Source organism: Magnetospirillum sp. WYHS-4, assembly GCA_039908345.1.
In the GTDB taxonomy this organism is placed as follows: Bacteria; Pseudomonadota; Alphaproteobacteria; order Rhodospirillales; family GLO-3; genus JAMOBD01.
Genome location: JAMOBD010000016.1, coordinates 1 through 47,600, shown reverse-complemented (window position 1 = coordinate 47,600; position 47,600 = coordinate 1). Strand labels below are relative to the sequence as shown.

Sequence of the window (47,600 nt, the reverse complement as noted above, 5' to 3'; positions counted from 1 at the left end):
CCCGGCGCCGCCGCCGCCGCCACCAGGGCCGGGCTCAGCAGCCCGCGATGGCTGCCCCGGAACACCAGGTCGCCCAAACGCAGGCGCCGGGCCCGGCGCTTGGCATGGGCATCGTGCAAGGCGTCCTGTCCCGTCCGGGGTTCCTCGCGGATCTCGTGGGAGGGCGTGACCACCACCGGGCAGAGCGCGGAAACTTCCTCGTCGTCCAGTCCCCGCCAGTTGATGGGCACGCCGAAGAAGCCGGCGGCGCCCAGGGTTTCCACGTCCGGATTACGTTCCTCCAGGTGGCGGCGGATGCCCTCCTCCCGGTCGTCCATGCAGAAGACCGCTTGGGCGGCCGGCCGCTCGTCGCGCCGCGCCCAGCGACCCCGGCCGCGGTTGGCGGCCAGGGCGCCCAGCACATGGTCGCGGTAGTGACGCTCGTAGGCCAGAAGCCACAGGTGCCCGGCCCGTTCCGGCGTCAGGCGGTCCAGGCAGGCCAGCAATTCCTCCGCCAGGTCCCGGCCGCCGGCCGCCACGTCGGCGGCGGACAAGCCCAGGTGCTGGGTCAGGCGGAACAGCCGCCAGCCGCTGCCAGATACGCCGTGGCCGACGGATTTCTCGGCTGCCGGCGACAGCCGCCAGGTCCAGATGCGATGGGCCAGGCCCTGCCAGTCCTCGTCGTCGGCCGGGTCCTCGCGCGAACGGCGAAGCAGGCCTTGGGCCTGACTGGCCAGATATTCGGGCAGGCGGCCGTTGAACAGGCTCCAGCGGACCAGCAGTTCCGGCCGCCGCCGCCGGAAATGCCAGCGGAACATGTCGAGCCGCGGCTCGACCCGGAATTCGGCGCGGCAGAGGCGCTGGGCGAAGAAGCGTTCCAGGACCAGGCGCACCGCCAGGTAGTCCATCATCTCCACCCGCTCGGGCGCCAGCTTGCGATAGCCGGGCCGAAGGCTCCGCCACATCATCATGCCCGACCATCCCGGCAGTTCCAGGGCCAGGCGCTCCAGGTAGGCGTCCCAACGGTCCTCGGGCAGGCCCAGGAGGGTGAGTTCCTCCAAGATGGCGGCGAGCGGCTCGTCGGGCAGGTCGTCGACCGCTTCCTTCCAGTCGGGGAAGTCTTCCAGGCGCGGGCCGGCATCGGTGCGGGCGTTGTGCCGCCAGGCGGCGTAGAAGCCCCGGTCGCGGCCGGGCAGGTTCCAGGCCGCCAGCCCCTCGTCGAGGAACGAGGCCAGATGGCGCAGCAGGTAGGGGCGCATCTCGTCCAGGATGTCGCGGCCGGTGAGCCGGAACAGCAGGCCGCGCAAGGTGATCTCGCGTCCCACCTTGCCTTCCAGGGCGGCGAGCAGGCGGTCGGCCTCGTGGCGGATCAGGTGGTGGGTGCGCAACTGCTCCGCCTCGACCTCGATCGAGGACAGCCCGGCCAGCAGCCGTTCCGCCCGTTCGGGCGCCAAGTCGACCAGGTCCTCGGCATGGGAAGGTTCGTGCTCCAGCCCCAGCGCCGCCAGGCAGGCCTCCCAAAGGGCGGCGACGGCTTTTGGGCCGCCGCGGCGCAAGTCCTCGGGCAGATCGGGCTGCCAGGTCTCCAGCGCTCCCATCTCGTCCATCTGCCAGGCCAACTGGCAGGCGGTCAGGGGCTTGAAGTCGTGCAGCAGGGCCGTCCGATAGACGTCGAGGCGGCGGAGCGGCCCGACAGGCCGGCCGGCTTCCAGGTCCGCGTCCTCGGACAGGACCTCCTCCAGCCCGCCGCGGGTGATGCGGCCCTGGCGGAAGAAGGCCCGGTATTCCGCCTGCGGCAGGAAGCCGAAGATGCCGTTGACCCGGTGGGCCTCGGCCAGGGCTTCCGAAAAGGGCAGGTGCTGGAAGCCGTGCAGGGTGTTGTGATGGACGAAGTCGCGGATCGAGGCCTGGCCGGGCAGCACGTGCTCCAGGTGGTGGATGGCGTGGCGCAGGCGGTCGTGCAGGGAAGAACGATCCATCGGCCCCCCCTAGATCCGGCCCGCGAAGGCGGCGCTGAACTTGCCCACCGTCGCCGCCATCAGGTCCAGGGCCGGGGCCGGAGCGATGCCCAGCCCCACCACGGCCACCGCCAGCAGGCTCGCCGCCGCCAGTTCCAGGCGTTGCAGGTCGGGAACGTCGCGCATGGTCTCGCGCACCGGGCCGGTGAACAGGCGTCCGACGGTACGCACCGAATAGGCTGCGCTGATCAGCATGCCGGCGCTGAGCAGCGCCGCCAGCCAGCCCCAGCGCTGGAAACTGCCGATGATCGCATGCAGCTCGGCGATGAAACCTGCCGTGCCCGGCATGCCGACGGCGGCCACGAAGGCCAGCGAGGTGAAGAACGCGAAGCGCGGCGTCACCCGCACCAGGGAACTGTAGTCGGCAATCTCGCGGGTATGGGTGCGCTGGTACAAAAGCCCGATCAGAAGGAACAGCGAGCCGGCCACCAGGCCGTGGGCCACCATCTGCATCACGGCGCCGGTCATGCCGGCCTCGTTGAGAGTGGCGATGCCCAACAGCACCACCCCCATGTGGCTGATGGAGGAATAGGCGATCATCGCCTTCAAGTCGCTCTGGCGCCAGGCCAGCACGGCGCCGTAGAGCAGGCTGGCGAAAGCCAGGGTCATCAGGGTTCCCTGCAAGGCGATCAGGGCTTCGGGCAGCATGGCTCCGGCCCGGATCAAGCCGTAGGAGCCCATCTTGAGCAGCACTCCGGACAGCAGGATGCTGACCGGGCTGGGGGCTTCCACATGGGCGAGGGGCAGCCAGCCGTGCAGCGGAAAGATGGGCATCTTGACGCCGAAGCCGATCAGGAACCCGAGGAAGATCAGCACCTGGGTCTCGCGCGGCAGGGCCTTCAGGCCGGTCGTCATCTCGGCCATGGCGAAGCTATGGGCGGCAGCCTCGTCGAAGGCCAGCAGCAGGGCGATCAGCATGAAGACCGATCCGCCCATGGTATAGAGCACGAAGTTGAGCGCCGCGTGGTTGCGCCGTTCGCCGCCCCAGCGGTTGATGAGGAAGAACAGCGGCAGCAGAGTCAGTTCCCAGAACACGTAGAACAGCGACCAATCCTGAGCCATGAAGACGCCCAGCATGGCGGCTTCCAGCAGCAGCATGGACAGGTAGTAGCCCTTGAGCTTCTCGCGGATGCCCGTGGACGCCAGCAGCGCGACGAAGCAGAGCAGAGTGGCCAGCAGCACCATGGGAAACGAAAAACCGTCCACCCCCAGGGCATAGTAGCTGCCCAGCCGGGGATGCCAGGGGATCTTCTCGAAGAACTGCAGGCCGGCCGCCTTCCGATCAAAGGCAAGCAGCAATTCCCAGGCAGACGCCAGGGCGGCGCCCGAGGCCGCCAGGGCGATACCGCGGATCGGCCGAACCGCTCGGCGGGGCAGGACGGCGATGATCGCCGCTCCCAGAACCGGCATCAGAAGGAGCAATGTCAGCGGCTGCATGAGTCCTGCAATATCCCGAGGGGACGCGTCCCCGCAAGCCAAACCCTCAGGAAGCCGCCGCCAAAGCGGGATCGGCCGGCCGCTTGGGCATCAGGGGACGGAAGGTCGCCTCGCCGCCCAGGCGGTCGTAGATCGCGGCCAAGGCCATGTCCTCGGTGGGGAAGATGTTCCCCTGGGCCAGCAGGTCGAACAGGCCGGTATGGTGCATCACCTCGATCACCTGCCGCTTTAGGCCGGAAAAGACCAGGGCGATGCCGTTGCCCTCAAGGCGTTCGGCCAAGTGATGGATCACCTCCTCGCCGGAGGCGTCCAACTGGTTGATGCCGTCGCCCACCACCAGGAGGAACTTGGCGTCGGGCTGGGCGGCGACCGCCGCCAGCACCATGTCCTCGAAGTAGGAGACGTTGGCGAAATAGAGCTGGCCGTCGAAGCGGATGACGATGATGCGCGGGTCGGTGGGCAGGTTGGGATAGACCGCCAGGTCGCGCAGCGTTCCGTCCTCGAAGCGGCCCAGTTGCGCCACGCGCGGGCGCATGGTCCGGTAGAGGTAAAGCACGATGGCCAGCCCGGCGCCGACCATGATGCCCTTGTCCAGGTGTGGCGCGAAGGCCAGGGTGGCGAGGAAGGTCACCGCGGAGGCCGCACCGTCGTGCCGGTTGGCATGCCAAGCGTGGCGAATGGCCTTGAAATTGACCAGGCCGATCACCGCCATCATGATCACCGCCGCCAGCACCGCCTGCGGGAGATTGTAGAGCAAGGGCGTCAGGAACAGCAGCGTCACCAGCACCATGGCCGCCGTGAAGACCGACGACATGCCGGTCTTGGCGCCGGCGTTCAGGTTGACCGCCGACCGGGAGAAGGAGCCGGAGGCCGGATAGGCCTGGGTCAGGCTGCCGACCAAGTTCGCGAGGCCCTGGCCGATCAGTTCCTGGTTGGGGTCGATGCGGTCCCGGGTCTTGGCCGCCATGGCCTTGGCGATGGAGATCGCTTCCATGAAGCCGACCAGCGAGATGATGATCGCGCTGGGCAGAAGCTGGGCCATCATGTCCAAGTCGAGACGGGGCAGGGCGACGCTGGGCAGGCCTTGGGGGATTTCGCCGACCACGGCGCCGCCCAAGCCCTTGAAGTCGATCAGCCAACTGGTGACGGTGGTCAGCGCCACGGCGATCAGGACGTTGGGCAGGCGAGGCAGGTATTTCTTCAGGCTCCACATGATGGCGAAGGCGACGATGCCGAAGGCGAAGGTCGGCCAATGGGTGGCGCCCACCTGCTGCAGCACGCCCCAGATGTCCTGGGCGAAATTTTCGCTGCGGCCCATCGGGACGCCGAAGATCTTGGACAGTTGCGACAGGCCGATGATGATGGCGGCGGCATTGGTGAAGCCGACGATCACCGGGTGGGACAGGAAGTTGACCACCACGCCCAGGCGCAAGAGGCCCAGGGTCAACTGCACGGCGCCCACCAGCAACGACATCAAGATGGCGTAGCCGATGAATTCGGCGGTGCCCGGCTGGGCATGGGGCATCAGGGCGGAAGCGGTGAGCAGCGAGACCACGGCAACCGGGCCCGTCGCCAGTTGCTTGGATGAGCCGAACAACGCGGCCATGGCCACCGGCAGAAAGGCGGCGTAGAGCCCGTAATAGGCGGGCAGGCCGGCCAACTGGGCATAGGCCATGGACTGGGGGATGAGGACAAGGGCCACGGTGACGCCGGCCAGCAGGTCGGCGCGCAAGACCGCGCCGCCCATCGGAAACCAGCCGAGGAAGGGAACGAACTTCTTGATGTTGTTCATGGTCGCCAATCTGGGATCTGAGGGAAGAGGAAAGGTCAGCGGGCAGGCCGGGACAGCGGCGGCGGAGCGGACCGCTTGTTCTCGGGTTCCTTCAGAAATTCCAGGGCCGTCCCCGGCTCGCCGGCCTCCGCGAAGGTCACGGCCATCATCAGGGCGTCGAAGCGGGTCGGCAGGCGGGGCATTTCATTTTCCTCTTATGCTCACGTGAAACCGACTTCTGTAGTGCATGGCCCATGCCAGAACGGCGTGGCACGGGAACAACCTGTTGAATCTACGTATTATTTTGTTCGACTGTCGTTCGGCAATTCGATAGAGCGGAGCTAAAAGATGTTGCATAAGGCAACCAGCTCGGCACGGACCGCAGGGAGCCTCCGGCGTGATATGGCGCGGAATGACAATGGGATCGGCGGAAATTTCCGCCTTGCAACGGTGTCCCTCTAGTCAATTGCACTGTGCAACGGCTGCCTGCTAGGATGTCGCGGCCGACCTTGTCGTTTCACACCGTCGTTTCCGCCTTCGGGAGGCTGTGGTGCTCCTTGGCTCCCTGCGCCAGAAGATCGTGTTCGCGTTCTATGCCATCGGCAGCCTGATCGTCGGGCTGGCGGCGGTGGCGTCCGCCGATTCGGTGCTGATCGAACGGAAGATCCAGCAGGGACAAAAGGTTTCCGAACTGTTCGACGCCGTATTGCAGATCCGCCGCTTCGAGAAGAATTACCTGCTCTACCACGAGCGTGCCGACCACCTGGAAACCCTGGAGAACGTTTCGGCCGCCCAGCATCTGCTTGCCAACCATCCCGAGGCCTTCGAGCCGCTGGCCGGCCACGCTGGCCTCGGGCGGCTGCAAGAAGGGCTGGCGGTCTATGCCGACCTGTTCGAGGGCTACGCCCGTCTCTATGGCGCCGGCGATTTCGTGCGGGCGGCGGCCCAGCAGGCGCCCCTGCGCCAAGCGGGCAAGGAAGTGGCCTCGATCGCCGAGGGACTGGCGGCGGCGGAACGCCGCCTGCTGGGCGCTTCGGTGGAGCGCCAGCGCGAGGTGCTGATCGTCGCCATCGTCGTCATCACTCTGCTGGCCGTGCTGGTCGGCCGTCTGGTCGCCGGCCGTGTCGCTCGCGCCCTGGGCCAAGTGGAGGAAAGCACCACCGCGGTGGCGCGGGGCCAGTTGGCCCGCATCGATCTGCCAGGTCAGGATCGCGAGATCGTCTCGCTGACCCGCGCCTTCAACCGCATGCTGGAAGAGATGGAACGCCGCCAGCGCCATCTGGCCCATACGGAAAAGCTGGCGGCGCTGGGCACCCTGCTTTCGGGCGTGGCCCACGAACTGAACAACCCTTTGTCAAACATCTCCTCATCCTGCCAGATTCTGCTGGAGGAAGGGGAAGCGGCAGATCCTCGGACCCTCCAGGCCCTGCTGGCCCAGATCGACGACCAGACCTTGAGGGCCCGCGGCATCGTCCGTTCGCTACTCGATTTCGCCCGCAAGCGCGAGACGTCGAAGGAGACCCAGGCGCTGGCCCCATTGGCGGAAGAAGCGGTGCGCTTCCTCAAGGGCGAACTCCCGGCGCGGATCGCCGTCGAGTTCGACATTCCTTCCGACCTCGAGGTGACGGCCGACCGCCAGCAACTCCAGCACCTGTTGCTGAACCTGGTGAAGAACGCCATCCAGGCCCTGGGCGAGAGCGGTCGCATCGTCGTGAGCGCCCGCCGCCATGCCGCGCCGCAGGTCGCCTGCGCGGCCGGACGGGCCATGGTGGAAATCGCCGTGGCCGACGACGGTCCCGGCATCCCGTCCGAGGTCTTGGCGCGCATCTTCGATCCCTTCTTCACCACCAAGCCGGTGGGCAAGGGCTCGGGGCTCGGGCTCTACATCGCCCACGAGATCGTGGAAGAGCACGAAGGCTGCATCGCCGTCGACAGCCCGCCCGGAGGCGGCGCGGCCTTCCATGTCTGGCTGCCGGTTCCCGGGGAGGCCGCGCCATGACGGCCCAGGGACGCCTGCTGATCGTCGACGACGAGGCCATCGCGCTGAAGAACCTGGAACACATCATGCGCAAGGAAGGCTACGATGTCGCCGCCTGCCAGAGCGGCGCCGAGGCCCTGACCCTGCTGGGCGAGCGGGAATTCGACGTGGTGCTGACCGATCTGCGCATGGAACAGGTGGACGGCACCCAGGTGCTCAAGGCCAGCCGCGAGCGCCATCCCGAGGCCGAGGTCATCATGATCACCGGCTACGCCACCATCGAATCCGCCGTCGACGCCATGAAGGGCGGCGCCTTCCATTACATCGCCAAGCCCTACCGGCTGGACGAGGTGCGCACCGTGGTGGCGGCGGCGCTCGACAAGGTGCGGCTCAGGCAGGAGAATCGCCGCCTGCGCGAACAGATCGAAAGCCTATCCAACCGCGCCCGCTTGGTCACCCGCGATCCCCAGATGCTGAAGCTCCTGTCGCTGGCCGAACGCATCGCCCCCACCGACTGCAACGTGCTGATCACCGGCGAGAGCGGCACCGGCAAGGAATTGGTGGCGCGCTTCCTGCACGAACACAGCCATCGGCGCGACGGCCCCTTTCTCGGCATCAACTGCGGCGCCTTCAACGAGGAACTTCTCGCCAACGAACTGTTCGGCCACCTCAAGGGCGCCTTCACCGGCGCCGCCACCGACAAGAAGGGCCTGATCCGTGCCGCCACCGGCGGCACCCTGCTGCTCGACGAGGTGACCGAAATGTCGCCGGCCATGCAGGTCAAGCTGCTGCGGGTCATCCAGGAAGGCGAGGTTCTACCCTTGGGCGCCACCAAGCCGGTGCCCGTGGACGTGCGCTACGTCGCCGCCACCAACCGCGACATCCAGCAAGAGATGAAGGGCGGCACTTTCCGCCAGGACCTCTATTTCCGCCTCAACGTGGTGATGCTGCACGTGCCGCCGTTGTCCGAGCGGCAGGGCGACATCCCGCTGCTCGCCCACCATTTCCTCAACCGCTATGCCATCCTGATGCGCAAGGATATCAAGGATATCTCACCCGCCGTCCTGCAGCGCCTGATGGCCCATTCCTATCCCGGCAACGTGCGCGAACTGGAGAATATCGTCGAAAGGGCGGTGGCGCTCTGCACCGGCCAAGTGATCGACGTCGCCCATCTGCCCGACGAATTCCGCGAATTCTCCCTTCCCGAAGCCGCCCCCGGCGAAAACCGCATTCCCACCTTGGCCGAGCACGAGATGGAATACATCAAGTGGGTGTTGGGCCGCACCGGCGGCAACCAGACCCAGGCCGCCCACCTGCTGGGCATCGACCGGGTATCGCTCTGGCGCAAGTTCAAGCGTCGGCAGGCCTAGGCTGAAAAGCCGTTTCCTGCTAAGACGGGGCCATGGCCGAAGTCCTATCCGTCCGCGCCCTGATGGAATTCTACCTGGCCGCAGGGGTCGACGAGACCATCGGCGAGACGGCGGTCGACCGTTATGCGGCGGCGATCATGCCCGTCGTCGCCTCCTCTCCGCCACCGTTGCCGGCCCCGCCGCTCGTCGCCTTGGCGACTCCCGCCCTGCCGCCCACCGGTGACGCGGCCGTCAAAGGCGCCGTGGCCGCCGCCGCCAACGCCCGCTCGCTGCCCGAACTCCGCCAGGCGCTGGAGACCTTCGACGGCTGCCCCTTGCGCAAGACCGCCACCAAGCTGGTCTTCACCGACGGCAATCCCCAGGCCCGCGTCCTGCTGATCGGCGAAGCGCCGGGGGCCGAGGAAGACCGCCAGGGACTGCCCTTCGTCGGCGCCTCGGGCAAGCTGCTCGACCGCATGCTGGCCTCCATCGGCCTTGATCGGGATGGGGTGCTGATCTCCAATACCGTTTTCTGGCGCCCGCCCGGGAACCGCACGCCCACCACATCGGAAACCGCGGTCTGCATGCCCTTCGTCGAACGGCTGGTCGAACTGGTCGATCCATTGGTGTTGGTCGCCTTGGGTGGCCCGGCGGCCAAGGCCCTGTTGGCGCAAGGCGCGGGCATCAGCCAGTTGCGCGGCCGCTGGTTCGGCTATTCGACCGCCCGGTTGTCCCACCCGATCCAGGCCACGGCCTTGTTCCATCCCGCCTATCTTTTGCGGTCGCCGGCCCAGAAGCGGCTGGCCTGGCGGGACCTCCTGGACATCCGTCGAAAGTTGGATGAGCTTCATATCCACTAGGCGTGGGGTATTGCAGGGGGCACTCCCACTAAAGCTGCGAATGCTTACAAATTATGACGGTTGTCATCGCGCTTTCGATGGGTTATAGGGTTAATAGAGGGTTAACGGATTTCCGGGGATTTCCTGGGGGAGACAGCCGCGTGCCATTCGACCACGGCCAAGCGCAAGTGCGCCGTTACCGATTCATTCCCGCTCTTCTGCTGTCCGCCGCTCTGGTCGGGGCGGGCGCTTCGGCGTATGCCGAGGACGAGGATACCGTCACCGCTCCCGTTGCCACCGCCTCCCTTCCTTCTGCCGCCGCGCCGGCCGTCGAGGAATCGGTCCGTCTGCAGATCCTGTCCGAGGCCGATGCCGAAATCTATCAACAGATCTTCGCCGCCCAGGAGAACGGGGACTGGCGGATCGCGGACACCCTGATCCGCAAGGTCGACGACAAGCTGCTGCTGGGTGCCTTACAGGCCCAGCGCTATCTTCATCCCCGCTACAAGCCGACGGCCGAGGAGTTGAAGTCCTGGATGGACTCGTTCCACGACCAGGGCGACGCACGGGCCATCCACAAGGCCGCCCACCCGGCCAAGGGCAAGGCTCCCAAGGGGTTGCGCGCGCCTTCGGGCGGCTACCTGGTGGGGGGCGGCCATTCGGGCGAACGTATCTATGGCGCTCCCAAGGCTCCGGCCAAGAGGCTCTCGGCCGCCGAAAAGGCGGAAGCCGAGAAGCTGATGGGCAAGGTGGCCGCGCTTTCCCGCAAGGGCGCGACCAAGAACGTCCGCGGCGTCCTGGAAGAGGACCGGGCCAAGAGCCTGCTCAGCACCGTCGACTACGACCGCTACCGGCTCAAGCTGGGAACCGGCTACTTCGTCGACGGCCTGGACGACAAGGCACTGGAATGGGTGCTGCCGGTCGCCCAGCGGTCCGGCGCCTACATCCCCGACGCCCATTGGATCGCCGGGCTCAGCTATTGGCGCATGGGCCGCCTCGACGAGGCGGGTCGTCAGTTCGAGCGGGCGGCGGAAGTCGCCGGCCAGTCGCAGTGGGCCATCTCGGCGGCGGCCTTCTGGGCGGCGCGCACCTATATGATTAGCGGCCGGCCGGAAAAGGTGAACCGCTGGCTGTCCAAGGCCGCGTCCTACCCACGCACCTTCTACGGCATTCTGGCGGCGCGGGTGCAGGGGCATCCGCTGCCCTTCAATTGGGAAGTGCCGGCCCTGACTGCGGAATTGGCGGCCGGCTTGGCCGCCACGCCCCAGGGCAAGCGCGCCCTGGCCCTGCTGCAGGTCGGGCGGACCGAAACCGCCGATCAGGAACTGCGTATCCTGGCCGCATCGGCCGGGGACGAGACCCGGCGCGACATCCTCGTCGTCGCCATGCACTACAACTTGGCCGGCTTGGCCATGCGGCTGGACAACATCCTGCATCGGGACAATGGCGGCTTCGACGCCGCCGCCTTTCCGCTGATGAATTGGAACGCTCCCGGCGGCTCCAAGGCGGACCGCGCCCTGGTCTTCGCCATCGTCCGCCAGGAATCGGGATTCAACCCCCGCGCCCAGAGCCCGGCCGGCGCCCAGGGCCTGATGCAGATCATGCCCGGCACCGCCAGCTTCGTCGCCAACGACCGCCGCTACCGCGGCAAGAATCGCAGCGACCTGCTGGATGCGGACCTGAACCTCTACCTGGGCCAGAAACTGATCGGGCGGCTGCTCGACGATCCGGCCGTGCAGGGCGACATGTTCCAACTCGCCGCCGCGTGGAACGGCGGGTCCGGCAACCTGGACCGTTGGGTGCGGCGCGGCAACCATCAGGACGATCCGCTGCTGTTCATCGAATCGATCCCGGTGCGCGAGACCCGCGAGTTCATCGAGAAGATTCTCACCAACCTCTGGGTCTACCGCCACCGTCTGGGTCAGGCGATACCGGAACTCGACGCCATTGCGTCGGGCGAACGTCCGATCTATACCCGCCTCGACGAATCCATGGTCGTGGTGGCGGAAAATGGCGAAGATTGAAGGGCACCGGGATTTCCTTCCGGTCCATATCGCGGTCCTGACGGTATCCGACAGCCGTACGTTGGATAACGACAAGTCCGGCCAGACCCTTGCCGATCGCATCGGGGCGGCCGGTCACGTCGTCGCCGACCGCGACATCGTCACCGACGACGTCGACCGCATCGTCGCTCGGGTCAAGGCCTGGATCGACGATCCGGCCATCGACGTGGTGATCGCCACCGGCGGTACCGGCGTCACCGGGCGCGACGTGACGCCCGAGGCCTTTCGGCAGGTCTTCGAAAAGGAAATTCCCGGTTTCGGCGAGTTGTTCCGTATGCTGTCCTTCCAGAAGATCGGCACCGCGGCCATCCAGTCCCGCGCCCTGGCCGGCTTGGCCAACGGGACCTACCTGTTCGCCCTCCCTGGCTCCACCGGGGCTTGCCGCGACGCCTGGGACGATATCCTGGTGAACCAGCTCGATTCCCGCTGCCCCCCCTGCAATTTCGTCGAACTGATGCCGCGCCTGAAGGAGCACCTGACGGCGGACGGAGGCCATCGCCACGATCATTCCCACGACGCGCCGAAGCGCAAGTAGCCGGTTGACGGCTACGCCTCCATCGCCCCCAGCGCCTCTTGCCACGACCGCAACGGCGGGCGCTTTCGCGACACCAGCGGAGTGACCGTGTTCTTCTTCCCCAGCGAAGGAAAGTCGTGGCAGGAAGCGGGCTCGACGCGGGTGGCGAGGCCGGCCTGGCGGACGGCTTCCGACACCAACTCGTAAAGCGAGGCCTGGCCGGCGTTGGCCAAGTGGTAGAGCCCGTGGTCCCAGCCGTCGTCCAGGGCCCGGCGCACCGCGTGGGCCACATCCAGGCTGAGCGTCGGGCTGGTGACGATGTCGGCGGCCAGGCGCAATATCGGCTCGCCGGCCCGCGCCTTGTCCAGCATGCGCTCCAGCAACTGGTTGCGCTTGGCCGAGGGCCCGAAAAGCACCGGCAGGCGGAACAGGTAGTGGCGGGGCGTGGCATCCCGGACCAGCAGGTCGCCCATGTACTTGGAATGGCCGTAGACGTTGACCGGGTCGGGCTCGTCGTCCTCGGTCAAGGGCCGGCCGAGGGCGCCGGAAAATACCGTCTCGGTGGAAAAATGCACCATCGTCCCGCCGCTGTCCGCCATCAGGCGGGCCAGCAGGCGCGGCAGATAGGCGTTCAGTCGGCAGGCGGCGTTGGGGTCCTTTTCGCAGGCGTCGATGCCCAGCATGGCCACCGCGTTGATCGCGATGTCGGGCTTATCCCTTTCCACCCGTGCCCGCACCGCGGCGAAATCGCGGGCGTCCAGGTCGGCCGAGGATAGCCCGGTCACCCGGTAGCTGCCGGCCAGCGCCCGCGACAGTGCCGTGCCCATCTTGCCGCTGGCCCCGAAAAGCAGGACCGTTTTCATGCCAGGGCCTCCCGTACCGATTTCGCGATGCCTGCGGAATCGAGCCCGAAGCGGGCCAGCAGACCGTCCTGGGAGCCGTAGTTGTGCACGAAGGCATCCGGCAAAGCGAGGCGCAAGAGGCGCGGTACCGGCATCGCCTCACGGTCGGCGAAGGCTTCCAGCACCGCGCTGCCCAGGCCGCCGGTGCGGATGTGTTCCTCCACCGTCGCCACCAGCCGCCTTCCTTCCGCCAGCCGGAAGAGGGCGGCGGTGTCCAAGGGCTTGACGGTCGGCAGATGCAGCACCGCCGCATCCAGAACATCCGCCGCCTGCAAGGCCTTGGCCGTCATCACGCCGGTGGAAACGATCAGCACGTCGCCGCCATCCCGCATGGGAATCCCCCGGCCGAGGGTGAAGCCGCCTTCTTCCTTCGAGACCACCGGGTCGCCCCCCTTCCCCAGGCGGATGTAGATCGGTCCCCGCCAATCCAGGGTGCAGGCCATCATGCGCCGCATCTCGTCGGCATCCGCCACGGCCACCACCGCCATGCCGGGCAGGGCCCGCATGATCGCCATGTCCTCGATGGCCGTATGGGTCGGCCCGAGGGGGGCGTAGACCAGGCCGCCGCCGTTGCCGATCAGGCGCACCGGCAGGCCGTGCAGGCAAACGTCCACCGCCACCTGCTCGAAACAGCGGCGGGTCAGGAAGGTGGCGATGGTATTGACGTAGGGGATGTAGCCTTCCATCGCCAAGCCCGCCGCCATGCCGACAACGTTGGCTTCGGCGATGCCTTCGATGAAGAAGCGATCGGGGAATTCCGCCTTCATGGCGTCCAGGGTGCCCGCGCCGGGGTCGGAACCGATATAGACCACCCGTTCGTCCCGCCGGGCCAACTGGTGCACCATGTCGAGGGCAGCCTTGCGCATGGCTCAGTCCTCCACGTCCGGGGCGCCCAATGCGGCGCGGATGGACTCCATCTCGACGTCCTTCAGCTTGTTCTTGTGGTGCCAGTCGGGATTGTTCTCGGCCATCGGCACCCCCTTGCCCTTCACCGTATGGCAGATGACCGCCGACGGCCTGCCCGGGTCCAGCGGCAGGCGGGAGAACGCGGCGCGCAGCGATTCCAGATCGTGGCCGTTGGCCTCGGCGACCGCGAAACCGAAGCTCCGCCACTTGTCGGCCAGGGGTTCCAGGTCCATCACCAGGGTGGTCGGGCCGTAGGACTGCAGCTTGTTGTAGTCGATGACCGCCGTCAGGTTGGCGAGGCGGTGCTTGCCGGCCGCCATGGCGGCCTCCCAGACCGAGCCCTCGTTCAGTTCGCCGTCGCCCATGACCACGAAGACGCGCGCGTCGCGACCCTTCATGCGCTGCGCCAGGGCCATGCCGACGCCGATGGACAGGCCGTGGCCGAGGGCCCCGGTCGACGCCTCGACGCCGGGAACCAGGCCACGTTCCGGATGGCCGCCCAGAATGCTGTCGGCACCGCAGAATCCAGCCAGTTCGGCCACCGGGAAGAAGCCCTTGTCGGCCAGCATGGCATAAAGCGCCAGGCAGCCGTGACCCTTGCTGAGAATGCAGCGGTCGCGATCCGGCCAGTCGGGCTCGCCGGGCCGCAGGCGCAGCACCTCGTCGTAGAGCACCCGCAGGATCTCGATCAGCGACAGAGCCGGGCCCAGATGGCCCCGTCCGGCTGCGACCATGGCGTCCACCACCATCCAGCGCAACGCCCGCGAGCGCTCGTCGAGCGGCGTGTTCAATGGGTCTTCCAAAGGGTCTCCAGTCGTGCCTTGGCACGAGCCAGTTGGCGGGCGCGCGCCGCCTCCGCGTCGGGCACCCGGCCACCCAGGTTGCGGCGCTGCCACCGGTCGGCGCGGAATTCGTTGAGCAGGATCAGGCACCAGATCAGGCCGTACAAGGGATAAAGCACGTCCAGGCGATGGGCAAAGTCCGGGTCGCGGACCGCGAAGGCGGGGGCCACCCGGTCGCGGAAGCGTTCACCCAGGGACGGCGAAAGATCCATGCCGCCGTGCAGCATGACGTCGGCAATCGCCTTGGCCGGATCATCCCAGCCGAAGTATTCGAAGTCGAGAAAGGCCAGACGCCCGTCGGGGCGCCGAAGCGCGTTGTGGAAACCGAAATCCGACGGGCTCAAGGCCAACCGGTCCTCGGGCAGGCGGCTGGCGGCTCCGGGAAAGGCCTGAAAGACTCGGGTCACGATGCCATCCATGGCCGGCACCACCCGCTGTTGCAGGAACCCTTCCAGTTCCGGGACGTCATCGCAGACCTCGGTCAGGCGGCCCAGGCGCTCGGCGGCCTGCACCACCGCGTCCGCCGGGGCCAGGCATGCCGCCGAGGCTGGCCCGATCCCCGTGGCGCCTTCCCGCAGGCCTTGGAGGACGAGCAAAAAATCGGCCAACCGGTCAATGTCGTCCGGCGAGGGATCGCCGATGGCGGTTCCCTCGATCCATTCGTGGAGGGCGGCGTGGCCTTCGCGGGCCACGGGCCTGGGCACCGAGTCGATGCCGCTTTCGGCCAGAAAGGTCAGGGCCCGCCACTCGACGCCCAGACGATCGCGGGGATCTTCCTCCTGGGGCGGATAGACCTTGAGGGCGAACGTGGCGCCATCGCAGTCCAGACGCCAGATACGGTTGTTGCCGCCGATCCGCACCGGCCGGACGCCCACCACCGGCCGTCCGGCCAGCCGGGTGCCAAGCGCCAGGACTTCATCCTCGGAAGGTTCAGGCAGCATCGGCGAAGACCTCCCGTTCGATGGCCGGCCAGTCGCCGGTGAACCAGTGGCGCCGGGGTCCCGGCGGAAACCCGGGATCGTCCAGCACCTCCTTGAGGTCGTCGACGAAATGATCGAGACGAAGCGCCGCGATGCGGGCGATCTTGGCCTCGCGGGTCTCCTCGAAGAACACGTCGTCGCGATCGACATCGAGAACGGAGAAGAAGCCCTTGGCTTCCATCCAGGCGCGGGCGGCCGCGCGCAGATCGACGCGGGCCGGATCGAAATGGCCGAAGCGGGTCTTGTGGCTGACCACGAAGACCCGGGCGCCCTTCCGCCGACAGCGGATGAGGAAATGGTCCGCCCCGGCGATCAGGTCGGCCCGGGGCATCAGACGGCCGTAGGCTTGGCCTTGCAGGCGCTGCCAGTCGGAATCGGAGAGCGCAGCCTTGACCTCGGTCTTGCCGCCCGCGAAACCTGGGGGCAACAGGCCCAGCGCGACGGCTTCGTCGCGGAAGACGGCGTCGTAGCCGGCCAGGGTATTGTCGAAATCGATACCGACCCGCACTCCCGTCCTCACTTCAACAAGGTGGTCATGAACTTCACCAGCGGGATACGTTCCACCGACCGGCGATGGCCGACGATGCCGACCTTGATCGCCCCCACCGCGTTGCCGACGAAGGTCATCTGTTCCATGGAGGCGCCCGCCGCCGCCAAGGGTGCGGTCAGCACGAAGAAGGCGTCGCCGGCCCCCACCGTGTCGACCACGGTCTTGGTGAAGGCCGGCGCCTTGGACAAGGTCTTCTCGCCCTTCGTATAGCCCAGGCAGCCCTCGCGCCCGGTGGTCACCACGATGCGCGGGCAATCGATGCGCGACGGCAGGATGCGGCCCACCACCTCGGCGATGTCGGACAGGCGGTCGGATACCGCCAGGCGGGCTTCCGGGGCGTCGATACAGACGTAGTCGGCGCGCGGATACCTGGTAATCAGGTTGTAGCCCATGTTGGCGCTGTTGGACTGGGTATTGACCGCAAGAAAGCGGGCCGAACGCTCCAGCGCCGCGATGGTCGACGGCGTAATCAGGCCGTGGCCGAAATCGGTGACGATCACCAGATCGAATTCGGGACCCCGGTTCTCGATCAGGCTGACGATTTCGCGTTCGAAGTCGGGTGCCGTCGGCGTGTCGTCCATGTGGTAGACCTCGAACATCTTGCGCAGATAGCTGCGGTCGACGTAGCGGGTCTTGCGGGTGGTGGGGGCGGTCTCGCGGCGGAACATGTGCAGCTTGACGTTCCAGCGCATGGAATCGCGGATCACCTTTTCGTATTCCCAGTGCCGCCCGATGGTGGTCACCACCTCCACCTCGCGGCAGAAGTCGGCCACGTGGTTGGCGGCGGCGAAGACGCCGCCCGCGAAGACCTCGCGGCTGGAAAACTGGGTGGCGATGATGTGTTCCTTCGGCGACTTGCCGATGGCGGAAACGTACTTGTAATCATCGATGATGGCATCGCCGATCATCAGGACCCGGTAGTCCTTGATGCGGTCCAGCAGTTCCGTGTACTCGGCCAGGCGGTGGCGGGCGCGCTGCCCCTGCAGGTATTCGTCCAGATTGGGATCGAAGACCGACAGATAGCGGTTGATGAGCGACGACGACGAGAAGGTGGCGTCGTCGGTGAAGACCAGACGGCCGCCGTGGGCTTCCACGGCGCGGCGCTCGTCGACGATGCCGCCGGTCACGTCCTCCTCGGATTTCTCGTACTCCTTGCCCTTGGCGTAGACGGCGGGGCGGATGGCCTCGATGGCCTCCACCGCCAGCGGGAACTGGCAGATGCCGACGTAGTCGACGCATTCCAGGGCGGCCAGCATCTCGGCCCGCATCGGTTCGGCGAAGGCGGGCCGGCCCGGCCCCTTGTTGACGTGGGCGTCGCCGGTCAGGGTGACGATCAGCAGGTCGCCTTCGGCGCGGGCCGAGCGCAGGTGCCTGAGGTGCCCCACGTGCAGCAGGTCGAAAGTGCCATGGCATTGCACCACGGTGCGGCCGGCGTCGCGAGCCTGGCGGCTGAGGGCGGACAGTTCGTCCAGGGTCTTGAGCTTGCCGCGCAGGCCGTTGTCCTCGCTCATTTCCCGTCCCCCTCCTTGCCCAGGTAGCGGAACCAGTCGGCGGTGGCGCCCTTGATGGATTCGGGTTCCCAGACTACCGCCTGGCGCCAGTAGTCGATGTTTCCCAGCATGATTTCCACCCCTTCCTCGAAGGAAACCTTGGGCTTCCAGCCCAGCAGTGCCTTGATGCGCCGGGTGTCGGCGAAGGTGCAGTCGGGCTCGCCGGGGCGCTTGGGGATGTAGGTTACCGGCCCGCCCAGCAGTTCCACCAGCCGATTGACGCTGTAGGTGTTGTCGGAACCCACGTTCATCACCGCCCCCGACAGATCGGATTCGGCAGCCATCACGAAGGCTGCCACCACGTCGGTAACGAAGGTGAAGTCGCGGGTCTGGGTGCCGTCGCCAACCACGGTGAAGGGCTTGCCGGCCAGCTTCTGGGCCAGGAACACGCCAAAAACCGCGCCGTAGGTACCGGCGGTCCGGGCGCGCGGCCCGTAGACGTTGAACATGCGCAAGGAAACCGTCGGCAGGCCATAGGTCTTGTTCCAATGGCGGACGTATTCCTCGCCGACGTACTTGGTCAGCGCGTAGGGGTACATGGGCCGCATCTCGGCGCCTTCCGGCGTGGGATGGACGTCCGGGATGCCGTAGCAGGAGGACGACGCGGCGTAGACCAGGCGCTTGACGCCGGCGGCGCGGGCGCTTTCCAGGACGGCGAAGGTGCCGTCCACGTTGGAGCGGTGATAGACGGTCGGATCGACGATGGAGGGCACGATGTCGGCCATGGCCGCCAAGTGGAAGACCCAGTCCACCCCTTCGAACAGGGGCGCGATGGCCCCGCGGTCGGCGATATCGGCCCGATGCAAGGTCAGGCGCGAATCGCCCGCCAGATGGGCCAGGTTCTCTTCGGACCCGCCGGCGAAGTTGTCGATCGCCACTACCCGGTGGCCGTCGGCCAGCAGACGCTCGACGAGATGGCTGCCGATGAAGCCGGCACCGCCGGTTACCAGGGTCTTGCGAGGGGTTCTAGTCACGATCGAGGTCCATGGCTGGTGCGGTTCTGCACGGCGTCACGACGAAGGGGCGGGCGGCGCCGGACCCGCGTTCTTCGGTCTTCCGGTGCCGGGTCGGCATGATAGCACGGTTCGCCACGGCGGATAAGTCTCCTGCGGGGCGGAAAATCCGGGCTGGCGGGGATGGCGCCGCCGGGCCTATATAGTCGCCCATGAGCAAACCGCCATCCCGCGTCGGCATCGTGAGCCTCGGTTGCCCCAAGGCCCTGGTGGATTCCGAACGCATCCTGACCCGCCTGAAGGCCGAAGGCTACGATATCTCGCCGACCTACGAAGGGGCCGACGTCGTGCTGGTCAATACCTGCGGCTTCCTTGACAGCGCCAAGAAGGAATCCCTGGACGCCATCGGCGAGGCTATGGCGGAAAACGGCCGGGTAATCGTCACCGGCTGCATGGGCAACGAGGAAGACGCCATCCGCCGCCTGTTCCCCGAGGTCCTGTCGGTAAGCGGCCCACAGCAGTATGACGCGGTCGTCGAGGCCGTCCACGAGGCGGTGCCGCCCGCCCACAAGCCCTTCCTGAACCTGGTTCCGCCCCAGGGCCTGCGGCTCACCCCCAGGCACTACGCTTATCTCAAGATTTCCGAAGGCTGCGACCACGGCTGCACCTTCTGCATCATTCCCGCCCTGCGCGGTCGCTTGGTCAGCCGGACGGCTGCCGACGTGCTGGCCGAGGCGGAAGCTCTGGTCCAGGCCGGGGTGAAGGAGATTCTGGTCATTTCCCAGGACACCGGCGCCTACGGGTTCGACCTGCGCCACGCGGAAAGCGCTTGGCGCGGGCGGCCGGTCAAGGCACGGCTGACCGAACTGGCCGAAGCCCTGTCCGACCTGGGGGTCTGGGTCCGTCTGCACTACGTCTACCCCTATCCTCAGGTGGACGAGGTTATTCCCTTGATGGCGGCAGGCCAGATCCTCCCCTACCTGGACATCCCCTTCCAGCACGCCAGCCCGGCGGTGCTGAAGGCCATGCGCCGTCCCGGCCACCAGGAAAAGACCTTGGAACGCATCCGCGCCTGGCGCCGGGAATGCCCGGATCTCGCTATCCGGTCCGCCTTCATCGTCGGCTTTCCCGGCGAGACCGACGCCGATTTCGAGAATCTGCTGGCTTGGTTGGAGGAGGCGGAACTGGACCGGGTCGGCTGCTTCCGCTACGAGGCCGTCCAGGGAGCCGCGGCCAACGCCCTGCCGGACCCGGTGCCGGAGGAGGTCAAGGACGAACGGTGGAAGCGCCTGATGGAAGGCCAGGGGCGCGTTGCCGCCCGCCGTATGGAACGGCTGATCGGACGGACGCTGGACGTGCTGATCGACGAAGTGGACGAGGAAGGCGCCTTTGGCCGGAGCTTCGCCGATTCCCCTGAAATCGACGGCAACGTCTTCCTGAATGGAGAAATTCACTTGAAGCCGGGCGATAAAGTCCATGCGACCATCGAGCATGCCGACGCGGTCGACCTTTGGGGCTCGCTCGCCACCAAGCAGGCCGCCAAGTCCAGCTTCCCCGGCAAGCCGAAAAGACGGCAGGCGAAGACGAGGTAGGGCTAGGGTCCGGACCTATTATACCGCCCGGCCAATGAATCGATGGAGCAATCAGCCCTCCAGGCCGCCATCGACGAATGGCATTCGATCCGCCCAAGGGCCAAGCGCCGACATTGATGATGCGGCGGGAATGGACTATGAATCGGAGGGAAGTTCCGATGCCCGCCGTTCGCGGCAGGCCGGCAGGGAAAGTGGCATGGCGCGAGGGGTCGATATGACGGACGGGCTGGGCCTCGGGATGCGGATACTGGAATCCGTGCCCGATGCGGTCTTGGCCGTAGCCGCCGACCAGGAAGCGAAGGCCCCGGGGCCTCTCCGCGTGGTCTTCGCCAACATGGCCGCCGGTCGGCTGTTGGGGGTGGCTGCGGCCGATCTGATGGCCGCAACCCCGGCCGGTACGGCCGCCCTCCAACGAATTCCTGGCCTTCTGCCCCGCCTGGCCGCCGTTCTTGCCGACGGCAAGCCCGTCGAATGCGTCGAATGCATCGTCGACAGCCACCGGACCCTGTGGCTTCGACTGTCCATCCAGCCTTACGACGGGGGCGCGGTGGCGACGCTTTGCGATGTCAGCCGCCTGAAGGAGGATGGCGAGGTCCTGTCCGCCGCCGCCTGCCTGGGCGAGGCTATCGACACCCTCGACGACGGGTTCGGCCTGTTCGATCCCGGCGGGCGCCTGGTGATCTGCAACCGGCGCTTCCGCGACATCCTGGGGAACGGCAAGGAGCCGCTCCAGCCGGGATCGACCATCGCCGGCATCCTCCGGTCCGCCGCGGAACAGGACATGTTTCCCGCCGCTCGCGGGCGTATCGACCAGTGGCTGTCGGAGAAGATCGATCAGTTCAACGACGATGCCGTCCCTTGCGAGATCGAATACAAAGACAACCGCTGGCTCCGCGCCACCGCCCGCAAGACCCGCGAAGGCGGCACCGTCTGCCTATGGAGCGACGTCACCGGGGTCAAAGTGGCGGAAAACCGTATTCGCGACGCCTTGCACAGCACATCGGGAGGGTTCGCGCTCTGGGACCCGGCGGATCGCCTCGTGCTGTGCAACGACGAATATCGGCGCGTGGTGCCCAAGGTGGCCGACCGGCTGGTGGCCGGCGTTTCCTTTCGCCAGTTCCTGCAGGCGGCCCTTGAACAAGGCCAGATCCGCCTGGAGGAGGAAAATCCCGAGGCTTGGCTTGCCCGCCGCATGGCCAGCCACGTGGCCGAATCGGGCGAAGGCTATTTCGAGATGCAGATGGGCGACGGACGCTGGATACAGGCAAGCGAACGCCGTACCCGGGACGGCGGCGTCGTCTCCTTCCAAAGCGACATCACGGAGCTGAAAAAGGAAGAAATCCGCGCCCGCATGGAAGGCGAATACTACCGCCGCTACATGGACGAGATCTTCATCACCCGTTCGCGCCTGGAAAAGCAGGGGGCCGCCCTGGTCCGCCTTGCCGAGGACCTGTTCCAGGAAAAGGAGAAGGCGGAGCAGGCCAGCCTGCGCAAGACCCAATTCCTGGCCAACCTGAGCCACGAATTGCGCACCCCGATGAACGCCATCCTGGGCTTCGCCGAGATGCTGAAGCTGGAATTGTTCGGACCGCTGGGATCGGACCGCTACCTGCAATACGCCAAGGACATCTACGACAGCGGCCAGCACCTTCTGCAGTTGATCAACGACGTGCTCGACATGTCGCGCATCGAGGCGGGCCGCAAGGAACTGGTCCGCGAGACCATCGACCCGCGCGCGATCGCCGACGAATGCCTGCGCCTGGTCTACGAGCAGGCGGAGAAGCAGGGTGTCGTCCTGGTCAACACGGTACCCGTGGGTTCGGAGCCCCTCTCGGCGGATCGGCGCGCGGTCAAGCAATGCCTCGTCAACCTGCTGTCCAACGGCATCAAGTTCACCCCGTCCGGCGGGTCGGTGACCCTGTCCGCCGACCGTTTGGACATGTGGCAGGCCATCCGGGTGCGCGATACCGGCATCGGCATCCCGGCCGAGGACCTGCCGAAGCTTGCCAACCCTTTCGTCCGTTCGCTGTCGACCGCGAACGCCACCGACGACAGCACCGGTCTCGGGCTGGCAATTACCCGGGCCCTGGTGGAGATGCACGGCGGGAGCCTCGCCATCGACAGCGCACCGGGTAGCGGGACCACCGTCTCGCTACTCTTTCCCCGCATGTAGGCGGTCAGGCGATGGCAACCGAAATCTACATCTGCAGGCCGGGCCAGAGCCTCAAGGAAGGCAAGCTGGAATACAGCGATTCGATCGCCGACAAGGATGCGGCGGAAGCCGATGCCAAGGCCCGCTGCCGCCGCGACAAGACGATCCAGAAGGTGGCCTATTATGCCCTGGGCGACAGCGGCACCTTCCGCTGTTTCTATACGTTCGCCAATCCGGAATGCGGCGCGGGACCGGCCAAAAAGGCAGCGCCGGCCGCCAAGCCCAAGGCCAAGGCGCCGAAAAAGCCAACGCTGATCGAACGGATGCTTGCGCCCTTCAGGAAGTAGGCCGTCAGCCCTTGGGCCCTTGGGCCATCAGTTTCTCGTTGTAGGCGCGAACCATTTCCTCAAGGGGGTCGATCTCGACCGCGGCCTTGATCTCGTAGAGGCGCGCCTGGAGTTCCAGCCCCGAAACCCCCTTGACGGCGGCATCCTGGGTTTCCTTGACCTGGGTCTGGATGCGGGTGAGCTTGCCGCTCATCGTGGCCAGCGCCGCCAGCACCTTCTCGCGGTCGGCACTGGCGTTGGCCAAGGCCTCCTGCGCCGCCCAAAGCTGCTCGCTCACCTCGGCCAGTTGCAGGGCCTCCAGGTGTTGGGCCTGCAAGACCTGATCGAAGGCCTGGGCCAACTGCCGGTTTTCCTCGGCCAGTTTCGCGGCCTTGGACTCGGCCTGGGCCAGCAGGTGAATCAAATCGAGTTTCGAGTGCACCATCGCCCTGCATCCTACGCCCCACGCCCGACACTCCAGGCATATCCCCTCCCCGGTCGCCTGGCAATGGACTCTGGAGCCAATCGAATTGCCCTGGGCTGGCATTCGGCTCGGGACTCCCCATATGGAAGAGCAACCGGACCCAGGAGGTTCCCCATGACCTACAATGTCACCATCCGCCATACGGAGCACGTCGCCCAAGGCGACGGCAATATCCACAGCCTGCTTTGCGAGAAGCGGGATGGCGCCGACGAGGCCGACGTTCTCGACCATGTCCGCTTCGAGGGCATCTGGGACGGCGTGGCCGCCATCGAAACGGCCGGCGCCACCGGCAAGACCCTCTATTCGGTGGACACCGGCCACCAGGAATTCCCGAGCGACGCCCATATGCCGAAAATGGGCCATGACTTGAAATCCGAATGCGATTTCGAAGGTCGCCTGGGATAAGACGATCCCGACAAGCCTTGTCGCGAAGCCGACAACGTCGACAAAGCATAATTCGTGCTTTACCAATGAGTTAGACTTGGCCCGCAGCTTGCGTATCCTCCTTGGGACGCCACAAGAGGCGCCCGAGGAGGATGACATGCTGGCGATGACTCCCAATGCCGTCCTGGCCGCTCGATCCGCCATGGCGGACGGCGAGGGCACGGAAGCCGGGCTGCGTGTGGCCGTCCAGTCGGGCGGCTGCGCCGGCCTGCGCTATGCCATGGGCTTCGAACCCGCCCCCCAAGACGATGACACCGTCGTCGACTGCCAAGGCCTGAAGGTCTTCGTCGACCCGGCGAGCGCCCTCTTGCTGGACGGCGTCACCATCGATTTCGTGACTCGCCTGGAAGGGGCGGGCTTCACTTTCGACAACCCCAAGGCCCAGGGCAAGTGCGGCTGCGGCAAGTCCTTCGCCTGCTGAGGAAGGAGCGGCCATGGTCGTCATGAACGACACGACGCTGCGCGACGGGGAACAGACGGCCGGTGTTGCCTTCACTCGCCCGGAGAAGCTGGCGATCGCCCGCGCCTTGGATGCCGCCGGCGTCCCCGAGATGGAAGTGGGCATCCCGGCCATGGGGCCGGAGGAACAGGATGACATCCGGGCCATCGTCGGCCTCGGGCTCGCGGCGCGACCCATCGCCTGGTGCCGGATGCGCGAGGACGACCTGGCCGCCGCCCTGGCCACCGGCGTCACCATGGTCAACCTGTCGATCCCGGTTTCCGACACCCAGTTGGCCGGCAAGTTGGGCCGTGATCGGTCTTGGTGCCTGCGGCGCATCCGCGAGATCGTGCCGCTCGCCCTGTTCCGCGGCCTCGATGTTTCCGTCGGTGGGGAAGACTCCTCCCGCGCCGATCCGGCCTTCCTTGCCGATGTGGTGCGCACCGTGGCGGCAGTCGGCGCCCGGCGCTTCCGGTTCGCCGATACGCTGGGCATCCTCGACCCCTTCCGGACCCGGGAATTGTTCGCCGCCCTGCGGCGAACCACCGATATCGAATTGGAAATCCACGCCCATGACGATCTGGGCCTGGCGACCGCCAATTCCTTAGGGGCGGTTCTGGGCGGCGCGACTCACGTCAGCACAACCGTAAACGGCTTGGGCGAGCGGGCCGGAAACGCGCCCCTGGAAGAAGTCGCCGTCGCCCTGGAACAAATCCACGGCTTGGCCTCCGGCATCGACGCCCGGTCCCTGGGCGATGTCTCGCGGCTCGTCGCCGAGGCGTCCGGGCACCCGGTCCCGGCCAACAAGAGCATCGTCGGCGAGGCCGTCTTCACTCATGAATCCGGCCTGCACGTGCATGGCCTGCTGCGCGATCCACGCACCTACCAGGCCCTCGATCCCGCCAAGTTCGGGCGCCGCCACCGCTTCGTGCTGGGCAAGCATTCCGGCGTCAGCGCGGTGGTCAACGCCTATCGTGACCTGGGGCTCGCCGTCGCTCCGGCCCAGGCGCGGGCCATCCTGGCGCGCATCCGGACCCACGCCCAGGATACCAAGCATGCGCCTTCTACCGAGGACCTGCACCGCTTTCTCATCGAAACCGCCGGCATTCCCGGCCTCGCCGGCGGCTTGGCGTCCCTGGCCGGCCCGGCCCTGCTGAACTGAGCAAGAGGAGAAGAGCCATGTGCGATGCCCGCCTGTGCGATGTCCGGAAAGGCCTGAAGGACCTGTCGGCGGCCGAGGATTTCTTCCGCTTCTTCGAGGTTCCCTTCGAGCAGCACCGCCTCGACGTCGCGCGCCTGCACATCCTGAAGCGCATGGCCGATTACCTGCACCTCGACAACACCGACAGCATGGACGACGCGACTCTCTGGCGCACCTGCAAGGAGACCCTGGAGCGGGCCTACCGGGACTTCGAGGTAGCCGGTCCTCTCGAAAGCCGGGGCTTCAAGGTCCTGCGCCAAGCCACCGGCTTCGTGCCGCTATCCAGCCTCCACTCCCAGACCAAGAGCTGATTGAAAGGACCATCCCATGCAGCAATTCATCGTCTGCTTCGACCTTGCCGGAAAGAAGCCCTCCGTGTCCGAGGTCGAGCACCGCATCGACGCCCTCAAGGCGGCCGGTACGGCCAAGCTGCTCGACCGGGTCTGGCTGATCAAAAGCCGCATGTCGGGCGAACAGATCTACGAACACCTCAATTCGGTCATGGGGACCGCCGACCGGCTCCTGGTGGCCGAATCCCCCAGCGGCACCTACCGCGATCTGCTCACCGCCACCCCCCAGGTTCGCAAGCTTTGGATTTAGGGGATTCGGGCTCCCATCATCCCCGCCACCCAGTCGTAGCCGGCCTGGATTTCCGGGGTGACCTCCGCCACCGGGTATTCGAAGATCACCTTGGGCGGCCGGGGATTGGCGACAAGGACGATTTCCATCACGGCCGCCAAGTCGATCCAGCCATCCCTGGGATGCTGGGAAGGATGGAGGGGTGTGTGGTGGTGGAGCCGGGTATGTTCCGGCCCCGTGCTGTTCCAGAGATGCAGGGACCGGGCATGGGGCGCCAGGACCCGGATGTCGCCCAGGAAGTCCCGTTCCCGCTTCAGCGCCCCCAGGAAGGTATGGCCCACGTCGATGCAAAGCCCCAGTTCCGGATGCGCCGTGACGGCCGCGGCGAAGGTGGCGGGGTCGTTGTAGGAATCGGTATAGGCGGCGAATTCCACGTCGATGGGCAGGCCGCGTTCGCGGCTCAGGCGGGCGAAGCGGGCGCAAGCCTCCACGGCCAGGTCGCGGGCCCGGACCGGATCATGGGTATCGGTGGGGCCGAAGGTCAGGTGGGTGACCAAGTACTCCGCGCCGAAGCGCTCCGCCAGGTCCAGGGTGTGTTCGACCAACCGGAAGGACCGTTCCCGCTTCGCCGCGTCCTCGGAGAGGAAATAGCAGGTTACACCCACCTGGGGGAACCAGTCCGGACGATGAACGGGAACATGGAAGCTGACCGCCCGCCGTCCTTCCCCGGCCAAGTCCGAAAGAATGCCGTCCAGGCCGGCGATTTCCGCATCCGTGAGGTCGAAGAATTCCACCCGCCCCAGGCCGCGATGGATCAGGCTGGCTTCGGGAACCCGTTCGGCCGTGGTCATTGCAGCAGGAATTCCTTGAACAGCACGGCGCGCAACTTCACCGGCTTGCCGCCCGAAACGACGATCATGTTGGCGATGTCAAAGCGCAGCTTCTCCGACCCCGCCGCGCCGCGGAGATCGTTGGCCGTCAGGTCGCGCAGGTGGACCTTCAGCTTGTCGATCAGAAAGGGTTCGATTTCCTTCAGGATGGTCACGTCCTTCTCGTCGGTCACCGCCAAGCGGACCTTGAGCTTGAGGAAGGGCGTCCGGCACTGGTCGGTCTTCAGGTCGACCACGATATCGGCCATTTCGTGCATGAGCGGCGGCTTGAGGGCGGCGTTGGGGTCGATCTTCTCCTCTCCGGCCTGTTCGCCGGGAGCCTTTTTCCCGCCCAAGAAAAAGAACGCCGCGCCGCCACCGGCCAAAAGAACCACCAGGGCCGCCGCCACGATGACGATCAGCTTTTTCTTGCCGCCCTTTCCCTTTGCGGGACCGGCGTCTTCTCCGTCGTCTTCTTCCAGGTCCTTGACCATGCCCTGTGTCCCTTGCCCGACCCCGGCCCCCATTCAACCAGAGCCGTCCCCCGGTTACAACTCCCGCGCCGCCTTCAACACCTCGTCGGCATGGCCCTCCACCTTCACCTTGCGCCATTCGCGGCGGATGACGCCCTGGCGGTCGATGAGGAAGGTGGACCGCTCGATGCCCATGAAGCTGCGTCCGTACTGCTTCTTTTCCTTCCACACCTCGTAGGCTTGGCAGAGCGACGCTTCCTCGTCGGCGAGCAGGACGAAGTTCAGTTCCTGCTTCTTCTTGAAGCCCTTGTGGCTCTTGATGGAGTCGCGGGACACCCCGACCACCACCGCGCCGACGGCGTCGAAGGCGGCCTTGCGGTCGCGGAAGTCGATGGCCTCGCGGGTGCAGCCCGGCGTGTTGTCCTTGGGATAGAAATAGAGCACCACGACCCGGCCCTTCAGATCGGACAGAGCCAAGTTGCCGCCGCCGTCGACCGGCAAAGGGCAGGATGGAGCGGGATCGCCGGGTCCAACGGTCATGGGGAATGGTCCTCCTTGGGGGGTGGCAGGCTGGCGGCCGGATTTTCGATCATTTCCTTGAAGATGTCGTGAACCTTCGCCGAGGTTTGCCGTATGCGGTTCTCCAGCGCCCCGAAATCGGGACAATCGCCGAGGCGCGCCAGCATACCACGCAGGGCCTCCGGAACATCCTTTTCCCTGCCCTGGACGAAATAGCCGGGAATGGTTAGGCGCAGCAGGCCCTGCAAAGCCTGCCAGAGATCCAGGGCTTCCAACAGCGTTCCGGCCAGGGCCGGTGCCAGACAGCCGGCGTCCCGCAGACGCTCCAGCGCCAGGTGGGTGTTCTGGGACAGGGCCTCTGGCTGGACTTGGCCGTGGCGAAGCTGCAGGTATTGGGTGAGGAACTCGATATCCACCAAGCCGCCGCGCAGGTGTTTGACCTCCCAGATGAAATCCGTGTGGTGCTCCGCATCCATGCGCCGCCGCATGTCGGCAACGTCCCGCAGCAACCGGTCGGCTTCGCGCGGCCGGGTCAGGACCTCGCGGATGATGGCCTTGACCGCGTCGCCCAGTTCGGGTGGGGCGGAAATCGCCCGGGCCCGCGTGAGCGCCATGTGCTCCCAGGTCCAGGCCTCCTCGCGCTGGTACTTGGCGAAGGCTTCCAGGCTGACCGCGATGGGCCCGGCCTTGCCCGATGGCCGGAGGCGCATGTCCACCTCGTAGAGCGCCCCTTCCGCCGTCTGGGCGGTGATGGCGTTGATGAAGCGTTGGCTCAGGCGGGCGAAGTACTGGCTGGGAGCGATCGGCCGGAGGCCGTCCGAAGCCTCGGCCCCGCCGGTATCATAGACGAAGATCAGGTCCAGGTCGGAGGCCGGCGTCATTTCGCGCCCACCCAACTTGCCCATGGCCAGTATCGCCATGCCCCGGCCGGGAAAGCGGCCGTGGATCTTGGCGAAGTCGCCCTCGACATGCGGATACAAGCGGGCCAGCGCAGCTTCCGCGACGGTACTGAGGGCCAGGGCGGCGGCGCGCGGGGCAATCAGACCTTTGAGGCTCTGCACCCCGATCTGGAACTTGCGGTCGGCGACCCAGCGCCGTGCCAGATCGAGCAGGTCCTCGAAACTAATGGCCTGGCTGAGCACCCGGTCCATCTCCTCCAGCAGTGTTTCCACCGGCGGCGGCGGTTCGAAGAAGCCGGGGGCCAGGACGCTTTCGAGTACCTGCGGCCGGTGGGCCAGATGCTCGGCCAGCTTGGGAGCCGCTCCCATGATCTCGGCGAGCAGGTCGAGCAGATGGGGATTGACCCTAATCATCGAAAAGAGCTGCACCCCGGCCGGCAGGCGCGACAGGAATTCGTCGAACTTCAGGAAGGCGGCGTCGGCATCCGGGGTCGCCGCCAGGGCCTTGAGCAGGCGGGGCATGAATTCGGTAAGGATCTCGCAGGCCTTGCGGGTGCTGGTCGCCCGGTAGCGGGCATGGTGCCAACCCCGCACCGTGGCGTCGACGACCGCCGGATGGCGGTAGCCCATGGTTTCCAGGGTGCGGTAGGTGTCGGGATCGGGGTCGCTGCCGGTGAAGACCAGGTTGCCGGGGATATCGTCCATGCCCGAGAGCGCCGGCGAGTCCTCGAACAGTTCGGCGTAGCGCTGTTCGACCTTGCGCAGGTGGCCGACCAGGTCCTGGGCCAGGGCCCGCCGGTCGTCGTAACCCATGAAGGCGGCCAGACGGTCCAGTCCTTCGTCCGTCTCCGGCAGGGTCTGAGTTTGTTCGTCGTTGATCATTTGCAGGCGGTGTTCGAGGCGCCGCAGGTAGTGGTAGGCGGAAATCATCTCTCCCGCCGCCTCGTGGGACGTCCGGCCTTCGGCCGCCAGGGCCATCAGGGCCTTCTCGGTGCCGGTCTGGCGGAGCCGGGGCTCGCGGCCGCCGAAAATCAACTGCTGGGTCTGGGCGAAAAACTCGATCTCGCGGATACCGCCCCGGCCCAGCTTGATGTTGTGACCGGCCACGGCGATGCTGGCGCCGCCCTTGTGGGCGTTGATCTGGCGCTTGACGGCGTGCACGTCCTGGATGGTGGCGAAATCCAGGCTACGCCGCCAGACGAAAGGCTTCAGGCCGGCCACGAAGGCTTGGCCGGCTTCCAGGTCGCCGGCCACCGGGCGGGCCTTTATCATGGCCAGGCGTTCCCAGTTCTGGCCGACGCTTTCGTAATAGAGTTCGGCGGCCAGCACCGAAATGGCAATGGGCGTCGAGCCGGGGTCGGGTCTCAAGCGCAGGTCGGTGCGGAAGACGTAGCCTTCCTCCGTGCGGTCGTCGAGCAACCGCACCAGGGTCTTGGTGACGCGTACGAAGTGGCCTTGCAGGGCGTCCGGATCGTCGGTGGCGACCTTTTCCGGATCGAACAGCACGATCAGGTCGATATCGCTGGAATAGTTGAGTTCCCGCGCCCCCAATTTGCCCATGCCGATCAGGATGTAGCCCGAATCCCGTTCCGGATCGTCCGGATGCCGGAGCGTGAAGGCGCCGCGCGCCGCCTGGACCCGCAAGGCATGGGCGGCGGCACAGGAGGCGGCCTGGGCCGCGAAATCGGACAGGGCCTCGGTGACCCGCTTCAAGCCCCACAAGCCGGCGATGTCGGCGAAGGCCACCGCCAGGGCGATTCGCCGCTTGGCACGCCTGAGGGCGGCGGAAAGTTCGGCCTCCTCGATGGCACGGCGGCGCAGGCCATCCAGTTCGCCGCTCACCTCGCCGACCACCTTGTCCGGCCCCTCTCCCAGTACCCGTAAGAGACTTCCGGGGTCCCGCTCGGCGCAAAATGTCAGATAGGGACTGTTGCCGAACACCCCTTCCAAAAGCTTGCGGAGCCGGGGGTTTGCGATGGTCGCCGCCGCTCTGTCGGCAAGCCCGGCATCCCCGTCTTCGCGGGCGGCTTCCAGCCAGCGCTCGATCCCGATGCGGGCCGCCTCCCTTTCGGCTGGGCGGGGAAGTCCGGCAAGGTCGACGGGATGGCCGAAAAGGTCCATTTGAATTAACTCCGTTTTCACGCACACTGCGCAACGTTAAGGGGGTGGTCAAGGGCGACGGGGCGGAAAAGGATCGTCGGTGATCAAAAGGACTTTCCGGGGACTGATCCAGATCCTGGGCGGACTCGGCGCGGGCCTGGCGATCGTCACGGCCCTGGCCGCGTGGCGCTTGTCGTCGGGACCGATCTCATTGACCTTCCTGACGCCACACCTGGAACGCATCCTGAGCGAGGCGCATCCAGATATCCGGGTGCGGCTGGACGATACCATCCTGACCTGGGGTGGCTGGCAGCGGGCCCTCGACATCCGGGTGGTCAACGCCCGCGCCATCGACCCGCTGGAGACCGTGCTGGCCCGGGTGCCCGAGTTGTCCTTGTCGCTGAGCGTCGCCGCCTTGGCGCGCGGCGTCGCCGCCCCCCGGCGACTCGAACTCATTCATCCGTCCCTGACCCTGGTCCGGATGAAGGACGGCCGCCTGCAGGTCTCGCTCGGCGGGGACGCCGCCGTCGGCGAGGGCGAAGAGGCCCCCGAGCAGGGCACGGCGCTCACCCGCATGCTGGAGCAGTTGACCGAGCCCCCCCGGCCGGAACTGCCGCTCAGCTACTTGGCGCGCATCGACGTGATCGAGGCGGACCTGACGCTGATCGACCACATGCTGGGGGTATCATGGCGGGCCCCGGCGGCACGCCTGCACCTCAGACGGGACGACGCGGGCCTGAGGGGCGAACTGTCCTTCGACCTCGCCGTCGAGGGACACAAGGCGCACCTGGCCCTGCTGGGCGATTACCGCACCCAGGACCGACGCCTGGATTTGGGCCTTGAGTTCGACGGCCTGCGCCCCGCCCTCTTCTCCCGTCTTGCTCCGGCCCTGGCACCGGTGGCGGCGCTTGAGTTGCCGGTCCACGGCACGGCCAGCCTGAGCCTCGACAAGACCGGCCAGATCGAGGCGGTCGGCTTCGATATCAAGGGCAGCGACGGGCACTTGGCCTTGCCCGATCCCTTCGCCCAGCGGATCGCCGTGAAGGCCGTCACGCTGAAGGGACGGGCCGGAGGACCCGACGAGAACCTGATCGTCGAGCACCTGGGCATCGACTTCGTCGATGGAGCCCGCCTGCTGCTGCCGGCCCCCACCAACCACGAGATGCCCATCCGCACCCTGCGGGCGGCGGGCGTTTATTCGGGGCAGGCCAGAACGGCCGACATCTCGCTCCTGGAAATCGACCTCTCCGGTCCCCGCCTGAGCGTTGCAGGACGGGCGGAAGGCATCGCGAGCGCTCCCGGCACCACGGTAACCGCCCATGCCCTTCTGGCCGGCACCCGAACCGATGACCTCAAGCGCTATTGGCCGAAAGCCTGGGGCAGCGATGCCCATGCCTGGGTAACCACCCACATGTCCGAGGGCGGGGTCCCCCGCGCCGAGGCCGACATCGCCCTGCGTTTCCTGCCCGATGGAAAGGTCGCCCTGGAATCGCTGACCGGCGACATGGACATCGAGAACGTCACCGTCGACTACCTGCCGCCCATGCCCAAGGCGCGCAAGGCCTATGGCCGGGCCACCTTCAATCCCCAGCGCTTCGACATCGTTCTGTCACGCGGAGAAGTCCGCGACTTGGCGGTGCGCAAGGGCACGGTCTTCCTGACCGGCCTCGACCAACGCGATCAATTCGCCGACATCGAACTCTTCATCGACGGGCCGGTGCGCGGCGCCCTGGAACTGGTGGACCATAAGCCTTTGGGATTCGCCAGCGCGCTGGGCGTCCTGCCGGCGGGGGCGCGGGGCACCGCCCATACTCGCCTGAAGCTCGACTTCATCCTCGAAAAGACCGTGACCATGGATCAGGTGGACGTGGCGGCGGAAGCGGCCCTGAAGGGCCTGCGCCTGGCCAATGCGGTCCTGGGACGCGAAGTCGGCGATGGCGAGTTGGACCTGAAGGTCGACAAGCAGGGCATGGACGTCCGGGGCAACATCCGCTTGGCCGGCGTTCCGGCAACCCTGCTCTGGCGACGCAATTTCGGCGACAAGGCCGCCGTGGTCAGCCATTACGACCTGCGGGGTCGTATTCCCGACGTCCGCAACACCGAGGATCTGGGCTTGGGCCTTGGCCCCTTCGCCGGAAACTATGTGCGCGGGGCGGCCGACATCGCCCTGCAGTTCACCCAGTTCAAGGGCGGCCGCAACCGGCTCAAAGCCAGCGCGGACCTGAAGGACCTTTCGGTCGATATCCCGGCCATCAACTGGTACAAATCGATGGGCGTGGAGGGCAAGGCCGACCTTGGCTTGGTCCTTCAGGGCGAGACGGTGACCGACATCGAGGAGTTCTCGATCGTCGCCTCCAACCTGGTGGTGACCGGCGACGCCGTCTATTCCAAGGCCGGCACCGGTCTGGATCGGCTGCGCTTCACCCGCTTGGCCTACGGCAACGGCCGTACCGACATGAAGGGAACCTTGACGCCTCAGCCCGACGGCGGCTGGAAAGTGGCGTTGTCCGGCGCCGCCTTCGATCTCGCCCCGGCCCTGGAGGACAAGCCCCACGGCGCGACGGCCAAGCCCGACCAGCAACCCTGGGACAGCCTGGCCCTCACCGTCGACGTCGATCTCGACACCATCTGGGTGTCGAAGGACCACAAGCTCCGGCGCATCAAGGGAAGCCTGAACCGGGCCCGCGAACTTTGGCGGTCGGTCGGCCTGGAAGGACGCGACGAGGGCGGCCAGGCCTTTCGCATCCGCGTGGTGCCCGAGACGGCTGGCAAGCGGGCCCTGACCGTCCATGCCGACGACGCCGGCTCCTTCCTGAAGACGCTGGGTTTCTACGAGAACATGATCGGTGGAACCCTGGACATCCAAGGGCGGTACGACGACACCGATGCCGCTTCGCCCCTGGCGGGAACCCTGGAAATCAAGGACTACCGGGTCCGCAATGCCCATCTGCTCGCTCATCTCGTCAGCCTGGCGGCGATCACGGGCATCCTCGACGGCCTGCAGGGGGAAGGCATCGGCTTCCTCAAGCTGGAAGCCCCCTTCGTCTACCGCGACGGCATCGCCGAGGTGAACGAGGCGAAAAGCTCCGGGGTATCGCTGGGCTTCACCGCCTCGGGACGCATCGATACCGTCCACGATACCTTGGACATGCAAGGGACCATCGTCCCCGCCTATGCCCTCAACACCTTCCTTGGCAACGTGCCGATCCTGGGCGAGATCCTGACGGGAGGAGAAAAGGGCGGCGGCGTCTTCGCGGCCCGCTACCGGATCAGCGGGCCTTCGGACAAGCCCGAGGCGACGGTCAACCCGCTTTCCGCCCTGACGCCCGGCTTCCTGCGCAACTTGTTCGACATCTTCGACGACCCCAAGGCCAAGACTCCCGAAAAGAAGGCCCCCCAGGGCAAGGAAGCTCCCTCGGGCGGCCTTTGATCAGGCCAGGGCGTTGAAATCTTCCAGCAGCATGGTGATGCGGCCGGAATCCACCTGGTCCATAATCAGGGTGGCGCGGCGGATGGCCGCTTCGACGTCAAGGGTGTGCAGGCGTTGCTTGACCCGCGGGATGGAACTGGCGGTCATGCTGAGTTCACGCAAGCCAAGACCCAGCAGCAGCGCCGTGTAGCGGGGATCGCCCGCGATCTCGCCGCAAATCCCGATCGGTATGCCGGCCCGGTGGGCGGCGGTGGCGGCGAACTGAATCAGGCGCAGCACCGCCGGATTCAGGGGATCGTAAAGGTGCGCCACGTGTTCGTCGGTGCGGTCGATGGCCAACGTATACATGGTCAGGTCGTTGGACCCGATGGAAAAGAAGTCGCAGGCCCGAGCGAGGCTGTCGGCGGAAAGCGCCGCGCCCGGCACCTCGATCATCACCCCCAGCGGCGGCAGGGGATTGGCGAAACTGGCCTTGCGCCGCTTCAGGCGCTTGACGGCGCGGGCCAGCACGTCGCGCGCCCGCCGCACCTCGGATACCGTGGTCACCATGGGCAGCAGGATGCGTACCGGCCCGTGGGCACCCGCCCTGAGGACGGCGCGGAACTGGGTCTCCAGCACTTCTTCCAACACCAGGGACAAGCGGATGCCGCGCAGGCCCAGGGCCGACGAAGCGGTGTCGGCGTAATCTCCCATAAGGGCCGCCGACGTCTTCTCCCCGCCCACGTCCAGGGTGCGCACGGTCACCGGCTTGCCGTCCATCCGCTCGACCACGCCGCGCAGCAATTCGTACTGCTCGTCCTCGGTCGGGATGGTCTCGCGGTTCATGAACAGGAACTCGCTACGCAACAGCCCGATACCGGCGGCCCCCACCTGGACGACGCCACCCATCTGTATGGGCAATTCCACATTGGCCATCAGGGTGACCGGTATCCCGTCCCGGGTCACCGAGGGCTGGCGGCGCAGGCGGGCCAGAGTCCGTTCCTCGCGCAGGCCCTCCGACTTGCGGCGACGGTAGGCTTCCAAGGTGTCGGCCGAGGGATTGAGGATCACCCGTCCCTGGGCGCCGTCGACGATCAGGAGGGTGCCGGCCCGCACCCCGCGCATCAGGCCCGCCACGCCCAGCACCGCCGGAATTCCCAGGGCCCGCGCCATGATCGCCGTATGGCCTTCGGCACCGCCCAGCAGGGTGGCGAAGCCCACGACGTTGGCGGGGTCGAGCTGCGCCGTGTCGGCCGGCGACAGGTCCTCGGCCACCACGATGCTGTTCTTCGGCAGGTTGGCGAAGGGATTGCGCGGCGCCTCGTGCAGGTTGTGCTGTAGACGCTGGGCGACGGCGCGGATGTCTTCCACCCGGGCCTTGATGTAAGGGTCGTCCATGGCCGAGAACTGCTCGGCGATGTCGGCCAGTTCCGCCTGCACCGCCGATTCGGCGTTCACCCGGTCGCGTTCGATGCGTACCAGCACGCCGCGCACCAGCCGCGAATCCTTGAGCATTTGGATATAGGCGTCCAGCAGGTCCTGCAGGTCCTCTTGCGATCCCTTGGCGGCGCGGGCCTTGGAGCGCAGTTGACCGATCTGGCGCCGAGCGCGGGCCTGGGCCGCGCGGAAGCGGTCCAGTTCCTTGGGCACCCGGGCCGCCGCGATACGGTACTCGGGAGCCGACATCATGCCGGCCTCGCGCACGAAAGCCACGCCGACCCCGATGCCCGGCGATACGCCAAGCCCCTCGAAGACCATCTCGGCGGCGCCATCGATCATGGGGGTCCCTATTCTTCCTCGTCGAAACGGGCGTCGATCAGAGCTACCAAGGCATCCAAGGCCCCCTGGGCCTGAGGGCCCCTGGCCTCCAGGTCGATCTCGACGCCGATGGCGGCGGCCAGCATCATCAGGCCCATGATGGAAACCCCGGATACGGACGTCCCGTTGCGCGACACCTGGATTTCCGCCTGGAAGTTTCCGGCCAGCTTGGCGAACTTGGCGGCGGCGCGGGCATGCAAGCCACGCTGATTGCGGATGGTGGCGCTACGGCGGAGGGTTCCCTCGTCGCCGTTCATTTCTTGCCTTCCTGGGTCAGCAGATGAGACGCGATATTGATGTATTTGCGTCCCGCCTCCTGGGCACAGGTCGCTGCCGAATCCAGGGTCGCCGACTTGCAGGCACTGGCCAGCTTGACCAGCATGGGCAGGTTGACGCCAGCGATGACCTCGACGTTGGCCTTGTCCATGATCGAGATCGCCAGATTGGACGGCGTGCCGCCGAACATGTCGGTCAGCACGATGACGCCTTGGCCCTGGTTGACGCGAGCCACCGATTCGAGGATGTCGCGGCGCCTCTGTTCCATGTCGTCCTCGGGGCCGATGCAGACGGCCACCGTGCTGGGCTGGGGGCCGACGACATGCTCGAGGGCGAGGATCAGTTCCTCCGCCAGCCTGCCGTGGGTTACGAGCACCATTCCGATCATTGTTCTTTTCCCTCCCGGAACTGGCCGGAGCATGCCTCAAGCGGCCGAAGGTTCCAAGTCCCGATGGCGCAGTTGTACCGGTTGGCCGCGATCTCTCATCCAGGCGGCCAGCCGTTCGGCGACGAAAACCGAGCGATGACGACCTCCGGTGCAGCCCACCGCGATGGTCAGATAGCTCTTGCCCTCCGCCGCGTAGCGGGGCAAGAGCGGCAGCAGAAGGGCTGTCAGTCCGTCGAAGAAGCGTTGGAAATCCGGATCGCGCGCCACGAATTCGGCCACTTTGGAGTCCTGCCCCGTCAAGGGCCGCAGGGCCGGATCGTAGTGGGGATTGGCGAGAAAGCGCACGTCGAAGACCAGATCGGCCTCGCGTGGCAGGCCGCGCTTGAAACCGAAGGACGTGACGAAGACCGCGAGCCCGCGTGGGCCGCCCTGCCCGAAATGCCCGGCCAGGATGCGTTTCAGGTCGCCGGGCGCCAAGCCCGTGGTGTCGATCACCAGATCGGCCCGGTCGCGTAGCGGGGAAATGGCGGCGCGCTCGCGGGCAATGCCGTCCTCCACCGGCCGGTCGCCGGCCAAGGGATGACGGTGGCGGGTCTCGGCGTAGCGGCGACGCAGTTCCTCATCGTCGCAATCGAGGAACAACACTTGGACCTTGACCTGTCCGTCGGCCGCCAAGTGGCCGATGCCCCGCACGAAGGATTCGATGCCGAAATCGCGGGTCCGGATATCGACGCCGATGGCCAAGGGCCGCGGCAAGGGTGTGACCAGCCGTTCCAGAAGCGACAGCGGGAGATTGTCCAGGGCCTCGAATCCCAGGTCTTCGAAGGCCTTCAAGGCGCTGGTCCTCCCGGCCCCCGACATCCCGGTGACCAGCACCACGGAGCAGGAGGAGCGGAACTCGTCAACCATCGGCGCGAGCCAGATCGCCCCGAGCCAGCCGCAACGCGAGGCGCAGCTTGGCCGGAGCCGAGGATTGGAAAGGGTCCAGCCGGACCAAGGGCAGGGCCAAGCCGTAATCGGTGCAGACGGCTGGCTCGGGCAGGCGGTCGACAGCCCCGGCCGGAACCAGATCGACGACCAGGGCCACCGGCGCCTCGGGCAGGCAGCCGACGCGCAAAACACCGATGCCGCGGACCTCGATCAGCCCGGCAATGGTCTCCGGCGCGGTCGCCACCAGCCGGCCGCCCTTGACCTCCAGGTCGGCGTAGTCGTCGGCGACCAGGCGCGCGCCCGCATCGATCAGGCGCAAGGCAAGGTCCGACTTTCCGCCACCCGACGGTCCCCGCAACAGCAGGCCGACCCCGTCCAGGGCTACGCAAGTGACATGAACCCTTTGCATGGGGCGGAGGTTGGAGCCGTCCGGCCCGGCTGTCAACCCGTGTCTTTGTTCCCCGTGTCTTTGTTCGCTTGGCGAAAGGCGTCGTCGGCAGTATGTTACATTGGCGGGAATGGCACCGGGCGGGGGCTGCCGGATGGCTGACGATATCGACATTCTTGACGGTCTGACGATGGAAGAAAAGTCGGACTTCCTGGAATTCCAGAAGCGGGTGGAAGGCACGAACATCAACCGCAACACCTTGCTTGCAACGGATTATTTGAATCATTTCAATGAAATCGTGATGACCCTCGACATGATACCGATGATGCCGGAGTTGCTGGAGGAGGCGAAGGCCTGGAAGCCGAAAACCTATGCCGAACACTTCCGTGACAGCACGTTCTCCGACAGGGAACTGGCCATCGAAGCCTACAAGCACGTGCCGAAGAAGTTCCGCATCGCCTTCGAACGGACGATCACCCAGATGGCCCACATCGTCGCCGCCGCCATCAGTCGCGTGGAAAAGGAACTGGAAGCCGGGAATCCCGGCCCGTTGCAGGAATCCGTCTCGGCCGCCACCCAGATGCTGCAGAAGTTGACCGACCATGCTTCGGCAATCATCCACGGCAGCGAGAAGACCATGGACCAGTCGGCGATCGACAACTTCCTCGGCTAAAGCGGTAATTTATCAACGGCTCCTAGGGCGTGTCGTCAGTTGAGCCAGAATAGCACCGAGACGAGTTGAACTGCCGCGAGGAAATAGCGAGTTGCGATCGCCCGGAAGCCTTTGAGTTTGCAGAAGAAGCGTTCAACAAGGTTCCGCTCTCGATAGAGGGCGAAGTCGGTTTCGCGTCTTATGAGGCGGTTGGCTTTGGGCGGAATGACGGGGGTAATTTCGCGCTCGACCAGGACTTCAATCAAGGCATCTGCGTCGTACTAAAGAACCGGACGCGGCGATTATCGATGCGGCCTGCGCAGCATCGCCGCCGTCATCTGCGCCCGCACCGACAAGAAAACCGGACGGACGGCCAGCGAAACGCGGCTCTACATCGCCTCCCTGCCGCCCAAGGCCAAGCGCATTCTCGACACCAGCCGCACCCTTGGGGCATCGAGAACAATCTCCACTGGACCCTCGACGTCACCTTCCGCGAGAATGCCTGCCGATCCCGCAAGGACAATGCACCCCTGAACCTCGCTCTCGTCCGCAAAATCGCCCTCAATCTCGTCAAGCAGGACAAGTCCTGCAAGCTCCCCCTCAAGCGCAAACGCCTCAAGGCCGCCCTCATTGGCCGTTAACGATTCATGGGTTCGCCCTGGGCTGCGCCTGAGGCCGCTTCCGCCCTGGGTCCGCATGATGTAGAATGACCAGTGGCGCGAGTGGCGCCACCGGTCAGAATGACTTCGGCGAGGACAGATGACAGTCTCCTCCACCCGGCCCGCCTCCGAGAAACCGGTGGCGGCCGACACGAGCGGCAGCGAAGCCGCTCCCGTTCAGGTCTACAGCAATCTCAAGGCCCTGGCCTTCCCGGATCGCCTGGACGCCCTCAGGCACGGCCGTTTGGCCGCACCGGTGAACATCCGGATCAAGCCGATCAACCACTGCAACCACGATTGCTGGTACTGCGCCTATCGGGTCGGCAACCTGCAACTGGGCCAGGACATGGATGAGCGCGACGCCATCCCGCCCGCCAAGATGATGGAGATCGTGGCCGACATCGTCGCCATGGGGGTTAAGGCGGTGACGTTTTCCGGCGGCGGGGAGCCCTTGATCTACAAACCCCTGCCCGACTGTATCGAGCGTCTGGCGGCGGGCGGGGTGCGGGTGGGCGCCCTGACCAACGGCTCCAACCTGAAAGGCCGGGTCGCCGACGCCTTCGCCGCCCATGCCACCTGGGTGCGGGTTTCCATCGACGGCTGGGACGGCCCCAGCTATGCCAAGGCCCGCCACGTGGCCGAGGACGCCTTCGACAAGTTGATCGCCAACATGGAATCCTTCGCGGCGCGCGGCAGCCATTGCGTCCTGGGGGCTTCGATCATCATTGGCGAGGGCAATCACGAACATCTTTTCGATCTCTGCCGCCGGCTGAAGGCGACCGGCCTGCAGCAGGTCAAGCTGGCCGCCGTCATCACCAGCAACGACGGCCGCGAGACCAACGCCTATCACCGCCGCTTGGCGCCCCGGGTCAACGAAGAGATCGAACGCGCCATGGAACTTCGCGGCGACGGGTTCCAGGTGGTCAACCACTATCACCTGGTCACCGAGCGGTTCGAACATCCCTACCACGTCTGCCCGACCATCCAGTTCACCCCGGTGATCGGCGCCGACTGCATGGTCTATACCTGCCAGGACAAGGCCTATACGGAAGCCGGCAAGCTGGGATCGATCAAGGACCGTTCGTTCCGGGAATTCTGGTTCTCGGAAGAGAACCGGCGCCGGGCCTATGCGGTCGATCCCTCGATCCACTGCCCGCACAACTGCGCCAGCCACCAGAAGAACATGCTGGTGACCGACTTCCTGGCCACCGACGAGGACCATCTGGCGTTCGTCTAGGGGGGTAATGTGACCGGCCAAGCGGACGCAAGACTCTACGAGGCCTTTTTCGAGGAGTCCTCCCTACCCTATTGCGACATCGACGCCGCCAGGGCCTTTCTGGCCGACGCGGCGGCCGCCTCGCCCTTCGCCCAGCGCGCCCTGATCGAGCAACAGATTTTGCCGCTCTTTCGCCCCGGAACGCCGCAGACCGGACAGCCGGACATTCTGGGAAGAGTCGCAACCCTGGCCCGCGAGGGCGGGCTGGCCGAATGCTTCGCCGCCCACGACGCCCGCATCCTGGCCGGTCCGCTGCGGCCTTTCGTCGAGGCGGTCAACCGGCCCGATCCCGACGGATGCCGCCGCGTCCTGTTCGTCGCCACCACGCCCTACTTCGTCATCCTGCGCGAGGCCATGTATCTGAGGCGGAACGGGCATAAGGTATTCCTGCTCTCCCTGTCGCCCCTGCCCCAGAACCTGTCGGCGATGTTCGCGGCACATTTCGACGGCTTGGCCGATACCCGCAACAGCTTTCGCCTGATGCGGGCCGTCCTGGCGGCCCTCAGGCCCGATGTGGTCCATGTCCAATGCTGGATGTGGATGTACGTCCTGGGCCGACTGGCCATCGAGTCCTGTCCCGACGCCGCCGTGGTCTGCGAATTCTACGACGCCACCTCGCTTTTCGCCGCGCCCGCCGACATGGCCATAAAATGGGACCGGCGGCTGATCGACTTCGATATCACCCTGGAGGCCTTCATCCTCCGCCATGCCGATGCCGTCGTGTCGCGCTATTCGCCCGCCGTCGCCGCCGCCTGGGCGGAGCGCCAGGGAGCCCGACCCCGCTATCTGGAATTCCAGCCCTACCCCTGCCCCGAGTTCGGTCACCCCGGCGCCCCGCGCGAAGACGGGCCGATCCGGCTGGTCTATGCCGGTTCCTTCCTGCCGCCCGACAAGGACCATCCGCCCTCGTTGTTCCCAGAGGTCTCCATGCCCGGCGTGTTCCGCAGCCTGCTGGACCAGGGCTTCGCCGTGGATATCTACCACCCGCCCCAGGTCGATCCGGCCAAGCTGGGCCCGCAGTTCGAGCCTTACCGCCGCCTGGAGAGGGAATGCGACCGCTTCCGCCTGTTGCCCGGCATCGCCCCCGACCGCTTCGCCGAAGCCATTTCCGGCTACGACTACGGGATTCACCTCTTCGATTTCGACCCCCGGGTCCTGCGTCTCGATCCCTTGTGGATGCAAGGCGTCATGCCGACCCGGTTCTTTTCCTACCTGGAAGCGGGGCTGCCCGGCATCGTCATCGCCGAATACGGCGACATGACCAGGCTGCTGGAAGACCACGGCATGGGCCTCGGCCTGCCGGCCAAGGATATTCCCCGGCTGGCGGAGGTTCTCGGGCGGACCGACCGCGACGCCCTGGCGGCCAACGTGCGCCGCTACAACGAGGCCCACGGGATGGATAAGGAGATCTTCCGCCTGATCGGCCTCTACGACGAAATCATTCGAAATAGATGAAGCCGAAATCGCCCGTATAGCCGGCCTTGGCGAACAGCCATTCCCATTCGGCGGGCGTATGGAAGGCGCGGCAGGTAAGCTGCCAGTAGAGCAGGTTCGCCTTTTCCTTCTCGTCCCGGTAAGCCTCGACGCTCAGGTAGCGGCCACCTTTGGCCACCCGCTCCAGTTCGCCCAAAGCCCGCCAAAGGTCAGGCAGGAACAGGTTGTGCAGGGCGGTCAAGCTGACCACGAAGTCGAAGGAGCGGTCGGGCCAGGGCAGGTCGGAGGCCGTGCCCTGGACCAGATGGGGCCGCACCTCCTCCTTGGCATGGGCGATGGCGTAGCCGGAAATGTCGAGGCCTGCGATTTCGAGCCCCGGCACCGCCTGGGCGAGTTCGTAGAGAAGGAATCCCTTGCCGCAACCCACATCCAGCACCCGGTCTCCCGCCTTCAGTCCGTAATGGGCCGCCATGCGGTCGGCCACTGGGCGCCAACGGCCGTCGTAACGGTAGCCCCCGTAGCCCAGATGCCGGGGCCCGTCCCAGTATTCCTCGCCGAAGCGGCCGGCCAGGGCGGCGCATTCCGCCTTGTCGTGGGCGGTCACCCGGCCGATGTAGTCGCGCGCCGTCCGCCGGTGCAGGTCCTGGACGAAATCGAGGTAGGGCATGGCGATCTCCTTGATCCGGGCCGATGGTAGCAGACATGCGGCTTGAGGTCAGGGGGCGGCTGTGCCAAAGCTTGGGCATGGCACGGATTCTTCTGCTGGGGCATACGGGCAAGATGGGAACGGCGCTGGACCGCGAACTGGCGGCCGGCCACGAGGTCATGGGACGTGCCTCCGGCGACTTCGACGCCGCCGATTTCGCCGCCGTGACCCGCCTGATCGCGGAGACGAAGCCCGAAGCGGTCGTCAACACCATCGCCCAGGTTCGTCTCGACGACTGCGAACGGGCCCCGTCCGAAGCCTTCCGGATCAATACCCTGTTCCCGCAACATCTCGCCCGCCTGGGGGCGAGCCGGGGTTTCCGCCTGATCCATTTCAGCACCGATTCGGTATTCAGCGGCGCCAAGGGCGACTTCCTCACGGAGGACGACCTCCCCGATCCGGTCAGCACCTACGGCTTCACCAAGTACATGTCCGAGGTCGTGGTGCGCGAAGCCCTGGAAGCCCACTATATTTTCCGCCTGCCGGTGCTGTTCGGCGGCGGCGGCCGGCGCACCCAGTTCCTGGAACGCATGCTGGACCGGGTCCGGGCGGGGGAACGCCGGCTCAAGGTGGTGACCGACATGATCGGGACGCCGGCCTACGCCAAGGACGTAGCCGCGACGGTTAGCAGGGTGCTGGACGAGCGGCGGCCCTACGGACTTTATCACTTGGCCAACACCGGCCAGGCCTCCCTCTACGAACTGACCGTCGAAGCCTTGCGGATGCTGGGGTTGGAGGCGGATGTGGAAAAGGCGACGCTCGCCGACTTTCCCGCCCCGGCCCGGCGCAGCACGACGACTCCGCTCCGCATGACCAAGCTCCCGCCGCTGCGCCCCTGGCGGGAGGCCCTGGCCGAATACTGCGCGACCGAGGAAGCCCCCGGCGCCCTCAGCAGACGTTCTTGAGATCGATTTCCAGGATGCCTTCGGCGCCCGCCGCGCGCAGACGGGGAATGAGATCGCGCACGCTGCGCCGTTCGACCACGGTTTCCACCGCCACCCAGGCCGGGTCGGTGAGGTGCGAGATCGTCGGGGCGTGCAGGCTGGGCAGTAGCTTGGAAACGTCGTCCAGCTTCGCCGTCGGCGCGTTGAGCTTCAGCAGAACCCGATGGCGGGCGGCCAGCGCGCTTTGCAGCATCAAGGCGATCTGGTCGATCTTGGCCTTCTTGAAGGGGTCCTTCAGGGCCTCCTTGTTGGCGACCAGCACCGTATGGGTGTGCAGCAGGTCGCAGACGATGCGCAGGCCGTGGGCCTTGATGGTGCTGCCGGTTTCCGTGATCTCCACCGCCGCGTCGGCCAGGCCCTCGACCACCTTGGCCTCGGTGGCGCCCCAGGAGAACTCGACCTTGGCCTCGACGCCCCGTTCCGCCAGGTAGCGGCGGGTGAAGCCCAGAAGCTCGGTGGCCACCGTCTTGCCCTGCAGGTCCTCGACCTTCTGGATCGGCGAGTCGCGGTCGACCACCAGCACCCAGCGGCAGGGCTGGTCGGACGCCTTGGAATAGACCAAGTCGGCCACCACCTCGACGTCGGCCTGGGTCTCCATCACCCAGTCGATGCCGGTCAGTCCGGCGTCCAGGGTGCCGCCTGCCACGTAAGAGCCCATTTCCTGGGACCGCACCAGGGCGCAGGCGATCTCGGGATCGTCGATGGTGGGAAAATAGTTGCGCGAGCGCGACCGGATATCCCAGCCTGCCTGCGCGAACAGACTGACCGTGGCTTCTTCCAGGCTGCCCTTGGGGATGCCCAGCCGCAGTTGCTTGTCGCCCATCGTTCCGCTCCCACTGGAAAACGACGGGGGGCGCCGGAAGCGCCCCCCGGATTGCAGTTCCGTCCGCGACTTAGTCGGCCAGCGTCCAGTCGCCCTTGCGGATTTCAAGCATCCGGAAGGAGGAAAGATCAAGCCCCATGTGGTCGGTGGGGCTCATGTTGACGATGCCGCCGGTGCCGATATAGCCGGAGGTCTTCTCGATCTCGTCGCGCACCTTGGCCTTGTCGGTTCCGCCCGCCCGCGCCATGGCGGCCAGCGCCATGTTCAATCCGTCGAAGGCATGGCCGCCGAAGGTGGAAACCTCGGCCTTGAAGCGGCCCTCGAACTCGGTCTTGAACTTCATGGCGACCAGCTTCTGCGGATCGTTGCCGGCCAGCTTGTCGGCCACCAGCACCGCGGCGGCGGGCAGGCGGATGCCTTCCGCCGCATCGCCGGCCAGTTCGATGTACTTCTTCGAGGCTACGCCGTGCGACTGATAGACCGGCAAGGCGATGCCGAGCTGCTTGATGTTCTTGGTCACGATGGCCGGCCCCTGGCCGAAGTCGGCGTTGAGAATCGCCTGCACGCCCGCCGTGCCCTTGATCTTGGTGAGCTGCGGCGTCATGTCGGTGTCCTTGGGGCCGTAGGTCTCCTTGGCCACCAGATCGATGCCGTAGGCGGGCGCCAGCTTCTCGCATTCGCCATGCATGGACTTGCCGAAGCCGCCGGTGCCCGAGATCAGGGCCACCTTGGACAGGCCGCGCTTCTGCATGTCGACGAAGATCTTGGCGCAGGCCATCTTGTCGGTGTGCGGGGTCTTGAAGACCCACTTCTTCACCGGTTCGACGATGGGCACGCCGCCGGCCAGCGAGATGAAGGGAACGCCCGCCTCCTCGGCCAGCGGAATCACCGCCATGGTCTCGCCGGTGGTCGAGCCGCCGACGATCACGTCGACCTTGTCGCTGTCGATCAGGCGCTTGGCGGCCGTCTTGGCCTTTTCCGCGTCGCCCGCCGTGTCGTAGTGGACCAGTTCCACCTTGCGGCCCAGCACGCCGCCCTTGTTGATCTCCTCCAGCATCATCTGCAGGGTCTTCAGTTCCGGATCGCCCAGGAAGGACGCCGGGCCGGTGACCGAGAGAAAGGCGCCGATCTTGATCGGCTCCTTGGCCGAGGCCATGCCGGTGAAGGCCAGTAGCGCAGCCGCGGCTACCGCGCCACGCTTGAAGATAGAACGAGTCATGGGTATCCCCCTATGTCAGCCTGTGCCTGTCGAATTCCCCGCCCGAAAGGGCCGTTAGATAAAACGGGATTACGCCGGCCGGGTCAACGGGGAGGATTCACCCCAGCCCCGGCGTCGGGAACATCGGAACGTCGTCGGCGGTTCCGCCGGCCGGCAAGTGGCAGGTTACCGTGGTCCCCTTGCCGGGGACGGAGCGGATTTCAACCCGGCCCCCATGCAACTCCACGAACTGCTTGACGATCGACAGGCCCAGGCCTGCCCCGGCCGGTTCGGCATCCACCGGCGGCGCCGCGCGCTCGAAGCTGCCGAACACCCGGTCCAGGTCGGCCTGAGGAATGCCGACTCCGGTGTCGGCCACCAGGATCGCCACCTCGGTATCGCCGCGCCGGGCCGCCAACAGAACCGTCCCGCGGGCCGGGGTGAACTTGAGCGCGTTGCCCAGCAGGCCGAAGAAGACTTGGCGCAAGCGCCTTTCGTCGGCGACGATCCAGCCGATGTCCGCCGGGCAGTCGAATTCCAGCTTCAGGTTCTGGCGCTTGGCCCGTTCTCGGACCAGGCCCAGGACGCCGATCAGCATGGCGTGCAGGTCCACCGTGTCCAATTCCAGGCGCAACAGGCCGGCTTCGATGGATGCCAGGTCCAGGATGTCGCTGACCACCCGCATCAGGCCCTGGGAGGCATCCAGGATGCCCTGGCTGTATTCGAGTTGCCGGCGATTGAGCTTGCCGAAATATTCCTGGGTCAAGGTCTCGGCGAAGCCGACGATGGTGGTCATCGGCGTCCGGATTTCGTGGCTGACGTTGGCGATGAAGGCCGATTTCAGGCGGTTGGCCTCGTCCAACGCGGTGGCACGTTCGCGTAGTGCCATTTCCACCTGGGCGCTGTCGGTGGCGTCCAGGTAGCTGAGCAGCACGGCACCGTCGGGCAGCGGCACATTGGCGAAATCGAGGATGCTGCCGTCGCCGCGTACCAAGCGGCCACGATGCGGCTCGCGACCGGCGATGCGGGCGACCACGCGGGCACGGTGCTGTTCCCAGGCGCCGGCCACCTGAACGAAGGGCCGGGTCCGCTCGACGAAATCGGAAACGTGGGCCCCCGGAGCCAAGTCCTCGGGCGCCAGGTGCCAGATGCGGCGGAAGGCCGGATTGGTCAGGCGTAGCCGGCCGTCGCCGCCGAAGACGGCGATGCCTTCGTGCAGATTGTCCAGGGTCTCGCGCCGCACCGCTTCCAGGGTATGCAGGTCCCGTTGCAGGGCGAGACGTTCGGAGACGTCGTCGCAGGCCATAATCAGGCCACCGGCGTCGCGGGGCGTGAAGGAAACGCGCACCGTGCGCCCGTCGGGCAGATGCCACGGGCCGCTGATCGCTTCCGGCTTGCCGAACCGTTCCAGCAGGCCTTCCTTGAAGGCCTTGAAGTCGGCCGGCTCGGGCAGCCGGCGGCGCTCGCGCGCCTCGTCGAGAATTTCACCCAGGCCGGGCCGGCCCGTCAGACGCTCCGGGTCCAGGCCCCAGAGGCGGGTGTAGGCCCCGTTGGCCCGGATCAGCCGAGTGTCGGGGGCGAAGATGGCGACCGCGGTTTCCAGGCCCTCCAGGATATCCTCCGGCAGGCCCGGAGGAGGAGGGGGCGGCGGCGGTGCCGGGCGTTCCCGGGCGAAGCCCGCGGTCCCGACCCAACCGCGCACCGGGGTTTCGGTCACGTCGAGCACCATGGCCTCGCCGCCCGAGCCGATACGCCTCGGCTCGACCTGCGCCGTGCCGCCATCGCGGGCCCGCGCCGCCAGATCGCCGCCGGTCAGGTCGGCAACCAGGTCCGGCTGGCAGGCGCGGTTGGTGAAAGCGACATCCAGGCTCCCGTCGCGTAGCCAGATGGGAATCGGCAAGGCGTCCAGCAGAGTCTGGAAGCTGTCGTAGGCGGCGGCCAGGGCATCGGGCGGGGCGGCCGGGGCGGCCGGCGCCGCCGTTGCCGCAGGA

At 66.6% G+C, this 47,600-nt stretch carries 43 protein-coding genes and 2 pseudogenes; 19 read left to right on the top strand and 26 right to left on the bottom strand.

Annotated elements, in window-relative coordinates; all coding sequences use genetic code 11:
- The 4 genes from H7841_06975 to H7841_06960 all read right to left on the bottom strand — a co-directional run.
- Positions 1 to 1,958 (bottom strand): DUF2309 domain-containing protein (locus H7841_06975; protein ID MEO5336618.1); only part of this gene is annotated, 1,958 nt, incomplete at its 3' end.
- Positions 1,959 to 1,967: 9 nt separating this feature from the next.
- Positions 1,968 to 3,434: an NADH-quinone oxidoreductase subunit M gene (locus H7841_06970; protein MEO5336617.1), complete on the bottom strand. Its 1,467-nt coding sequence runs from the start codon at positions 3,432 to 3,434 to the stop codon at positions 1,968 to 1,970.
- A gap of 46 nt (positions 3,435 to 3,480) precedes the next feature.
- On the bottom strand, positions 3,481 to 5,226 hold the full coding sequence (gene sulP / locus H7841_06965; GenBank protein ID MEO5336616.1) for a sulfate permease: 1,746 nt from the start codon (positions 5,224 to 5,226) through the stop codon (positions 3,481 to 3,483).
- Positions 5,227 to 5,261: 35 nt separating this feature from the next.
- Positions 5,262 to 5,408, bottom strand: coding sequence for a hypothetical protein (locus H7841_06960; protein ID MEO5336615.1), 147 nt, complete (start codon positions 5,406 to 5,408; stop codon positions 5,262 to 5,264).
- Between the two features lie 347 nt (positions 5,409 to 5,755).
- Between H7841_06960 and H7841_06955 the strand changes: the two genes are divergently transcribed.
- The 5 genes from H7841_06955 (at position 5,756) to moaB (ending at position 11,969) form a co-directional block, all read left to right on the top strand.
- Positions 5,756 to 7,204: an ATP-binding protein gene (locus tag H7841_06955; protein MEO5336614.1), complete on the top strand. Its 1,449-nt coding sequence runs from the start codon at positions 5,756 to 5,758 to the stop codon at positions 7,202 to 7,204.
- Complete coding sequence (locus H7841_06950; protein ID MEO5336613.1) at positions 7,201 to 8,553, top strand: sigma-54 dependent transcriptional regulator; 1,353 nt, start codon at positions 7,201 to 7,203, stop codon at positions 8,551 to 8,553. The genes H7841_06955 and H7841_06950 overlap by 4 nt, the downstream gene beginning before the upstream one ends.
- Positions 8,554 to 8,585: 32 nt before the next feature.
- Positions 8,586 to 9,392: a uracil-DNA glycosylase gene (locus H7841_06945; GenBank protein ID MEO5336612.1), complete on the top strand. Its 807-nt coding sequence runs from the start codon at positions 8,586 to 8,588 to the stop codon at positions 9,390 to 9,392.
- A gap of 140 nt (positions 9,393 to 9,532) precedes the next feature.
- The gene (locus tag H7841_06940; GenBank protein MEO5336611.1) at positions 9,533 to 11,395 is read left to right on the top strand and encodes a lytic transglycosylase domain-containing protein; all 1,863 of its coding nucleotides are present in this window, start codon (positions 9,533 to 9,535) and stop codon (positions 11,393 to 11,395) included.
- Positions 11,382 to 11,969 (top strand): molybdenum cofactor biosynthesis protein B, encoded by a 588-nt coding sequence (moaB, locus tag H7841_06935; GenBank protein MEO5336610.1) that lies wholly within the window; start codon positions 11,382 to 11,384, stop codon positions 11,967 to 11,969. Before H7841_06940 ends, moaB begins: the two co-directional genes overlap by 14 nt.
- A gap of 11 nt (positions 11,970 to 11,980) precedes the next feature.
- Here the strand turns inward: moaB and H7841_06930 are convergent, their stop codons facing one another.
- The 7 genes from H7841_06930 to H7841_06900 are packed head-to-tail and all read right to left on the bottom strand — an operon-like array spanning position 11,981 to position 18,652.
- Positions 11,981 to 12,811 carry an NAD(P)-dependent oxidoreductase gene (locus H7841_06930; GenBank protein MEO5336609.1) on the bottom strand — a complete coding sequence of 277 codons (831 nt, stop codon included), beginning with the start codon at positions 12,809 to 12,811 and terminating at the stop codon, positions 11,981 to 11,983.
- On the bottom strand, positions 12,808 to 13,716 hold the full coding sequence (locus tag H7841_06925) for a transketolase (GenBank protein ID MEO5336608.1): 909 nt from the start codon (positions 13,714 to 13,716) through the stop codon (positions 12,808 to 12,810). The genes H7841_06930 and H7841_06925 overlap by 4 nt, the downstream gene beginning before the upstream one ends.
- A gap of 3 nt (positions 13,717 to 13,719) precedes the next feature.
- Complete coding sequence (locus tag H7841_06920) at positions 13,720 to 14,547, bottom strand: transketolase (protein ID MEO5336607.1); 828 nt, start codon at positions 14,545 to 14,547, stop codon at positions 13,720 to 13,722.
- On the bottom strand, positions 14,544 to 15,539 hold the full coding sequence (locus tag H7841_06915; GenBank protein MEO5336606.1) for an aminoglycoside phosphotransferase family protein: 996 nt from the start codon (positions 15,537 to 15,539) through the stop codon (positions 14,544 to 14,546). Before H7841_06915 ends, H7841_06920 begins: the two co-directional genes overlap by 4 nt.
- Entirely contained in the window at positions 15,529 to 16,086 is a 558-nt protein-coding gene (locus H7841_06910; GenBank protein MEO5336605.1) for a hypothetical protein, read from the bottom strand. Before H7841_06910 ends, H7841_06915 begins: the two co-directional genes overlap by 11 nt.
- An 8-nt stretch (positions 16,087 to 16,094) precedes the next feature.
- Positions 16,095 to 17,639, bottom strand: a complete 1,545-nt coding sequence (locus H7841_06905; protein MEO5336604.1) for a PfkB family carbohydrate kinase — start codon at positions 17,637 to 17,639, stop codon at positions 16,095 to 16,097.
- Positions 17,636 to 18,652: an SDR family oxidoreductase gene (locus tag H7841_06900; GenBank protein MEO5336603.1), complete on the bottom strand. Its 1,017-nt coding sequence runs from the start codon at positions 18,650 to 18,652 to the stop codon at positions 17,636 to 17,638. Before H7841_06900 ends, H7841_06905 begins: the two co-directional genes overlap by 4 nt.
- Before the next feature lie 191 nt (positions 18,653 to 18,843).
- On the opposite strand from H7841_06900, the gene rimO reads away from it, so the two are divergent.
- From rimO to H7841_06885, 3 genes are all read left to right on the top strand, one after another.
- Positions 18,844 to 20,223 (top strand): 30S ribosomal protein S12 methylthiotransferase RimO, encoded by a 1,380-nt coding sequence (rimO, locus tag H7841_06895; GenBank protein ID MEO5336602.1) that lies wholly within the window; start codon positions 18,844 to 18,846, stop codon positions 20,221 to 20,223.
- Positions 20,224 to 20,419: 196 nt separating this feature from the next.
- A complete protein-coding gene (locus H7841_06890; GenBank protein MEO5336601.1) occupies positions 20,420 to 22,396 on the top strand; it encodes a PAS-domain containing protein in 1,977 nt (658 codons plus the stop codon).
- Between the two features lie 11 nt (positions 22,397 to 22,407).
- Positions 22,408 to 22,722, top strand: coding sequence for a hypothetical protein (locus H7841_06885; protein MEO5336600.1), 315 nt, complete (start codon positions 22,408 to 22,410; stop codon positions 22,720 to 22,722).
- A gap of 4 nt (positions 22,723 to 22,726) precedes the next feature.
- Here the strand turns inward: H7841_06885 and H7841_06880 are convergent, their stop codons facing one another.
- Positions 22,727 to 23,146, bottom strand: coding sequence for a hypothetical protein (locus H7841_06880; protein ID MEO5336599.1), 420 nt, complete (start codon positions 23,144 to 23,146; stop codon positions 22,727 to 22,729).
- A 153-nt stretch (positions 23,147 to 23,299) separates the two neighbouring features.
- Here H7841_06880 and H7841_06875 point away from each other — a divergent pair, with 153 nt between their 5' ends.
- The 5 genes from H7841_06875 to H7841_06855 all read left to right on the top strand — a co-directional run bounded on the left by H7841_06875 (position 23,300) and on the right by H7841_06855 (position 25,869).
- Positions 23,300 to 23,590, top strand: coding sequence for a hypothetical protein (locus tag H7841_06875; GenBank protein MEO5336598.1), 291 nt, complete (start codon positions 23,300 to 23,302; stop codon positions 23,588 to 23,590).
- Between the two features lie 136 nt (positions 23,591 to 23,726).
- Positions 23,727 to 24,050 carry an iron-sulfur cluster assembly accessory protein gene (locus H7841_06870; GenBank protein MEO5336597.1) on the top strand — a complete coding sequence of 108 codons (324 nt, stop codon included), beginning with the start codon at positions 23,727 to 23,729 and terminating at the stop codon, positions 24,048 to 24,050.
- Between the two features lie 13 nt (positions 24,051 to 24,063).
- The gene (gene nifV, locus H7841_06865) at positions 24,064 to 25,230 is read left to right on the top strand and encodes a homocitrate synthase (protein MEO5336596.1); all 1,167 of its coding nucleotides are present in this window, start codon (positions 24,064 to 24,066) and stop codon (positions 25,228 to 25,230) included.
- A gap of 17 nt (positions 25,231 to 25,247) precedes the next feature.
- Complete coding sequence (locus H7841_06860; protein MEO5336595.1) at positions 25,248 to 25,580, top strand: nitrogenase-stabilizing/protective protein NifW; 333 nt, start codon at positions 25,248 to 25,250, stop codon at positions 25,578 to 25,580.
- A 16-nt stretch (positions 25,581 to 25,596) separates the two neighbouring features.
- Complete coding sequence (locus H7841_06855; protein MEO5336594.1) at positions 25,597 to 25,869, top strand: hypothetical protein; 273 nt, start codon at positions 25,597 to 25,599, stop codon at positions 25,867 to 25,869.
- Here the strand turns inward: H7841_06855 and H7841_06850 are convergent.
- The 4 genes from H7841_06850 to H7841_06835 are packed head-to-tail and all read right to left on the bottom strand — an operon-like array spanning position 25,866 to position 30,729.
- A complete protein-coding gene (locus tag H7841_06850; protein ID MEO5336593.1) occupies positions 25,866 to 26,699 on the bottom strand; it encodes a sugar phosphate isomerase/epimerase in 834 nt (277 codons plus the stop codon). The genes H7841_06855 and H7841_06850 overlap by 4 nt on opposite strands.
- Positions 26,696 to 27,211, bottom strand: coding sequence for a flagellar basal body-associated FliL family protein (locus H7841_06845; protein MEO5336592.1), 516 nt, complete (start codon positions 27,209 to 27,211; stop codon positions 26,696 to 26,698). Before H7841_06845 ends, H7841_06850 begins: the two co-directional genes overlap by 4 nt.
- A 54-nt stretch (positions 27,212 to 27,265) precedes the next feature.
- Positions 27,266 to 27,730, bottom strand: coding sequence for a peroxiredoxin (locus H7841_06840; protein ID MEO5336591.1), 465 nt, complete (start codon positions 27,728 to 27,730; stop codon positions 27,266 to 27,268).
- Positions 27,727 to 30,729: a bifunctional [glutamine synthetase] adenylyltransferase/[glutamine synthetase]-adenylyl-L-tyrosine phosphorylase gene (locus tag H7841_06835; GenBank protein ID MEO5336590.1), complete on the bottom strand. Its 3,003-nt coding sequence runs from the start codon at positions 30,727 to 30,729 to the stop codon at positions 27,727 to 27,729. Before H7841_06835 ends, H7841_06840 begins: the two co-directional genes overlap by 4 nt.
- A gap of 79 nt (positions 30,730 to 30,808) precedes the next feature.
- Between H7841_06835 and H7841_06830 the strand changes: the two genes are divergently transcribed.
- Positions 30,809 to 34,138, top strand: coding sequence for a DUF3971 domain-containing protein (locus H7841_06830; protein MEO5336589.1), 3,330 nt, complete (start codon positions 30,809 to 30,811; stop codon positions 34,136 to 34,138).
- Here the strand turns inward: H7841_06830 and ptsP are convergent, their stop codons facing one another.
- The 5 genes from ptsP to H7841_06805 are packed head-to-tail and all read right to left on the bottom strand — an operon-like array spanning position 34,139 to position 37,938.
- On the bottom strand, positions 34,139 to 35,896 hold the full coding sequence (gene ptsP, locus H7841_06825; GenBank protein ID MEO5336588.1) for a phosphoenolpyruvate--protein phosphotransferase: 1,758 nt from the start codon (positions 35,894 to 35,896) through the stop codon (positions 34,139 to 34,141).
- Positions 35,897 to 35,904: 8 nt separating this feature from the next.
- The gene (locus tag H7841_06820) at positions 35,905 to 36,192 is read right to left on the bottom strand and encodes an HPr family phosphocarrier protein (protein MEO5336587.1); all 288 of its coding nucleotides are present in this window, start codon (positions 36,190 to 36,192) and stop codon (positions 35,905 to 35,907) included.
- A complete protein-coding gene (locus H7841_06815; GenBank protein MEO5336586.1) occupies positions 36,189 to 36,599 on the bottom strand; it encodes a PTS sugar transporter subunit IIA in 411 nt (136 codons plus the stop codon). The genes H7841_06820 and H7841_06815 overlap by 4 nt, the downstream gene beginning before the upstream one ends.
- Before the next feature lie 36 nt (positions 36,600 to 36,635).
- Positions 36,636 to 37,508: an RNase adapter RapZ gene (gene rapZ / locus H7841_06810; GenBank protein ID MEO5336585.1), complete on the bottom strand. Its 873-nt coding sequence runs from the start codon at positions 37,506 to 37,508 to the stop codon at positions 36,636 to 36,638.
- Positions 37,501 to 37,938, bottom strand: coding sequence for an HPr kinase/phosphatase C-terminal domain-containing protein (locus H7841_06805; GenBank protein MEO5336584.1), 438 nt, complete (start codon positions 37,936 to 37,938; stop codon positions 37,501 to 37,503). The genes rapZ and H7841_06805 overlap by 8 nt, the downstream gene beginning before the upstream one ends.
- Positions 37,939 to 38,071: 133 nt before the next feature.
- Here H7841_06805 and H7841_06800 point away from each other — a divergent pair, with 133 nt between their 5' ends.
- Positions 38,072 to 38,590, top strand: coding sequence for a hypothetical protein (locus tag H7841_06800; GenBank protein MEO5336583.1), 519 nt, complete (start codon positions 38,072 to 38,074; stop codon positions 38,588 to 38,590).
- A 35-nt stretch (positions 38,591 to 38,625) separates the two neighbouring features.
- Here H7841_06800 and H7841_06795 read toward each other — a convergent pair.
- Positions 38,626 to 38,850: pseudogene (locus tag H7841_06795) on the bottom strand (IS5/IS1182 family transposase).
- Between the two features lie 142 nt (positions 38,851 to 38,992).
- Between H7841_06795 and H7841_06790 the strand changes: the two are divergent.
- The 3 genes and pseudogenes from H7841_06790 (at position 38,993) to H7841_06780 (ending at position 41,959) form a co-directional block, all read left to right on the top strand.
- Positions 38,993 to 39,144, top strand: a pseudogene (locus tag H7841_06790) (transposase).
- A gap of 184 nt (positions 39,145 to 39,328) precedes the next feature.
- Positions 39,329 to 40,465: a radical SAM protein gene (locus tag H7841_06785; GenBank protein MEO5336582.1), complete on the top strand. Its 1,137-nt coding sequence runs from the start codon at positions 39,329 to 39,331 to the stop codon at positions 40,463 to 40,465.
- Between the two features lie 9 nt (positions 40,466 to 40,474).
- Complete coding sequence (locus H7841_06780; GenBank protein ID MEO5336581.1) at positions 40,475 to 41,959, top strand: glycosyltransferase family 4 protein; 1,485 nt, start codon at positions 40,475 to 40,477, stop codon at positions 41,957 to 41,959.
- Here H7841_06780 and H7841_06775 read toward each other — a convergent pair.
- The gene (locus H7841_06775; protein ID MEO5336580.1) at positions 41,943 to 42,605 is read right to left on the bottom strand and encodes a class I SAM-dependent methyltransferase; all 663 of its coding nucleotides are present in this window, start codon (positions 42,603 to 42,605) and stop codon (positions 41,943 to 41,945) included. The genes H7841_06780 and H7841_06775 overlap by 17 nt on opposite strands.
- A gap of 77 nt (positions 42,606 to 42,682) precedes the next feature.
- Here H7841_06775 and H7841_06770 point away from each other — a divergent pair, with 77 nt between their 5' ends.
- The gene (locus H7841_06770) at positions 42,683 to 43,549 is read left to right on the top strand and encodes an NAD(P)-dependent oxidoreductase (protein MEO5336579.1); all 867 of its coding nucleotides are present in this window, start codon (positions 42,683 to 42,685) and stop codon (positions 43,547 to 43,549) included.
- Here the strand turns inward: H7841_06770 and hisG are convergent.
- From hisG to H7841_06755, 3 genes are all read right to left on the bottom strand, one after another.
- Positions 43,533 to 44,411, bottom strand: a complete 879-nt coding sequence (hisG, locus tag H7841_06765; GenBank protein ID MEO5336578.1) for an ATP phosphoribosyltransferase — start codon at positions 44,409 to 44,411, stop codon at positions 43,533 to 43,535. The two genes, H7841_06770 and hisG, sit on opposite strands and share 17 nt — an antisense overlap.
- 70 nt (positions 44,412 to 44,481) lie before the next feature.
- On the bottom strand, positions 44,482 to 45,630 hold the full coding sequence (locus tag H7841_06760) for an ABC transporter substrate-binding protein (protein MEO5336577.1): 1,149 nt from the start codon (positions 45,628 to 45,630) through the stop codon (positions 44,482 to 44,484).
- Positions 45,631 to 45,727: 97 nt separating this feature from the next.
- The coding region (locus tag H7841_06755; protein ID MEO5336576.1) for a PAS domain-containing sensor histidine kinase at positions 45,728 to 47,600 on the bottom strand (1,873 nt) is incomplete at its 5' end.

Excerpts from the sequence above, each read along its gene's own strand:
- H7841_06970 (MEO5336617.1), bottom strand. The coding sequence starts at position 3,434 with ATGCAGCCGCTGACATTGCTCCTTCTGATGCCGGTTCTGGGAGCGGCG.
- sulP (MEO5336616.1), bottom strand. The coding sequence starts at position 5,226 with ATGAACAACATCAAGAAGTTCGTTCCCTTCCTCGGCTGGTTTCCGATG.
- H7841_06960 (MEO5336615.1), bottom strand. The coding sequence starts at position 5,408 with ATGCCCCGCCTGCCGACCCGCTTCGACGCCCTGATGATGGCCGTGACC.
- H7841_06950 (MEO5336613.1), top strand. The coding sequence starts at position 7,201 with ATGACGGCCCAGGGACGCCTGCTGATCGTCGACGACGAGGCCATCGCG.
- H7841_06945 (MEO5336612.1), top strand. The coding sequence starts at position 8,586 with ATGGCCGAAGTCCTATCCGTCCGCGCCCTGATGGAATTCTACCTGGCC.
- moaB (MEO5336610.1), top strand. The coding sequence starts at position 11,382 with ATGGCGAAGATTGAAGGGCACCGGGATTTCCTTCCGGTCCATATCGCG.
- H7841_06930 (MEO5336609.1), bottom strand. The coding sequence starts at position 12,811 with ATGAAAACGGTCCTGCTTTTCGGGGCCAGCGGCAAGATGGGCACGGCA.
- H7841_06925 (MEO5336608.1), bottom strand. The coding sequence starts at position 13,716 with ATGCGCAAGGCTGCCCTCGACATGGTGCACCAGTTGGCCCGGCGGGAC.
- H7841_06915 (MEO5336606.1), bottom strand. The coding sequence starts at position 15,539 with ATGCTGCCTGAACCTTCCGAGGATGAAGTCCTGGCGCTTGGCACCCGG.
- H7841_06905 (MEO5336604.1), bottom strand. The coding sequence starts at position 17,639 with ATGAGCGAGGACAACGGCCTGCGCGGCAAGCTCAAGACCCTGGACGAA.
- rimO (MEO5336602.1), top strand. The coding sequence starts at position 18,844 with ATGAGCAAACCGCCATCCCGCGTCGGCATCGTGAGCCTCGGTTGCCCC.
- H7841_06890 (MEO5336601.1), top strand. The coding sequence starts at position 20,420 with ATGGCGCGAGGGGTCGATATGACGGACGGGCTGGGCCTCGGGATGCGG.
- H7841_06885 (MEO5336600.1), top strand. The coding sequence starts at position 22,408 with ATGGCAACCGAAATCTACATCTGCAGGCCGGGCCAGAGCCTCAAGGAA.
- H7841_06880 (MEO5336599.1), bottom strand. The coding sequence starts at position 23,146 with ATGGTGCACTCGAAACTCGATTTGATTCACCTGCTGGCCCAGGCCGAG.
- H7841_06875 (MEO5336598.1), top strand. The coding sequence starts at position 23,300 with ATGACCTACAATGTCACCATCCGCCATACGGAGCACGTCGCCCAAGGC.
- H7841_06870 (MEO5336597.1), top strand. The coding sequence starts at position 23,727 with ATGCTGGCGATGACTCCCAATGCCGTCCTGGCCGCTCGATCCGCCATG.
- nifV (MEO5336596.1), top strand. The coding sequence starts at position 24,064 with ATGGTCGTCATGAACGACACGACGCTGCGCGACGGGGAACAGACGGCC.
- H7841_06860 (MEO5336595.1), top strand. The coding sequence starts at position 25,248 with ATGTGCGATGCCCGCCTGTGCGATGTCCGGAAAGGCCTGAAGGACCTG.
- H7841_06855 (MEO5336594.1), top strand. The coding sequence starts at position 25,597 with ATGCAGCAATTCATCGTCTGCTTCGACCTTGCCGGAAAGAAGCCCTCC.
- H7841_06850 (MEO5336593.1), bottom strand. The coding sequence starts at position 26,699 with ATGACCACGGCCGAACGGGTTCCCGAAGCCAGCCTGATCCATCGCGGC.
- H7841_06845 (MEO5336592.1), bottom strand. The coding sequence starts at position 27,211 with ATGGTCAAGGACCTGGAAGAAGACGACGGAGAAGACGCCGGTCCCGCA.
- H7841_06840 (MEO5336591.1), bottom strand. The coding sequence starts at position 27,730 with ATGACCGTTGGACCCGGCGATCCCGCTCCATCCTGCCCTTTGCCGGTC.
- H7841_06835 (MEO5336590.1), bottom strand. The coding sequence starts at position 30,729 with ATGGACCTTTTCGGCCATCCCGTCGACCTTGCCGGACTTCCCCGCCCA.
- ptsP (MEO5336588.1), bottom strand. The coding sequence starts at position 35,896 with ATGATCGATGGCGCCGCCGAGATGGTCTTCGAGGGGCTTGGCGTATCG.
- H7841_06820 (MEO5336587.1), bottom strand. The coding sequence starts at position 36,192 with ATGAACGGCGACGAGGGAACCCTCCGCCGTAGCGCCACCATCCGCAAT.
- H7841_06815 (MEO5336586.1), bottom strand. The coding sequence starts at position 36,599 with ATGATCGGAATGGTGCTCGTAACCCACGGCAGGCTGGCGGAGGAACTG.
- rapZ (MEO5336585.1), bottom strand. The coding sequence starts at position 37,508 with ATGGTTGACGAGTTCCGCTCCTCCTGCTCCGTGGTGCTGGTCACCGGG.
- H7841_06805 (MEO5336584.1), bottom strand. The coding sequence starts at position 37,938 with ATGCAAAGGGTTCATGTCACTTGCGTAGCCCTGGACGGGGTCGGCCTG.
- H7841_06800 (MEO5336583.1), top strand. The coding sequence starts at position 38,072 with ATGGCTGACGATATCGACATTCTTGACGGTCTGACGATGGAAGAAAAG.
- H7841_06785 (MEO5336582.1), top strand. The coding sequence starts at position 39,329 with ATGACAGTCTCCTCCACCCGGCCCGCCTCCGAGAAACCGGTGGCGGCC.
- H7841_06775 (MEO5336580.1), bottom strand. The coding sequence starts at position 42,605 with ATGCCCTACCTCGATTTCGTCCAGGACCTGCACCGGCGGACGGCGCGC.
- H7841_06770 (MEO5336579.1), top strand. The coding sequence starts at position 42,683 with ATGGCACGGATTCTTCTGCTGGGGCATACGGGCAAGATGGGAACGGCG.
- hisG (MEO5336578.1), bottom strand. The coding sequence starts at position 44,411 with ATGGGCGACAAGCAACTGCGGCTGGGCATCCCCAAGGGCAGCCTGGAA.
- H7841_06760 (MEO5336577.1), bottom strand. The coding sequence starts at position 45,630 with ATGACTCGTTCTATCTTCAAGCGTGGCGCGGTAGCCGCGGCTGCGCTA.